The following is a 55,724-nucleotide window of genomic DNA, read 5'->3' on the forward strand; positions in this document are numbered from 1 at the left end:
CCAGGCGCGCGCCAAAGGGCTCAAGCCGGGCGACGCGGACTGGCCGGAGGCCGCCTACAACGGCGACTATATTGCCGACATCGCGCGCGACTACCTGAATCGCCAGACCGTTCAGGCGGCAGACAACGCTCCCGTGACCGGCGCCGGGGAGCTCGACGATCTCGAGGCGATCCGCAAATTCGCCGTGGCCTATCTGCGTCACGAGCAGGACATCGACCTGCAAACCTTCGGGGTTCGTTTCGATCGCTACTACCTCGAATCGTCACTTTATACCGAGGGCCGCGTCGAGCAAACGGTGCAGGCATTGATTGCCGCGGGCAAGACCTACGAGCAGGACGGTGCGCTGTGGCTCAGAACCACCGACTATGGCGACGACAAGGATCGCGTCATGCGTAAATCCGACGGCACGTACACCTACTTCGTGCCCGACGTGGCCTACCACGTCAGCAAATGGCAGCGCGGCTTTACCAAGGTCATCAATATCCAGGGCTCCGACCATCACGGCACCATCGCCCGTGTGAGGGCCGGCCTGCAAGGCCTGGGCATCGGCATTCCGGCCGACTATCCCGATTACGTCCTGCACAAGATGGTCACGGTGATGAAGGGCGGACAGGAGGTCAAGATCTCCAAGCGCGCCGGCAGCTACGTGACGGTGCGCGACCTGATCGAATGGTCGGGCGGCCTCACCGAAGGCAGTGCGCGCGAGAACCTGAGCGACGCGGCGCGCGAGGACGCCCTGCGGCGCGGACGCGATGCCGTGCGCTTTTTCCTGATCTCCCGCAAGGCCGATACCGAGTTCGTCTTCGACGTCGATCTGGCGCTCAAGCAAAACGACGAGAATCCGGTGTACTACGTGCAATACGCGCATGCGCGCATCTGCTCGGTGCTGACGCAGTGGGGGGGCGACCCCGCCACGCTCGATACGACCGATCTCGGCCCGCTGCGCGGCGACCACGCATTGGCGCTGCTCCAGCAGCTTGCCGAATACCCGGACGCGCTCACCCGTGCGGCCGAGGAGCTCGCGCCGCATGCGGTTGCGTTCTACCTGCGCGACCTGGCCGGCTCGTTCCACTCGTTCTACAATGCCGAGCGCGTGCTGGTCGACGACGAACCCCTGAAGCTGGCCCGACTGGCCTTGCTCAAAGCCACGCGCCAGGTGTTGCGCAACGGCCTGGCGGTGCTCGGCGTATCGGCACCCGAGCAAATGTGAAGACGCGCGCGACGACGGCCCGATCGCCTCGCGCGCGCTTTGCAGCGGCGACGTTCGCCGGCTGGTTATAATCGAACGTCCTGTCCGATTGAACCCCTGTAAGTACGGAAACGATTCCATGTCCAACAAACGTCGACCGGCCCGCCAGTGGGGCGGCACCTTCCTCGGTATCGTCCTCGGCCTGATCGTCGGGCTTGCGATAGCGGTCGTGGTTGCGCTCTACATCACCAAGGCGCCAACGCCCTTCGTCGAAAAGACGCCGCCGCAGCCCAGCAATTTGCCGGCGACGCAATCGCCCAATCCGAACCAGGCGCTGCAGAATCAGGCGGGGCTGCCGAACGGCTCGCAGAACATCCAGGTGCCGCTCATGCCATCCGCACCGCAGGCCGTGGCGATCCCGAACCAGGCATCGGCTGCCGCGCCGAGCCAACCCTCCCCGGCCGACATCCTGAATGGCACGACCGGCACGCAGAGCGCAGCGCAGCCGCAAGCCGGCATGCAGGCCGCCGCCTCGCAACCGGCCGCGACACCGGCGCCGGCGACCGCGGCCGGCAACAGCAAGGTCGGCTACTACCTGCAGGTCGGCGCATACAAATCGAGCTCCGACGCCGAACAGCAACGCGCACAATTGGCGCTGCAGGGCCTGGAAGCCAAAGTGACCTCGCGCAACGCCAATGGCCTGACGCTCTATCGGGTACGCCTGGGACCCTACAGCAAGCTCGATGAAATGAACCAGGTCCGGCAGCGGCTTGCCAGCGCGGGGGTCGAGACCGCCGTGATCCGCTTCACCAAACAGTAAGTCGCATTGAACCCGCCCGGGCGGCGTCTGTCTGATGGAAAGCTTTCCGCTGCAGCCGCCCACGGGCACCATGCGACGATCGCCGGGCGTGGGACGTGCGCGGCGATCCCGGGTTTTTATCGCTTAACCAAACACGCATATGAAAAAAATCCTAGGCTCCCTATTCGCAGCGCTTGGCCTGGCACTCGCGCTTCAGGCCCACGCATCGCCGACCGACCCCAAAGCGGGTGTCGATTACCAGGTGCTTCAACCGGCCCAGCCGGTGAATGTGCCCGCGGGCAAGATCGAAGTCACCGAGTTCTTCTGGTATGGCTGCCCGCACTGCGCCGCCTTCGACCCCAAACTGGAAGCCTGGATCAAGAAGCAAAACAAGGACGTCGTCTTCGACCGCGTGCCGGTCGCCTTTCGCAAGGAATTCGAACCGCACCAACGGCTCTACTACGCGCTGGTCACGCTCGGGCGCGAACGCGAGATGACGCCCAAAATCTTCCACGAAATTCAGGTCAACAAAGATTACCTGCTCACCTCGACAACGCAGGCCGACTTTCTCGCCAAGCAGGGGATCGACCGCAAAGCCTTCCTGAATGCCTATAACGCATTCTCGATGGGCAGCCAGGTCGCGCGCGCCGACCAGATGATCCAGGCGTACAAGATCGACGGCGTGCCGACCATCGCGATCCAGGGCAAATACATCGTGTCGCCGTCGATCACCGATGCCGCCATGCAGAAGGCGGGCAATCCGCCCAAGACCGAGCAGGACATCTTCACCGCGACACTGCAAACGGTCGATGCCATCGTTGCACAGATCCGCGACAAGAAACTCTAAATCTTCAAGCCGCCCGCCAATCCCGGCGCGGCGGCAATGCTCCATTCGAGGCCGTTCGCCATGCCGCCTGCCTCTGCCGCGCTCAGGATTTTCATCACCGGCGCCTCAAGCGGCATCGGGCTTGCGCTGGCCCGCCACTACGCGGCCGAGGGCGCCATTCTTGGATTGGTGGGCCGCAACTCGGAGCGCCTGCAGGCGCTCGCCCAGAGCCTGCCACACCCGCACGCCGTTCAATGTTACGCGCTTGACGTGCGCGATGCCGCCGCGCTGCAAGCGGCCGCGCAGGACTTCATTACCCGCTTCGGGTGTCCCGACATCGTGATCGCCAGCGCCGGCATCAGCGCCGGCGTTCATACCGCCGACGCTGCCGACCTGCCCGGCTTCCAGGCAATCATGCAGACCAATTGGCTGGCCATGGTCGCCACGTTCCAGCCGTTCGTCGACCTGATGAGCGAGCGGCGCAGCGGCACGCTGGTCGGCGTCGCCAGCGTAGCCGGCGTGCGGGGCCTGCCGGGCCACGGCGCCTATAGCGCGTCCAAGGCCGCCGTGATCGCCTATCTCGAGAGCCTGCGCGTCGAGCTTCGCGCGCACCGGGTGGGTGTCGTGACACTCGTGCCGGGCTATATCCGCACCCCGATGACCGACGGCAACCCCTTCCCGATGCCATTCCTGATGGACGTGGACCGATTCGCCCGCAAGGCAGCCGGCGCGATCGCGCGGCGCAAGCGCTTTGCCGTCTATCCGTGGCAAATGCGCGTGGTCGCCGCGCTGCTCGCCGGCGTGCCGCGCTGGCTCTACGACCGGCTGGCCAGCCGCGCTCCGCGCAAGCCGCGCGCGGCGAATCAAGCAGAGCATCGCCCTTCGAATCATGGCCAGTGACGTCGAACCCGCGATGTTGATCGACGCGGCCGGGCACGCGCATGCGCCGGCCGGTCCGGACGCGCGCATCGTCAGCCTGGTGCCAAGCATCACCGAACTGCTGTGCGATCTCGATCTCGCGCCGCAACTGGTAGGCCGCACGGGCTTTTGCATTCACCCGCATCACATTGTGCACAGCGTCACCAAGGTCGGCGGCACCAAGGCCGTCAAGCTCGACACGCTGCGCGCGCTGGCGCCCTCGCACGTCATTGTCAACGTCGACGAAAACGAAAAGCCAACGGTCGAGCAGATCGCCGGGTTCGTGCCGCATATCGTCGTCACGCATCCGTGCGAGCCGGCCGATAATCTTGCGCTATATCGCTTGCTGGGCGGGATCTTCGACCGGCAGCGCCAGGCCGAGGCGCTGTGCGGCGCGCTGACGGCGCGGCTGGCGAGTCTGCAGGCGCAGCGCTTCCCGCCGCGCCGCGTGCTTTATCTGATCTGGAAAGATCCGTGGATGACCGTGGCGCCCGACACCTACATCGCCGGCATGCTGCGCCAAATCGGCTGGCAAACACTGCCGGTCATGCCGGCCACGCGGTATCCGGCCTTCTCCCTCGACGCATCATGGCTGCGCGACGTCGATCTGGTGCTGCTCTCGAGCGAGCCTTACCGCTTCCAGGCGGATCACGCCGTAGCGTTGCGCAACGAGCCGGCCCTGGCCGGCAAGCCGGTACACCTGATCGACGGAGAAATGGTGTCGTGGTACGGCAGCCGAGCGATTGCCGGACTCGACTACCTGCAAGCGTTCGCCCGGCGCGTCGCGGCGGACGGCCCCGACAGCGGCAGCGCGTAACTTCGGCTCACGCCTGGCGCGGCGCGAAGCGCCACACCCCGTCGTCGCCCCGCTCGCGCGCCAGTTCGCCGTCGAGCCACAGTGCATGCAGATGCGCCAGCGCCTCGCCCAGGGCGAAAGTCATTTGATGCATATCGAGCGGGCGGCGAAACATCACCGGTACGATATCGGCGGCGCTGCACGGCTTGGCCGCGCAGGCTTCGCGCACCTCCGCCAGACGGGCCGCATGATGATCGCGCAATTGTCCCAGGCGGGTATGCAAGCCCTGAAACGGCTTGCCATGCGAGGGCAGTACCAGGCAGTCGGCCGGCAGCGGCTCGAAGGTTTGCAGCGAATCGAGAAACAGCCGCAGCGCGTTGCCCTCGGGCTCGATATCGAACACGCTGACATTGGTCGAGATGCGCGGCAGCACCATATCGCCGGAAATCAGCACGTTGAGATCTTCGCAGTACAGCGATGCATGCTCCGGCGAGTGGCCGAAGCCGGTGATCACCCGCCAGCCGTGCCCGCCGATCGTCAGCACGTCGGCTTCGCGAATGCGGCGATACTGCCCAGGCACCGAAGGCACCAGATTCGAGTAATAATTCTTGCGCTCGCGAATCTTCTGCAGCGTCGCTTCGTCGGTCAGCCCGTTCGCCTTGAAGTGGCGCGCCGCGAATTCACCCCCGGCATTCGAGCCGTGCGAATCGCCCGACGACATCACGCGGCCCCACGCGTATTCACCCAGGGTCATCCACAGGCGAGCCTGCCAGCGACGCTGCTCGCCACCCTCGCACAGCCAGTGCGCCAGACCCAGATGGTCCGGATGGCAATGCGTGACAATCACGCGCAGCACCGGCAGTCCGCCGAGCGCGTCGGCGAAAATCTCCTCCCAGCAGGCCTTGATTTGCTCGTGCGTGATGCCGCAGTCAACCACCGTCCAGCCCTCGCGCCCGTCGATTCGATCGCGCAGCAGCCACAGGTTGATATGATCCAGCGCGAACGGCAACGGCATGCGCGCCCACATCACCCCGGGGGCCACCTGCTGGACCTTGCCGCCCGGCGGCAGGGTGTCTCCCATCGGGTAGTTCAACTGCTGCTCCAGAGCATTCACGGGGCGAGATCTCCTTATAAATAAAAATGCGGTCGTCGCGATTGCGATTGCGCGGGGCTGCGCTTGACGATAACGTAAACGGCAATTCTATCTGCAAAAGTAAGTGACTGCTTAACAGGAACCCCATGTCCACCTACACCATCACCGACCTCGCGCGTGAGTTCGACATCACGCCCCGGGCGATCCGCTTCTACGAGGACCAGGGCCTGCTGACACCGGCGCGCGAGGGCCCGGGCGGGCGTCACCGCGTCTATACCACGGGCGACCGCACGCGTCTGAAGCTGACGCTGCGCGGCAAACGCCTCGGCCTGACGCTCTCGGAAATCCGCGACATTCTCAGCCTGTATGAGTCGCCCAAGGATACCGTGCCACAGATCAGGCTGTTTCTCACTACCTTGGCGAAGCATCGGCGCGTGCTCGAACAGCAACTCGAAGACCTGCGCGTCACGCTCGACGAAATCGCCCAGCACGAGGCGCAATGCCAGGCCCTGCTCCAGGCCGCCGGCGCCGAGGCGGCACCGGCGCGTACTGGCCGCGCGAAATCGCCGGCCAAGGAGCGCGCCTGAGGTCCGCCTTCAGGGTGACGCCGGGGCAATCCCTACTTTACGTTTACGTAAACGTAAAGTAGGATAGGCGACATTCGTGACCATGCCCACCGAGGGGCGCCCATGTCAGCCAACGAACTCAGCCCGGCCCAGTACGACAAAATTCACGCCAGTTTCGCCTCCCAAGGCGTCATGACCGCTTGGGACGCCCGCATGACGGCCCTGCGTGCGGGCTTCTGCGAACTCACCCTGCCCTTTTCCGAGCGCGTCGCGCAACAGCACGGCTTCTTTCACGGCGGCGTGATCGGCGCGCTGGCCGATTCGGCCGCCGGCTATGCCGGCTATACTGCGCTTGACCCCGAGGGCGAGCTGGTGACCGCCGAATACAAGCTCAACATCCTCGCGCCCGGTCTTGGCGATACACTGATCGGACGCGGCAAGATCGTAAAAAGCGGGCGCACATTGATCGTCACCACGGCGGAAGTCTTCGTCCGCCGGGACGGCCAGGAAACCCTGTGCGCCCTGATGCAGCAGACCTTGTTCGCGCTGCCGTCCACGCCCAAGCGGGCGTAACGCGCGGCTGCCACGCCATTCCGTATCCAGGAGACAATCCATGACCACCTTGCCCGGCCTCAAATTCGATCTCGGCGAAGACATCGACATGCTGCGCGACACGATCGCCAGCTTCGCGCAGAATGAAATCGCCCCGCGTGCGGCCGAAATCGACCGCACCGACCAATTCCCGATGGACCTGTGGCGCAAGATGGGCGAGCTGGGCCTGCTCGGCATGACCGTCAAGGAAGAGTTTGGCGGCTCGGCCATGGGCTACCTGGCACACATGGTAGCGATGGAGGAAATCTCGCGCGCCTCGGCCTCGGTCGGCCTGTCGTACGGCGCGCACTCCAACCTGTGCGTCAACCAGATCCACCGCAACGGCAACGCCGCGCAAAAGCAGAAATACCTGCCCAAACTGGTGTCCGGCGAGCACGTCGGCGCGCTGGCCATGAGCGAGCCCAACGCCGGCTCCGACGTGGTCAGCATGAAGCTGCGCGCCGACCGGCGCGGCGATCGCTACGTGCTCAACGGCACCAAGATGTGGATTACCAACGGCCCCGATTGCGACACGCTGGTGGTGTATGCGAAGACCGACCTGCAGGCGGGCCCGCGCGGCATCACCGCTTTTCTGGTCGAAAAGGGCATGAAGGGTTTCTCGGTTGCGCAAAAGCTCGACAAACTCGGCATGCGCGGTTCGCACACCGGCGAGCTGGTATTCGAGGACGTCGAAGTGCCGGAAGAAAACATCCTCGGCACGCTCGGCGGCGGCGTCAAAGTGCTGATGAGCGGACTCGACTACGAGCGCGCGGTGCTCGCCGGCGGCCCGCTGGGCATCATGCAGGCCTGCATGGACGTAGTCGTTCCGTACATTCACGAGCGCAAGCAGTTCGGCCAGGCAATCGGCGAATTCCAGCTGATCCAGGGCAAAGTCGCCGACATGTACACCACCTTGCAGGCGTGCCGTGCCTACCTCTACGCGGTCGGCAAGCAACTCGACACGCTCGGCACCGAGCACGTGCGCCAGGTGCGCAAGGATTGCGCGGGAGTGATCCTGTACACGGCGGAAAAGGCCACCTGGATGGCCGGCGAGGCGATCCAGATTCTCGGCGGCAACGGCTACATCAACGAATATCCGGTCGGCCGGCTGTGGCGCGATGCCAAGCTGTATGAAATCGGCGCCGGCACTTCGGAGATCCGCCGCATGCTGATCGGCCGCGAACTGTTCGCCGAGACGCTGTGAGGAGCCGCGATGCGGCGCTACAATCGACCTAGCGCCGCGTCCAACCTCAAGGCCCTCGATCGGTATGGCTCATTTTCCCAAACTGCTGTCGTCGCAGATCGCCTACGATGTGGCACGCACCATGCTGGATGGCTTCGACAAGCACTACCGGCTGTTTCGCGACGTCTCGGTCGACGCCAAGGCGCGCTTCGAGGCAGGCGACTGGCTGGGGCTGCAGACGCTGCAGCGCGAGCGCATCGCATTTTATGATCGGCGCGTGCAGGAGACGGTCGAAGCGCTCGAGGACGAATACGACGCCGAAGATCTCGAACAGGAAGTCTGGCAGCAGATCAAACTGCACTACATCGGCTTGCTGACCGATCATCGCCAACCGGAATGCGCTGAAACGTTCTTCAATTCGGTGAGCTGCAAGATCTTGCAGCGCGCCTATTTCAACAACAATTTCATCTTCGTGCGGCCGGCCATCGCCACCGAATACATCGAAAACGACGAGCCCGCCAGCAAGCCGACCTATCGCGTCTACTACCCTGGCCACACCGGCCTGGCGAGCACGCTCGAGCGCATCGTCACCAACTTCCAGCTCGAACTCCCGTTCGACGACCTGCCACGCGATGTCGGATACGTGATGCGCGCCATCGACGAGGAATTCGGCCGCTTCGACATCGCGCCGAACTTCCAGATCCACGTGCTCTCGTCGCTGTTCTTTCGCAACAAGGCCGCCTATATCATCGGACGCATCATCAACGGCGATCACCTGCTGCCGTTCGCCGTGCCGATCATGCACGACGCCGAAGGCAAATTGCGGCTCGACGCGGTTCTGCTGCGCCGCGAGCAGCTGCAGATCATTTTCAGCTTCACGCATGCCTACTTCATGGTCGATATGGAAGTACCGTCGGCCTATGTGCAGTTTCTGCGCACCATCATGCCCGGCAAGCCGAAGTGGGAAATCTACACTTCCGTCGGGTTGCAGAAGCACGGGAAAAATCTCTTCTACCGCGATTTCCTGCATCACCTGAAACACTCCAGCGACCAGTTCATCGCCGCGCCGGGTATCAAGGGCCTGGTGATGCTGGTCTTCACGCTGCCCTCGTACCCCTACGTTTTCAAGATCATCAGGGATCGTTTCGGCCCGCCCAAGGAGACCACGCGTGCGCAGATCAAGGCCAAGTATCTGATGGTCAAGCAGCACGATCGGGTGGGGCGGATGGCCGACACGCTCGAATACTCGAGCGTCGCTTTTCCGCTGTCGCGCTTCGACGAAACCCTGCTCGAGGAACTCAAGCGCGAAATTCCGTCGCTGCTCGAATTCGACGCAGACAAACTCGTCATCCGCCACCTGTACATCGAGCGCCGCATGACGCCGCTCAACCTGTGGCTGCAGCACGCCACCGACGACGCCATCGATCAGGCCATGCGCGAATACGGCAACGCCATCAAGGAACTGATGGCCGCCAATATTTTCCCTGGCGACATGCTGTACAAGAATTTTGGCGTCACCCGCCAGGGCCGCATCGTATTCTATGACTACGATGAACTCGAATACCTGACCGACTGCCAGATCCGCGCCGTGCCGGCGCCGCGCAACGAGGAAGAGGAAATGTCGGGCGAAGTCTGGTACAAGGTCGGGCCGCACGACGTATTTCCGGAAACCTTCGAGACCTTCCTGATGGGCGACCCGCGCGTGCGCAAGGCCTTCATGCGGTATCACCCCGATTTCTTCGACCCGGCCCTGTGGCAGGCGCACAAGGACAAAATCCTGGCTGGCCAAATGCATGACTTTTATCCGTACGATACGGCCCTGCGTTTCGTCAACCGCTACGAGACGGCCGCCGCGGCCGCCGCGGCCTAGACGACACGCCCATCTCCTCAATTGCCCAGGCCAACGCCATGACCCAACCGGAAAAATCACCCCTGATTCATTTGCTCGATGCCAATCGCGACTGGGTGGGCAGCGTCAACGCCGACGATCCGACCTTCTTCGAAAAGCTCGCGCGTCAGCAAGCGCCGGAATATTTGTGGATCGGCTGCTCCGACTCGCGCGTGCCGGCCAATCAGATCACGGGTCTCGCACCGGGTGAAGTGTTCGTGCATCGAAACATCGCCAACGTGGTCGTGCCAAGCGACCTGAACGCCCTGTCGGTGCTGCAATTCGCGGTCGAACTGCTCAAGGTGCGGCACGTCATCGTGGTCGGCCATTACGGCTGCTCGGGAGTCGGCGCGGCGCTCGACGGGCTGCGCATCGGCCTGGCCGACAACTGGCTCGGGCACGTGCGCGACGTGCATGCCAAGCATCAGGACCAACTCAGCACGCTGCCCAATCGCGACGCCCGTTACGACCGCCTGTGCGAGCTCAACGTGATCGAACAGGTCACCCACGTGTGCGCGACCACCGTTGTGCAGGACGCCTGGCTGCGCCGCCAGCCGCTCAGCGTGCACGGCTGGGTGTACGGCATTCGCGATGGCCTGGTGCGCGATCTGGGCATCAGCGTCGCGTCGAACGAGATGCTGCCGGCAGCCTATGAACGATGCGTCAACCATTTTTGCGCGGCGTAGGCCCCGGATGCGACCCGTGTCACCGACTGCAGCGCCCCGCGCCAACCCGCCAACCGAACTCAGGAGCCCCTCATGACCGACCCGATCGTCATCGTATCCGCCGCCCGCACCCCGATGGGGGCATTCCAGGGCGTCTTCAATTCAGTCACCGCGCCGCAATTGGGCAGCGCCGCGATCCGCGCCGCCGTCGAGCGCGCCGGCATCACGCCCGCGCAGGTCGACGAAGTGCTGATGGGCTGCGTGCTGCCCGCCGGCCAGGGCCAGGCGCCCGCGCGCCAGGCCGCGCTGGGTGCCGGGCTGCCGCTGGCCGCCGGCTGCACCACCGTCAACAAAATGTGCGGCTCCGGCATGCGCGCGGCGATGTTCGCTCACGACATGCTGCTGGCAGGCTCGTGCGACGTGATGGTCGCCGGCGGCATGGAGAGCATGACCAACGCCCCGTACCTGCTGCCCAAGGCGCGCGCGGGCATGCGCATGGGGCACGGGCAGGTCATCGATCATATGTTTTATGACGGCCTGGAAGACGCCTACGACAAAGGCCGCCTGATGGGCACCTTCGCCGAGGATTGCGCGCAGCAATACCATTTCAGCCGCCAGGCCCAGGACGAATTCGCGATCGCCTCGCTGCAGCGCGCCCAGCAGGCCAACCAGGACGGCAGCTTCTCCTGGGAAATCGCTCCGGTGACGGTATCCGGCAAAAAGGGCGACGTCGACATCGCGCAGGACGAGCCGCCATTCAAGGCCAACCTCGAAAAGATCCCCGGCCTGAAGCCAGCGTTTCGCAAGGACGGCACCGTCACCGCAGCCAATTCGTCGTCGATCTCCGACGGCGCGGCCGCACTGGTGATGATGCGCGAGTCCACCGCCGCGCGGCTCGGCCTCGCGCCGCTTGCGCGCATCGCCGGGCACAGCACCTTCGCGCAGGCGCCGGGGCTGTTCACCACCGCGCCGGTCGGCGCGATGCGCAAGCTGTTCGAGAAAACCGGCTGGCGCGCGGCCGACGTCGACCTGTATGAAATCAACGAAGCCTTTGCGGTGGTCACCATGGCCGCCATGCAGGAGCACCAGTTGCCGCACGACAAGGTCAACGTGCACGGCGGCGCCTGCGCGCTCGGGCACCCGATCGGCGCGTCCGGCGCGCGTATCCTCGTCACGCTGCTCGGCGCGCTGCGCAAGCAGGGCGCCCGGCGTGGCGTGGCCAGCCTGTGCATCGGCGGCGGCGAAGCCACGGCCATGGCCGTCGAACTGATGTAACGCCGTCTGCCGCCATAACCAATGCCCCGCCCGAGGAGACTGTCGTGCTGTTGAGCCAGGAACACCAAATGATCCGCGACGCCTTGCGCACCTTCGTGCGCGAGACCATCGCGCCGCAGGCCGCCGCCTGGGACCGCGAGGGCACCTTCCCGAAAGACGTGCATCGCCAGCTGGCCGAACTGGGCGCCTACGGCGTGGCCGTGCCGGAAGCCTACGGCGGCGCCGGCCTCGATTATTTGGCGCTGGCGCTGATTCTCGAGGAAATCGCCGCCGGCGACGGCGGCACCTCCACCGTCATCAGCGTCAACAACTGCCCGGTGTGCAGCATGCTGATGTCGTTTGCCAGCGAGGCGCAAAAGCAGCAATGGCTGGTACCGCTGGCCCGCGGCGAGAAACTCGGCGCGTTCTGCCTGACCGAGCCGCACGTCGGCTCCGACGCCGCGGCGCTGCGCACCACCGCCACGCGCGATGGCGAGCACTACGTGCTCAACGGCGTCAAACAGTTCATCACCAGCGGCAAGCACGGCGACGTGGCGATCGTCATGGCCGTCACCGACAAAAGTGCCGGCAAGCGCGGCATCAGCGCGTTCCTGGTGCCGACCGACACGCCCGGCTACATCGTCGCGCGCCTGGAGGAAAAACTCGGCCAGCATTCGTCGGACACCGCGCAGATTCTGCTTGAAAACTGCCGGATCCCGGTGGCCAACCGGCTCGGCGAAGAAGGCGAGGGCTATCGCATGGCGCTGTCCGGTCTCGAAGGCGGGCGTATCGGCATCGCCTCGCAGGCCATCGGCATGGCGCGCGCGGCGCTCGAGGCCGCGCTGGCCTATGCCAAAGAGCGGGAGAGCTTCGGCCAGCCGCTGTTTCAGCACCAGGCCGTGCAGTTCCGCCTGGCCGACATGGCCACCCAGATCGAGGTCGCGCGCCAGATGGTCTGGCATGCCGCCGCGCTCAAGGATGCCGGCTTGCCGTGCCTGAAGGAAGCGGCGATGGCCAAGCTGTTCGCCTCCGAGATGGCCGAGCGGGTCTGCTCCGACGCGATCCAGGTGCACGGCGGCTACGGCTATGTCAGCGACTTCCCGGTCGAGCGCATCTACCGCGACGTCCGCGTGTGCCAGATCTACGAGGGCACCAGCGATATTCAAAAAATCCTGATCGCGCGCGCACTGGCGCAGTGATCGTTCCATGACCCGAACCCCACCGACCAGGACGCCGTCATGACTGCCACCTCCGCCATCGATTTTTATTTCGACTTTTCATCGCCCTACGGCTATTTCGCCAGCACCGTGATCGACCAGCTTGCCGCGCGTCACGGGCGCAGCGTGCAATGGCATCCGATCCTGCTTGGCGCGATCTTCAAGACCACCGGCATGCAGCCGCCGGTGCAATATCCGCTCAAGGGCGATTACATCTGGCACGACTTCGCCCGCAGCGCGCGCTTTCACGATATTCCCTATCGCCGCCCCAGCCGCTTCCCGCTGCCGACCCAGGCCGCCGCCCGGGCCACGCTGTGGGCGCGCGAAGCGCTCGGCAGCGAGCGCGCCGTGACGCTGGCCAGGGCCATCTACCGGGCGCTGTTCGTCGACGACGTCGATATCAGCGAGCCGGCCGAGATCGTCAAGATCGGCGCGGCGCTGGGCATCGACAGCGGCGCGCTCGAACAGGGCATGCAGCAGCCCTCGATCAAGGAGCAACTCAAGACCGGGGTCGAGCAGGCCATGGCGCGCGGTGTGTTCGGCTCGCCCTACGTGATCGTCGACGGCGAATCCTTCTGGGGCTTCGATCGCTTCGCGCAGATCGAAGCGCTCCTGCAAAACGGCAAGATCTGACGCCCGCCCATGGTCCGCCCGAACCCGAGCCCGCCAGCCACGCCCCTGGAGTGCCCCTGTGGCGGGGGCCGTTATGCCCAATGCTGCGCCCGCTTCATAGACGGCGGCGAGTTGCCGGCAAGCGCCGAACAGCTGATGCGATCACGCTACACCGCCTATGTGCTGGCGCGCGGCGACTACCTGCGCGCCACCTGGCACGCCAGCACCGCGCCGGCCGAACTCGGCTTCGACGACGCCACGCGCTGGCTCGGCCTGCAAATCAGGCAACACGTGCAGCACGATGCGACACATGCCGAAGTCGAGTTCGTCGCGCGCTACAAAGTCGGCGGCCGCGCCTACCGGCTGCACGAACGCAGCCGCTTCGAACGCGTGCCGCCCGGAGAGGGCGGGCGCTGGCTCTATCTCGACGGCACCCTATTCGACTAACCTCCACCTCATTTCAGACTCAGGTTTTTGCCATGCCGATCATCGAAAGCAAGCTCAATCCGCGCGCCGAGGAATTCCAGCGCAATGCCGCCGCCATGCAGGCCGTGGTCGACGATCTGCGCGCCAAGGTCGCCGCGTTGGCCGGCGGCGGCGGTGAAGCCGCCCGCAAGAAGCACCTCGCACGCGGCAAGCTGCTGCCGCGCGATCGCGTCCAGCAACTGCTCGATCCGGGCACGCCGTTTCTCGAATTCTCGCAACTGGCGGCCTACGACATGTACCGCAACGAAGCGCCTGGCGCGGGCGTGATCACCGGCATCGGCCGCGTGGCCGGCCACGAATGCGTGATCGTATGCAACGACGCAACGGTCAAGGGCGGCACCTATTACCCGATCACGGTGAAAAAGCACGTGCGGGCACAAGAGATCGCCGAGCAAAACAACCTGCCGTGCATTTATCTGGTCGACTCGGGCGGCGCCAATTTGCCGAACCAGGACGAGGTGTTTCCCGACCGCGATCATTTCGGCCGCATCTTCTATAATCAGGCCAACCTGTCGGCGCGAGGCATTCCGCAGATCGCCGTGGTGATGGGTTCGTGCACCGCGGGCGGCGCCTACGTGCCGGCCATGAGCGACGAGTCGATCATCGTCAAGAACCAGGGCACCATCTTTCTGGGCGGCCCGCCGCTGGTCAAGGCCGCCACGGGCGAGGAAGTCAGCGCCGAGGATCTCGGCGGCGGCGACGTGCATACGCGGCTCTCGGGCGTGGTCGACCATTTCGCGCAGAACGATGCACATGCGCTGGCGATCGCGCGCGGCATCGCGGCCAACTTCAATCGCGTCAAGCCGGCCCAGATGGCCGTGCGCGCGCCGGTCGAGCCGCATTACGATCCGCGCACCCTGTACGGCGTGATCCCGGCCGACACGCGCAAGCCGTTCGACATCCGCGAGATCATCGCGCGCATCGTCGACGGTTCGGAGTTCGATGAATTCAAGGCACGCTACGGCACCACGCTGGTGTGCGGCTTCGCCCATCTGTGGGGCTATCCGGTGGGCATCGTCGCCAACAATGGCATCCTGTTCTCGGAGTCGGCCCAAAAGGGCGCGCACTTCATCGAACTGTGCTGCCAGCGCAAGATCCCGCTGATCTTCCTGCAGAACATCACCGGCTTCATGGTCGGACGCAAATACGAGAACGAAGGCATCGCCAAGCATGGCGCCAAAATGGTCACCGCGGTGGCCACCGCGCAGGTGCCCAAGCTCACCGTCATCATCGGCGGCTCGTTCGGCGCCGGCAACTACGGCATGTGCGGGCGCGCCTATTCGCCGCGCTTTTTGTGGATGTGGCCCAACGCGCGCATCTCGGTGATGGGCGGCGAGCAGGCCGCTTCGGTACTGGCGACCGTCAAGCGCGACGGCATCGAGACCAAGGGCGGGCACTGGAGCGCCGACGAAGAAGAGGCGTTCAAGGCGCCGATTCGCGAGCAATACGAAAAACAAGGCCACCCCTACTACGCCAGCGCGCGGCTGTGGGACGACGGTGTGATCGATCCGGCCGACACCCGCACGGTGCTCGGCCTCGGGCTGTCGGCCGCGCTCAACGCGCCGATTCCCGACACCCGTTTCGGCGTGTTCCGCATGTAAGCCGGCCTCGCCCCACGTTCTCTTATCGACAGGACATCCCCCATGCAACTCGAGACCCTGCAGATCGCCATCGACAACCACGTCGCCACCGTCACGCTCAACCGCCCGGCGGTGCGCAACGCCTTCAATGAAACCGTCATCGAGGAACTGACCGGCGCGTTTCGCGCGCTGGGCGCGCGCGAGGACGTGCGCGCCATCGTGCTGGCGGCCGACGGCCCGGCCTTTTGCGCGGGCGCCGACCTCAACTGGATGAAAAAGATGGCGGGCTACTCCGACGAGGAAAACCGCGCCGACGCGATGACGCTCGCGACCATGCTCAACACCATCTACACTTGCCCCAAGGCGGTGGTCGCGCGCGTGCAGGGCGATGCCTACGCCGGCGGCTGCGGCCTGGTGGCCGTGTGCGACATCGTGGTGTGCGCCGACAGCGCGCATTTCTGCATTTCCGAAGCGAAGCTCGGGCTGAGCCCGGCGACCATCAGCCCGTACGTGATCCGGGCCATCGGCGAGCAGGCCGCGCGGCGCTACTTCATCACAGCCGAGCGCTTCGACGCGGCCACCGCCCAGCGCCTGGGCCTGGCGCACGAAGTCGTGCCGGCCGACGGGCTCGATGCGGCCGTGCATGCCATCACCCGCACGCTGGCCGAGAACAGCCCGAATGCCGTGCGCGAGTGCAAGCGGCTGGTGCACGACGTCGCCGGGCGTGCGCTCGACACCGCGCTGATCGCCGAGACCGCCGAGCGTATCGCACATATGCGCGCCTCGGACGAAGGCAAGGAGGGCGTGCGCGCGTTCCTGGAAAAGCGCACGCCGTCGTGGCGCGCATAGAGCGATGTCTTAAAAAAATTTCACGGCGCGGCGCGCGGGAGATGCCGAGCAATTGGTACCGGATTTTGCAAATATCGAACCATCTTCCGTCAATTCTTTTTATTTTTTGCTAATTTGCCGTCAAACTGGCCTATTGATCGTTTTCGGATGCATCCATAACATGCCCCCATTCACTCTGCTTCGCCTCCCGGTTCGCCCGCTGCGCCTGTACGCGCACAGCGGGACGTGCCGGCGCCGTCCTGGCCGGCGGAGCGGGCTTTCGGGAGTCAACCATGGACGCTAATTCCAATACCGGCTGGCGCGAGCGCAGCCTGCGGCACGTCTGGCACCCCTGCACGCAGATGAAGCAGCAGGCCGAACTACCGCTGGTGCCGCTGAGCCGCGGCCAGGGCCCCTGGCTTTATGACATGGCCGGCCAGCGCTATCTCGACGCCATCAGTTCCTGGTGGGTCAATCTGTTCGGGCATGCCAATGCGCGCATCAACGCGGCACTCGTCGAGCAGCTCGCCACGCTCGAGCACGCCATGCTGGCCGGTTTCACGCACGCGCCGGTCGTCGAGCTCTCCGAGCGCCTGGCGGCGCTCACCGGCGAGGCGCTCGGCCATTGCTTCTACGCCTCGGACGGCGCCTCGGCGGTCGAGATCGCGCTGAAGATGAGCTTTCATTACTGGCGCAACCACGGCCAGACCGACAAGCGCGAATTCGTCTGCCTGCGCAACGGCTATCACGGCGAAACGCTCGGCGCGCTCGGCGTCACCGACGTGGCGATCTTTCGCGACGCCTATGACCCGCTGCTGCGCCACGCACACGTAGTCCCCTCGCCCGATGCGCGCGACGCGCGTGAGGGCGAAAGCGCGCGCGAGGTCGCGCAGCGCGCGGCCGACGAACTCGAGGCGCTGCTGCAGGCACGCCACGGGCAAATCGCCGCGCTGATCGTCGAGCCGCTGGTGCAATGCGCCGCCGGCATGGCGATGTACGACACACATTACCTGACGCTGGTGCGCGCGCTGTGCGACCGCTACCAGGTGCACCTGATCGCCGACGAGATCGCCGTCGGCTGCGGACGCACCGGCACCTTTTTCGCCTGCGAGCAGGCGCAGCTGTGGCCTGACTTCCTGACTCTGTCCAAGGGCATCAGCGGGGGCTACCTGCCGCTGTCGCTGGTGATGACCACCGACCGCATATACGACGCCTTCTATCACGACGAGACGGTGCGCGGCTTCCTGCACTCGCATTCGTACACCGGCAACGCGCTGGCGTGCCGGGCCGCACTGGCCACCCTCGACATCTTCCGCGACGACGACGTACTCAACGCCAACCGCGTCCGCGCGGCCCGGCTCACCGCCCTGCTCGCGCCGCTCGCGACCCATCCGCGCGTACGGCACTTCCGCCAGCGCGGCATGATCTGGGCCTTCGACGTCGCGCTCGACACGCCGGCCGAGGCCTCCGCCTTCGCGCGGCGCTGCCACGCAGCGGCGCTCGCGCGCGGCCTGCTGCTGCGCCCGATCGGCAACACCGTCTATCTGATGCCGCCGTATGTGCTCGACGACGACGCCCAGACCTGGCTGGCCACCCAAACACTGGCGGCATTGACCGACACACTCGAGGCGCACTGACATGCAATTACTGGACTCCCTCGAACAGGGCCTGCAGGCGCTCGACGCGCAACACCTGAGGCGCCGCCGGCGCACCGCCGACACCCCGTGCGCGCCGCACGTGCAGGTCGACGGGCGCGCCATGCTGGCTTTCTGCAGCAACGACTACCTGGGTCTGGCCGCCCATCCGGCAGTGACCGCCGCCTTCGCCGAGGGCGTGGCGCGCTACGGCGCCGGCAGCGGCGCATCGCACCTGATCAGCGGCCATGCGCGCGCCCACGCGCAACTCGAGGAACGGCTCGCGGCCATCATGGCACCCCACCTGGAGCAGGCCCGGGCACTGTATTTCTGCACCGGCTACATGGCCAACCTGGCGGTCTTGAGCGCCCTGGCCGGCAAGGACGCGGCGATCTTCTCCGAAGCGCTCAACCATGCGTCGCTGATCGACGGCGCGCGACTGGCGCGCGCCGAGGTGCACGTGTACCCGCACGGCGACACCGGTGTGCTGGCCGAACAACTGGCCGCGTGCCGGGCCAGCACCAAGCTGATCGTCACCGACGGCGTATTCTCGATGGACGGCGACATCGCGCCGCTGCGCGAGCTGCTGGCGCTGGCCGAACGGCACGGCGCCTGGCTGGTGGTCGACGATGCGCACGGCTTCGGCGTACTGGGCGACCAGGGTCACGGCGTGCTGGAGCACTTCGGCCTGCGCTCGCCGCATCTGGTGCTGATGGGCACGCTCGGCAAGGCGGCCGGCGTGGGCGGCGCGTTCGTCGCCGCGCATGCGACGGTCATCGAATGGCTGGTCAACCGCGCGCGGCCCTACATCTTCACCACGGCCGCAGCGCCCGCCCAGGCCCACGCCCTGCTCACCAGCCTGGACATCATCGAAGGCGACGAAGGCCGCAGCCGACGCACGCACCTGCAGGCGCTGATCGCGCAACTGAAGGACGACCTGCGCCTGCGTGGCTGGCAGCACATGGCCTCGCCCACCGCGATCCAGCCGATCGTGCTGGGCGCCAACGAGCACGCGCTGCGCGCGGCCGCCGCGCTCGACGCCGCCGGCCTGTGGGTGCCGGCGATCCGCCCGCCCACCGTGCCGGCCGGCACGGCCCGCCTGCGCGTGACGCTGTCGGCCGCGCATACTGCCGACGACGTCGGGCGGCTCGTCCAGACGCTCAACCAGCTCAACGCGGAGATCTGAAATGGGCGCCAAACACGCCTTTTTTGTCACCGGCACCGACACCGAGATCGGCAAGACACTGACCTCGGCGGCCCTGCTGCACGCCTTCGCCCGGCGCGGCCTGTCGACTGTCGGCTATAAATCGCTGGCCGCCGGCGCGACACAGCGCGAGGGCCGCTGGGTCAACGAAGACGTCGAACTGCTCAGCCAGGCCAGCAGCGTCGCGCTGCCGCCCGAGCGGTACTGCCCCTACGTACTGCACGACGCCACCGCTCCGCACATCGCCGCGGCCGGCGAGGGCATCGCGCTCGACCCGGCAGTGATCCGCGCCGGCTACGCACAGCTCACGACCCTGGCCGATGCGGTCATCGTCGAAGGCGTGGGCGGCTTTCGCGTGCCGCTCACCGACACGCTCGACACCGCCGACCTGGCGATGCAACTCGGCCTGCCGGTGGTGCTGACGGTGGGCATCCGGCTGGGCTGCATCAGCCATGCGCTGCTCACCGCCGAGGCCATTGCCGCGCGCGGCCTGCGCCTGGCCGGCTGGGTCGCCAATCAGGTCGACCCGGCCATGCGCCACGCGCAGGCCAACGTCGAGACGCTGGCCGCGCGGCTCGGCGCGCCGCTGCTTGGTAACATCCCCTATCTGCCCCACCCGGATCCCGCCACCGCGTCCGGCTACCTCGACATCGCCCCGCTGCTGGCCGAACAACTTTGAACCAAGGAACTCCCATGCAAACTCACGCCCACACCGCCACCGCCCACCAGGACGAACTGCGCAAGAACGCCACCGCGTGGCGCACCGCCGACGTGCTGGCGCTGTTCGAACTGCCGTTCGCCGATCTGATTTATCGCGCCCAGCAGGTGCATCGCGAGCATTTCGACGCCAATGCCGTGCAGCTCTCGACGCTGCTGTCGATCAAGACTGGCGGCTGCCCGGAAGACTGCGCCTACTGCCCGCAATCGGCACGCTACGACACCGGCGTCGAAGCCGACAAACTGATGCCGCTCGACGAAGTGCTGGCCGCGGCGCAACGCGCCAAGGACAACGGCGCGACACGCTTTTGCATGGGCGCGGCCTGGCGCTCGCCCAAGCCGCATCACCTCGAGGCAGTGCAGGACATGGTGCGCGGAGTCAAGGCGATGGGGCTGGAGACCTGCGTCACGCTCGGCATGCTCAAGGAAGGCCAGGCCGAAGAACTCAAGAACGCCGGCCTCGACTACTACAACCACAACCTCGATACCGCGCCGGAGTTCTACGGCCAGATCATCACCACCCGCACCTACCAGGACCGGCTCGACACGCTCGATCGCGTGCGCGAGGCCGGCCTCAAGGTGTGCTGCGGCGGCATCGTCGGGCTGGGCGAATCGCGCCGCGAGCGGGCCGGGCTGATCGTACAGCTGGCCAACATGGACCCGTACCCGGAATCCGTGCCCATCAACAACCTGGTGCAGGTCGAAGGCACGCCGCTGGCCGGCAGCGAAGCGGTCGACCCGTTCGAGTTCGTGCGCTCCATCGCGGTGGCGCGCATCACCATGCCGCGCGCCATGGTGCGCCTGTCGGCCGGGCGCGAGACCATGGACGACGCGCTGCAGGCGCTGTGCTTCCTGGCCGGCGCCAACTCGATGTTCTACGGCGACCAGTTGCTGACCACCGGCAATCCGCAGGCCGAGGCCGACCGCCAGCTGCTGGCGCGCCTGGGCATGCACGCCAGCACCGAGGCGCAATTGAGCGAGCGGCTCGGCGAAGCGGGTTCGTCCGACGGGTGCGGCGCGGCCTGCGCATCCCACTGAGCCCGAGATACCCCCTGCGTTGAAAACGACTGGAGACGACATGTTCGACAAGATCCTGATTGCCAACCGCGGCGAAATCGCCTGCCGCGTCGCGGCAACCTGCCGCCGCCTCGGCATCAAGACCGTAGCGGTCTATTCCGACGCCGACGCGCAGGCCAAGCACGTCGCGGTTTGCGACGAGGCCGTGCATATCGGCGGGGCGGCCGCGCGCGACAGCTACTTGCGCGTCGACGCGGTGATCGACGCGGCGCGGCGTACCGGCGCGCAAGCGATTCATCCGGGCTACGGATTTCTGTCGGAAAACGAAGCGTTCGCCGCCGCATGCGCGAGCGCCGGACTGGTCTTCATCGGCCCGCCGGTCGAGGCGATCCGGGCAATGGGCAGCAAAAGCGCCGCCAAGAGCCTGATGGAGCACGCCAACGTGCCGCTGGTGCCGGGCTACCACGGCGCCGAGCAGGCGCCCGAATTCCTGCAGGCGCAGGCCGACGAGATCGGCTATCCGGTCCTGCTCAAGGCCAGCGCCGGCGGCGGCGGCAAGGGCATGCGGGTGGTCGAGAGCGCCGCCGACTTCAAGGCCGCGCTCGCCTCGTGCCAGCGCGAGGCGCAAAGCAGCTTCGGCGACGACCGCGTGCTGCTGGAAAAATACCTGACCCGGCCGCGCCACATCGAAATCCAGGTGTTTGCCGACATGCACGGCAACTGCCTGTACCTGTTCGAGCGCGATTGCTCGGTGCAGCGCCGGCACCAGAAGGTGCTCGAGGAAGCGCCGGCCCCGGGCATGACCGAACAGCGCCGCCGCGCCATGGGCGAAGCGGCGGTGGCTGCCGCGCAGGCGGTCGGCTACGTCGGCGCCGGCACGGTCGAATTCATCGCCAACCAGGACGGCTCGTTCTATTTCATGGAAATGAACACGCGCCTGCAGGTCGAGCATCCGGTGACCGAAATGATCACTGGCCTGGATCTGGTCGAATGGCAATTGCGCGTGGCCGCCGGCGCACCGCTGCCGCTGCGCCAGGAAGAGCTGCGCCTGCACGGGCACGCACTGGAGGCGCGCGTCTACGCGGAAAACCCCGACAACAACTTCCTGCCCTCGACCGGCACGCTCAAATACCTGCGCACGCCCGCGGCAGTCGCTTTCGAGCGCGGCGCGCATGGCAGCGACCCGGCGCCGGTGCGGATCGACGCCGGCGTGCGCGAGGGCGACACGATCTCGCCGTTCTACGACCCGATGATCGCCAAGCTGATCGTCTGGGGGCGCGACCGCGCCGAAGCACTGGCGCGCATGCGCCAGGCGCTCGCCAAGTATCGCGTGGCCGGGGTGGCCACCAACATCGCATTTCTCGACCGGCTGGTGGCCAGCGAGCCGTTCGCCACCGCCGATCTCGACACCGGGCTGATCGAGCGGCACCACGATGCGCTGTTTCCAGCCGCCCAGCCAGTGCCGGCCGCCGCGCTCGCGCTGGCTGCCGCGGCCCTGCTCGAGCGTGAGCAGATCCGCCAGCGCAAACAGTATCTGGACAGCACCGATCCCCACTCGCCGTGGCATCAGCACAACGGCTGGCGCCTGAACGGCCATTACGAGCGGACCCTGCAGTTCGACCAGGACGACACACGGCACGACGTGGTGCTCGCCTATCTGGGCGACCACAGCACCCTGGCGGTGGCCGGCCGCACGCTGCCCTTCGCGTACCGCCATGAGCAGGGTGCCCTGCAGCTGACACTGGGCGACACGCGCACGCAGGGCCACGTGCATGTCGACGGCGCGACCTACCACGTGTTTTACGAGGGACGTCACTGGACGCTGCAATGGCATGACCCGCTGGCCCAGCAGGCGGGCCACGAGGGCGGCGAGGGCAAGCTCACCGCGCCGATGCCTGGCAAGGTCATCGCGGTGCTCGCCGAGAAAGGCGGCAAGGTCACCAAGGGCATGCCGCTGATCGTGATGGAAGCCATGAAAATGGAGCACACCATCAGCGCGCCGGCCGACGGCGAAATCGACGAAGTGCTGTACGGTGTCGGCGAGCAGGTGCAGGAAGGCGCCCAGTTGCTCTCGCTCAAGGCGGCCGAGTAATTCTCCAGCGTTAATTCGCCCGCCCCGACAGCTCCGAAATACGCAGAGCAGTCTGGGGCGGCACATAAGACACTTTAGAAAATTTTTCAGACATCTCTCTGATTGCGCCGGCCCGCCACCCGAGCGCAATCTGCCGTTTCAGCGTCAGCGCTTCGATCTGAAGCGGGTCGCCAGCACTTTCACCAGGCTGGCGACCAGCGCCTGATCTTCCGAGTTCATTTTGCCCACCGCGCGCGCGATCGCCACCATCGGCTCGTTGGGGTTGCCATACGGGGTGAGCACCTGCTCGACCCGCAGGCTGCTGTTGTGCTCGAAGTTGAGCAATTCGGCGGGCGCGACGTTCAGCGTATCGGCCAGCACGCAGATATTGACCAGCGCAACGTTGCGCAGGCCGCGCTCGATGCCGCCCACGTAGGAGCGCGCCAGTCCGCTTTCAAGGGCCAGTTTTTCCTGCGACCAGCCACGTGCCTTGCGGAACATCGCCAAGCGTTGACCAAACAATTTGAGAGGATCTTGATCCATAAGCCGTTGTGCGACGAGAGGCTCCACAGGCTAAGAACTTGCTCAACACAATACGACGCCTTTTGTTAAGACACACTATAAGTAACAATTTTTACGGCATCAATTTACCCACACAAAGTCCCCGAACCCCTTGAAAGGCCGGTAAACTGATGGCGGCATCGTCAACGGCTACATCTTTGCCATCCATAATAGGCCGCTCCATCGGCAACAATTTGATTGCCGCATGGTCAATGCCAAACCGCCGCCAGGCCGGACTCCACGTCGAGTGCCGGCACGCGGCCGTCGTTGTGCACCGCTCCCCCCGCGGCCCGCATGGCTGTCTCAATGACCATCGCGCAGGGAATCTCATCATGTTCACGCCGCTGTCCTCGCTTTGCCATAACCCGCTGTTCACCCTGAACTGCCACGCCGATCTCGCGCAACATTTGGGCACACCCAGCCCCGCCGCACAGGCCGAGGAGATCGACGCCATCGACGCGCCCTGCCGGCAATGGATCGAGGCTGCGCCATTCGCGCTGCTGGCCACGGCCGGCCCGGCCGGACTCGATTGCTCGCCGCGCGGCGGGTCGCCCGGCTTCGTGCAGGTGCTCGATACGCAAACCCTGATCGTGCCGGAGCATCCCCGCAACCATCGCATGGACAGCCTGCGCAACCTGCTCGCCGATCCCCGCATGGCGCTGCTGTTCATGATTCCCGGCATTGTGCAGACCCTGCGCGTGAGCGGCCGCGCGACCCTCTCGATCGATCCGGTCCTGCTCGGCACCTGCATCGCCGAAGACCAGCCGCCCAAGGTGGTGCTGGTGATAAACGTCGAGCGAGTCCTCTTTCAATGTGCCGGGGCCGTGCGGCGGGCCGGTTTGTGGGGTTTGGATCGGCTCGCTGCGTCGGGCACGCTGCCGAGCGACTAGCAGCCGCTTGCGGCCGCATCGGCTATGCTTCGGGTCTGACCGACACCTTGCAGGATGCGCCGCCCCCTCATGGCACTCAAAGCCACCATCTATAAAGCCGACGTGCAAATCGCCGACCTCGATCGGCAGTATTACCAGGATCACGCGCTGACCATCGCCCGCCATCCGTCCGAGACCGACGAGCGGATGATGGTGCGCCTGCTGGCCTTTTTGCTGCACGCGCACGAGCACCTGAGCTTCGGCAAGGGCTTGAGCACCGCCGACGAGCCCGACCTCTGGCAACACGACCTGACCGGCGCGATCGCCTGCTGGATCGACGTCGGCCTGCCCGACGAGCGGCGCCTGAGCAAGGCGTGCGGGCGTGCCGAGCGCGTTTACGTCTATGCCTACGGCGGGCGCGCCGCCTCGGTCTGGTGGGAGCAGAACGCCGGCAAGCTGGCGCGCACCGAACGGCTGACCGTCAGGCTGCTGAGCGACGACGACCTGGCCACGCTGGGCGGGCTCGCGCAGCGCAACATGCGCCTGCAATGCACCATCCAGGACGGCAGCGTGTGGCTCTCCGACGGCCAGCAGAGCGTGCCGGTCACGCCCGAGACGCTGCTCGCGCCACGCGCCGATCATTAGCGTCCCGCGTCCGGCCGGCCTTTGTTACACTTGACGTATACGTCATATATGCCGCCCGCTTGGGCCATCCCCGCTTCGTTATGGATATCCTGATTTACAGCCCCGAAGAGCAGTGCCAGCGCTGGGTCGCCGGCTTTGCCGCCGCGCTGCCCGAGGCGCGCGTGCGGGCCTGGACGCCGGGCGAGCGCGGGCATGCCGACTACCTGATACTGTGGCGGCCGACCGCCGACGTGCTGCGCCATCGCCAGGGACTCAAGGCAGTCTTCAATCTGGGCGCCGGGGTCGACGCCGTGCTGGCGCTGCTGGCGCAGGAGCCCGGCCTGCTGCCGCCGGAGGTGCCGCTGGTGCGGCTCGACGACGCCGGCATGGGCGCGCAAATGGTCGAGTACGTCACGCATGCGACGCTGCGCTATTTCCGCCGCTTCGACGCCTACGACAGACAACAGGCCCAGGGCGTCTGGCAGCCGCTCGTGCCTTACCCGCGTGAACAGTTCGCCATCGGCCTGCTCGGGCTGGGCACGCTGGGCGCACAGGTGGCCACGGCACTCGCCCGATTCGGTTTTCCGGTGCGCGGCTGGAGCCGCACGGCCAAGACCCTGCCCGGCGTGACCTGCTTTGCCGGCGCCGCCGGACTTGGCGATTTTCTTGCCGGCACGCGCGTGCTGGTCAATCTGCTGCCGCTCACCGCCGATACCGCCGGGCTGCTCGATCGCCGCGTGTTCGACCGGCTGGCCCGGGGCGCGTACCTGATCAACGTGGCGCGCGGCGAGCACCTGGCCGAAGACGACCTGCTGGCGGCGCTGCGCAGCGGGCAACTGGCCGGCGCGACGCTCGACGTGTGCCGCACCGAACCGCTGCCCGCCGGGCATCCGTTCTGGCATACGCCGGGGTTGACGCTGACGCCGCACATCTCGGCACTGACGTTGCATGAAGAGACGATCGAACAGATTTCGCGCAACATCCGCGCCATGGAGCGCGGCGAGCCGCTCGCCGGCGTGGTCGACCGGCAACGCGGCTATTAGAGGCCATGCATGACAGACATTGCGCCCGGCGTCCGCCGGCGCGCCGAACAGGAGGCAAATATGAGTGCGACGCAGTTACCCCGGCAGGTCAAGGTCATTGAAGTCGGACCGCGCGACGGCCTGCAGAATGAGAAGCAGCTGGTGCCGCTGGCCACCAAGATCGAACTGGTCGACCGGCTCTCGGCCGCCGGGTTCGCCAACGTCGAGGCCGCCTCGTTCGTCTCGCCCAAGTGGGTGCCGCAAATGGCCGACGGTGCCGAGGTCATGGCCGGCATCGCGCGCCGCCCCGGCACCATCTACTCGGTCCTCACACCCAACATGAAGGGCTTCGAGGGCGCGCTGGCCGCGCGCGCCGACGAGGTGGTGATCTTCGGCGCCGCCAGCGAAGCGTTCTCGCAGCGCAATATCAACTGCTCGATCGCCGAGAGCGTGGCCCGCTTCGCACCGGTCGCGCGTGCGGCCAAGGACGCCGGCCTGCGCCTGCGCGGCGCGATCTCCTGCTGCCTGGGCTGCCCCTACCAGGGCGAGGTGCCGGTCGCCGCGGTGGTCGACGTGGTGCAACGTCTGCAGGCGCTGGGCTGCGACGAAATCGACATTGCCGACACCATCGGCGTGGGCACCGCCGGGCAGACGCGCACGGTCATCGAGGCGGCCGCCAAGGTATTCCCGATCGAGCGCCTCTCGGGCCATTTCCACGACACCTACGGGCAGGCACTGGCCAATATCTACGCGGCGCTGCTCAGCGGCATCACGATTTTCCATTCGTCGGTGGCCGGCCTGGGCGGCTGCCCCTATGCCAAGGGCGCGACCGGCAACGTCGCCACCGAAGACGTCCTGTACCTGCTGCAGGGCCTGGGCATCGAGACCGGCATCGACCTCGAGCAGGTCGTCGAGACGGGCGACTTCATCTCGCAGGCGATCGGGCGCGCCAACGCCTCGCGCGCCGGCCGCGCGCTGCTCACCAAGATGCGCGATCGGGCCGCAGCCGCCAGCGCATGAATCCAGCCAGCACGCTTGCCATGAATATCGATACCTCCCTGCCCGAGAGCGCGCAACGGGTCGCGCGCCTGCTCGCCGAAGCCGGTCACGACAAACCGGTGGTGATGCTGCCGCAAACCGGCAAAACCTCGGCCGAAGCAGCCGCCGGCCTGGGCTGCGACGTGGCCCAGATCGCCAAGTCGATCATCTTCCGGCGCGCCGCCGACGACGCCCCGGTGCTGGTCATCGCCAGCGGGGCCAACCGGGTCGACGAACGCAAGGTCGCCGCGCAGGTCGGCCCGCTGGCCAAGGCCGATGCCAAGTTCGTGCGTGACAAGACCGGCTATGCGATCGGCGGCGTGTGCCCGATCGGTCATTTGACGCCACCGGTGATGCTGATCGACGCCGATCTGTTCGCGCTCGACAGCCTGTGGGCCGCCGCCGGCCATCCCCATGCGGTGTTCAACCTGAGTCCGCAGCAGCTCGAGGCGATGACCGGCGCGCCGGTGGCCGACGTCGCGCTGCGCGACTGACCGATCCTTTCCTTAACCTTTTTACTGGAGATTCGCCGATGCAAGCTGCCCTGCAACCCGGCTTCGCGTTCGAGTGGACTTACCAGGTGCCGCGCAAGGCCCTGGTGCCCGAGCTGTACGACGACATTGCGCCATGCCGCGAGATGCCGGCGGTGCTCGCCACCGGCTACATGGCCGGCATCATGGAATGCGCCTGCCTGCAGGCGATCCAGCCGTACCTCGACTGGCCGCAGGAGCAGTCGCTCGGCACGCTGATCTCGTTCTCGCATCTGGCCGCCACGCCGGCCGGCGACACCCTGCGCATCCAGGGGCGGCTGGTCGAGATCGACGGACGCCGGCTCAAATTCGAAGTCGAAGCCTGGGACGGCCTGGACAAAATCACCGAAGGCGTGCACGAACGCATGCTGGTCGATAACACGCGCTTTCACACCAAACTGCGCGAGAAGGCCGACAAGCTCGGCCTGGCCATTTAATACGCCGCGCCGCATGTCGTCCCGCCCCGCCGCGCCACCGCAAGTGCCGCAGACGCCGCCCGCTTCGCCGGTGCCGTCGCCCTGCACCAATATCTGCCGGATGAACCCGGCCACCGGCTGGTGCGAAGGCTGCTGGCGCACGCTCGACGAGATCGCCGCGTGGTCGGCGCTCTCCGAGGCAGCCAAGCGCGACGTGTGGCAAGCACTCGACGCCCGGCGTGCGCAGCATGCGCGCGAATCCTCCTGACACCGACTCGATAACCCATGGGACGCATCGTTCAAATCGGCGAAACCTTCTGCGACACGTTCTCGTTTACCGCCGAGAACATCAAAACCTTTGCCCGACTCGCCAACGACAACAACCCCCTGCATCTGGACGACGGCTACGCTGCCGCGAGCCGTTTCGGCGGATTGATCGCCTCGGGCACCCAGCCGATGTCGTATTTCTGCGCGATGCTGGCCACCCACTACTCGATCGATCGCCAGCCGCTGGGCCTGGAGTTCGACGTGCGGCTGAAGAAGGCAGTCGGCGTCGGCGACACCGTCACCATGCAATGGACGGTGGACGACGCGGTATGGAAGGACAAGCTCGGCGGCGACATCGTCACGCTGCACGGCAGCGCCATCAACCAGCGCGGCGAAACGGCCCTGCTGGGCACCGCCACGATTCTCGTCTGCCCGCGCTCACAGCCCGGCACCGAGCCCGCATGAGCACACCGCCGCTGCCAGCCTCGATGCGCGTGTTGCAGCGCGGCTGGCTGTCGTCCAACAACATCCTGTTCCTGGACGAAGAACCGACGCTGGTCGACAGCGGTTATGTTTCGCATGCCGAACAAACGCTCGCGCTGGTGGAAAACGCGCTCGCCACGCACCCGCAAGGCCTCAGGCGCATCATCAATACGCATCTGCATTCGGATCACTGCGGCGGCAACGCGCTGCTGCAGCAGCGCTACGGGTGCCGCACCCTGATTCCGGCCGCCGAGGCCGATGTCGTGCGCGACTGGGACGAAGCGCGCCTGAGCTACCGTGCCACCGGGCAGCAATGCGCGCGCTTTGCCTTCGACGGTACGCTGCGGCCAGGCGACTCGATCACGCTCGGCGCTCTGGCATGGCAGGTGCTGGGCGCGCCGGGCCACGACCCTCACTCGCTGATGCTGTACTGCCCAGCCGAGGCCATTCTGATTTCTGCCGACGCGCTGTGGGAAAACGGCTTCGGCGTGATTTTCCCGGAGCTCGACGGCGCGTCGGGTTTTGCCGAGCAGGCCGCAGTGCTCGATCTGATCGGCGAGCTCGAGGTTCGCTGCGTGATTCCCGGGCACGGCGCGCCGTTTGGCGAGCCCGCCCGCGCGCTCGACGTTGCCCGCAGCCGGCTGGCCTACCTGCGTGCCGATCCGCGCCGCAACGCCCGCAACGCGCTGAAGGTGCTGATCGTATTCCGGCTGTTGTCGGTGCGCCAGCTCGCGCGCGCAGAGCTGCAGGCAATGCTCGCCCAGGCAGAGGTGATGCGCGCGGCCGCCGCGATGCTGGCACCGCCCTCCGACTGGCCGGCGCTGCTCGACGAACTCTGCGGCGAACTGGCACGCGCAGGCGCGGTTCGAACCGACGGCGACACCTTGAATGCCGTCGACCAACCTTGACTTTTGTCACAGCTTTTGCGCCTGAGCGTGATAAGCGACCGGAAAATCCATCAAATTGAGAGATAATCGCCGTAAAGGGGCCTAGTTACCGCGATCCGTCACGCGCCGGTACTGAACGAGCGTCCCAATCGAAATGGGCCGCCGCCATGAAAACCAGTAAAGGGAAAGCGAAGCTTCGCCTGGCCGAAGACGCATCCCTGCACCGCCAACCCGCCGAGCCGTCGTCCGCGGCGCCGAATCCGCCGCCGGCGGCCAAAGCGCTGACCGGCAGAGGCAAACGCTTTGCCCTCCGGATCTATCGACTGCGCACGATGGGATGCGCAATCGGCTTTTTCTGCGTCGCCGGCGTCTTTCACCAGTTGCACGCCGCCCCCTGGCTGTGGGCACTCCTGGTGTTCCACGGCTACCTCTGGCCGCACCTCGCTTATCGCCTTGCGTTGCGCGCCCGTGTGCCCTATCGGGGCGAGCGCCGCAATCTGATGATCGACGCGGCATTCGGCGGTTTCTGGGTCGTCGCGATGCGTTTCAACCTGCTGCCAAGCCTGGTGCTCATCACCATGCTGTCGATGGACGATATCGGCGCAGGCGGCTTGGCGCTGTTCTGGCGAGGCCTGATCGCGCACGCGGTGGGCGCCGTCGTCGGCGCCGGCGTGCTCGGCCTGCACGTTGCCCCGACCTCCGACATGTTCAATATCGTGACCTGCCTGCCAATGCTGGTGCTTTATCCGATCGCGCTGGGGCAGGCGACCTACGAAATGTCGCAAAAGCTCGCCCAGCGCACCCGCGAACTCGAATACCTGAACCAGCACGACGGGCTCACTGGCCTGTTCAGCCGCTTTTACTGGGAAGTCTGCCTGGCCAGAACCTTCGGTGAGTGTCTCGCCAGCGGCCGGCCCGCCTGCCTGATCATGCTCGATCTCGACCACTTCAAGCAGATCAACGATACGCATGGCCATCTTGCCGGCGACCTGGTGCTGCAGAAATTCGCGGGCACGCTGCGCGAGAGCCTGCGCAGCGAAGACATCATCGGCCGCTATGGCGGCGAGGAATTCGGCGTGATCCTGCCCGGCGTGAACGCCGATCAGGCAGAGCCGATCATCGACCGGCTGCTCGCCAGGCTGCGCGCGCAAACCAGCCTTGATCGGGAAATGCCGCCCGGCTGCACCGCGAGCGCGGGGATAGTCGCCTTTTCCGCGGAATTCCCCAGCCCGGACGCATGGTTGCAGCAGGCCGACCACGCGCTGTATCAGGCCAAGCGCCTGGGCCGGGATCGCCTGGTGGTCTGTTGAGCAGGCCACCACGCCCGGTTCGGCGCCGCGCCGGCGACCTCGGTCCGGCGCGCCGGGTTCAACCCTGCTCGCGTACCTTCGCGCGCTGGCGGTGCGCCGCCACCTTGGCGCGATTGCCGCAGATCGCCATGCTGCACCATCGACGCGCGTGAGCGCGCGTGTGATCGGCAAACAGCAGCGTGCAGCGCGGCCCCTCGCACGCCTTCACGTAGGTGAAATCCTGCTCGCAGACCAGTCGCGCCAGCGCCTCGGCGATCGGCATCAGCAACGACGCCGGCGATTTCCAGCGGCGGCGCGAACGTAGCCTCAAGGCCGCGCCTCCGTCTACCGCGCCGGCCACGACCTCGCCATATTGATCGTCCTGCGCGAGCAACCGGTTCAGCGGTTCGATCTCGCTCAATTCAACGGTATCCAGCGGCCGCCCCTTGCGTTTGCCAACAAAGCCGCGAAACCACTCGCGCAGTGTGCGCGCCTGCGCCGCCACTTCGTCGAGTTCGGCTGGCGCGGCCCGCGAGCGCATCTCGGCAAGCACTGAAGCCGGCACCAGGTTCGCCTGGGCCAGCCATGCCAGCAAGCCTTCGCCGTCGGCGAGCCAGTCGACCGGTTCGTCCGTCGGCGTGGCGATCGAATTCAGAAAGTCGAGGCCCGGTGCATCGGCCACGAATATCGCGGGAATCTGACGGTAGTCCATTGGGGCAATGAGGAAGGAAAAACGATAAGAAAAGTGTAACCCCTAAAAACTATCTTGACAAGTTACCAATTGATTTAGTAACCTTTAAAAAACACAAATAGAGGTTACAAATTTGCGGTACGTCACGGTCTCCCGGTAACGGCCGCCTTTCTCCAAAGGAGCAAGACATGTGGGTGAATAACGTAAGCGTTGTACTGGCGCACGGCGCATGGGCGGATGGATCGAGTTGGCGCAAGGTGATCGACATGCTGCGGGCGCAGCATATCGATGCCGTCGCAGCGCCCTTGCCGCTGACCTCGTTGAGCGAGGACGTCGCCGCGCTCGAGCGCACACTCGAGCGAATCGATGGCCCGGTGGTGCTGGCCGGTCATGCCTACGCGGGCGCCGTCATTGCAGGCGCCCGCAATGAGCGCGTCGCGGCGCTGGTGTATGTCGCGGCGCTCGCGCCCGACGAGGGCGAAACTGTGGCCGATGTGTTCTATCGCGCCGAGCCCCACCCGCAAGCCCCCCACCTGGCGCCCGATCGCCATGGCCTGATCTGGCTGCCGCACGAAGCGTTCGCGACGGCGTTTGCTCAATATGCTTCGCCGCCTGAGCTATCGGTGCTCGCAGCGGTACAGCGCCCCATCGCGGCGGCATGCATCGGGCAGGCGCTCGAGCGCCCGCTCTGGCGCGACCGCCCCAGCTGGTTTCTGGTCGCCGGGCAGGACCGGATGATCCACCCCGAGACGCAGTCCTTCATGGCGCGCCGCATGGGTGCGCGCATCCATGCGCACCCGGTCGATCACACACCGATGGTCAGCGCGCCGGGCGTCGTCACAGACCTCATTGTCGAAGCGGCCCGGACCATCTCGGCCAGCTAGCGACCTCACGACCTGCATTCCCCGCAATTGGGCGCCGCGTTTGGGTGCCCGTGTCCCCCCTCCTTTACTTTTCTTTGGGATGAAAATCATGACTGCCATTACCTATCGCCATGCCGACGTCGACGGTTTCAAGGTGTTCTACCGCGAAGCGGGCCAGCCGGGCGCGCCGAAGCTATTACTGCTGCACGGCTTCCCGAGTGCGAGCCATATGTTTCGCGACCTGATCCCCGAACTCGCGGACCGCTTCCACATCGTCGCACCGGACCTGCCCGGCTTCGGACAATCGGATATGCCCGGGCGCGATCGGTTTGCCTATACGTTCGACAATATCGCCAAGGTCATCGGGCGCTTCACCGAAGTGATCGGCTTCGAGCGTTTCGCGGTTTATGTGTTCGACTATGGCGCACCGACGGGCTTCAGGCTCGCGCTCGAGCACCCCGAACGAATCACCGCGCTGATTTCGCAGAACGGCAACGCCTACGAAGAGGGGTTGAGCGAGGGCTGGAATCCGATCCGCGCCTATTGGCAAGATCCGTCGCAAGCCAATCGCGAGGCGCTGCGCGCACTGCTCACGGACGAGACAACGGTCTGGCAGTACACGCACGGCGTGCCGAACCCGACCAGCGTGTCGCCGGATGGCTACTCGCTGGACGCGTTTTACCTGAGCCGGCCGGGTGCGCACGAGATTCAACTCGATCTGTTCGGCGACTACAAAAGCAACGTCGCGCTGTACCCGGCGTTCCAGCAATATTTCCGGATCCATCAACCGCCATTGCTGGCCGTGTGGGGCAGGCACGATCCGTTCTTCTTGCCGGCCGGCGCCGAAGCATTCAAGCGCGACTTGCCCAATGCGGTGGTGCGCATGTTCGACACCGGGCATTTTGCGTTGGAGACGCATGCGGCACAGATCGGCGCGGCGATCGTGGATTTCCTGACACGTTGAGCCGCGACCCGGGCAATGCGCAGCGCGGTTGCCCGGCCATTCACGGCGCTCCGGCGCCGCACTGGCACGCCAGCGCCCCAGTGCGGCCAGCAGCAAGAACCCCCCCCGAAATCAATCGACGCTGGCACACACGGAGGCCACGCAAATGAGCGGCCATCATCATGCATCCCATGCCGGCAAGGCTGGATTTTTCGTCATTCTGGTCACCTCGACTTTCCTGATGGGGTCGAGCTTCGTGTCAGGCAAGATCCTGCTGGCGCAGGGGTTTGCTCCCATGTCGCTGGTGGGCTGGCGGTTTCTGGTCGCCGCGCTTGCCACCTTGCCGCTGGCGCGGCTCGACAACCGCTCGCTGCGTGCGGCCCTGGCGCCCCGCGGCATGCGAGCGCGCGATGTGGCCCTGGTTGCCCTGATCGGGCTGACACAAACCGCGGCGGTGATGGGCCTGCTGTTTCTCTCCATGCGTTCGATCTCGGCAGCCACGGCGGCGATCCTGCTTTTCACCAATCCGATCTGGGTAGCGGTGTTGGGTCGGCTGTTTCTCGGCGAGGCATTGCATCGGCATCGGGCCGCCGGCCTGTTGCTGGGAATCGTCGGCGTCGTGCTCGCGATCGGGCTGGGCGCCGGCACGCTCTCGTCCCCGGGCGCCTTGGCCGGCGAGCTGATTGGGCTGGCCTCCGCGGTGTGCTGGGCGGCCGCCACCATCGTCAACAAGCGTGCCAACCTGCCAATGGGGGCCTGGGCCCTGAGCTTCTGGCAAATGCTGATCGGCTCGGTCGCCCTGTTGGTCATCGCGTACGCTAGCGGCGAGCACTGGCCCGCAGCGGTCAATCCGACCCAATGGGGATGGTTTCTCTGGCTGTCGATCCCGGCCTCGACCGGCTCGTTCGGCCTGTGGTTCGTCGCGCTCGGGCAAGGCGGGGCCACCAGAACCAGCGGATATCTGTTTCTCGCGCCGCTGTTTACCGTCGTGCTATCGTTTTTCTTGCTCGACACGACGTTGTCGTGGCTGCAGGCAGCGGGCGGCTTGTTGATCTGCGTCGCGCTGTGGTTGGTCAACCGCGAAATTCCCGCGCGCAGCGACCAGGAACGCATGAATGCGGCGCTCGCCGAGGGCGAAGCCTGAAGATGGCTATCAGCGAGCGGCATGGTCCGGACACGACATGAGCACCGGCAACGTCCGAGCGTGTAAACTGCTGCCTTTTTCGACACAAGCAATATGGTGCAAGTCCCGCAACGTACAACGCCGGGCGCTCCGGCGCTGGTTCGCTTGCTGGCGCGGCTCGCGCAGCTCGACGTTGCCGAACCCGGGCAGTCTCTGGCGGACCGGCTCGGCCAATGGCTGAGCTGGACCGATGCCATCACGCTGTCCTCGGCGCTGAGCACCCGGGCGCCGGCCCACGCCGATGCACGCTCGGCGGGTGATGATGCCGAACGCATTTGCGCACGGGTGCGTACCGCGCTGACCAACGCCATCGCCGGCGCCAGCGGCGTGGTAAGCAGCGCCGGTCGCCGCACGGCGTCGCGCGCGCCGGTGCGGCGCAACACGGCCGACCCGGCCCCCGAGTTCGCGGTGTTTCGCCAGGATTACCTCACCATGCAGCAGACGATGCAAACCGACATCGGCCTGTTGCGCGAGCGGCTGCGCCGGCAACTCATGGCCCGGACCCCGGAGCTGGCACGGCTCGCGGCGCTGGACGCCAGCCTGGAGCAGGCGCTCGACGCCCGCGAGCGGGCACTGCTGGCCACCGTGCCCACCCTGCTCGGCGTGCACTTCGAGCGGCTGCGCGAGGCCGGGCAGCAGATGCAGGCCGATGTGTCGGAGGCGGCCATGCCGGCTGCCGCGCGCGCCTGGCTGGGCCAGTTCCGCCTGGATATGCAGCGGATCCTGCTGGCCGAGCTGGAGATTCGTTTTCAACCGATCGCGGGGCTGCTTGCCGCCCTGCGCACCTGTTAATTGGGACGCCATGTCCAGATATCGCTTTCATCTTGTGGTTTTTTTGGTCGGCTTGGCCGCCGTGTGCTGGATCGGCGCCGGCTATGCCGGCTCGAACCCGCTGGCGCTGACGGCCACCGCCGTGGTGGGCGCCTGCTATCTGGCGGGGGCCTTTGAACTGAAACGCTACGCCCAGGCCACCGCCGCGCTCGAACATGCGGTGGCTGGCCTGGCCGAGCCGCCGCCGGCGCTGGACACCTGGCTAGGGCAAGTGCCGCCGGACTTGCGTGGCGCGGTACGCCTGCGCATCGAGGGCGAGCGCGTGGCCCTGCCGGGGCCCGCGCTGACGCCGTATCTGGTCGGCATGCTGGTGTTGCTGGGCATGCTAGGCACACTGCTCGGCATGGTCGCCACGCTCAAGGGTACCGGAGCCGCCCTGGACGGCGCGGCCAACCTGCAGGCAATCCGCACCTCGCTGGATGCGCCGCTCAAGGGGCTCGCGTTCGCGTTCGGCACATCGATCGCCGGCGTCTGCACCTCCGCGATGCTGGGATTGCTCTCGGCCATGTGCCGCCGTGAGCGGCTGCAGGCGGCGCAAGCACTCGATGTGAAGATCGTCACCACGCTGCGCGGCTATTCGCACGCCCATCAACGCGAGGAGGCATTTAAGCTGCTGCAGCGCCAAACCGAGACCATGCCCGCGCTGGTCGACCGCCTCGAAGCGGTGATGACCGCCCTGGCGCAGCACAGCCGCACGGCGAGCGAGCAACAGTTGGCCACTCAGCAGGCATTCCTGGACAAAACGGAGGCGGCCTATGCGCGCCTGGCCGATTCGGTCGGGCAATCGCTGCGGCAAAGCGCCGCCGAGGGCGCCCAGGCCGCAGGGGCCGCGCTGCAGCCGGTAATGGCCGCCACCATGGCGGAACTCACGCGCGAGGCAGCCACGCAGCGCGAGACCGTTACGCAAGCCGTGCAGCAGCAGCTCGACGCGTTGGCAAGCGGGTTGGCCGCGACCAATACCTCCATCGCCGAGACCTGGAGCCGTGCGCTGGCCGAGCAGCGCCAGGCCGGCGAGCGCGCCGCCCGGGATCTGAGCGCCTCGTTCGATCGCGTCGTCGAAACCTTCGAGCAACGTTCGACGAGCCTGGTCGAGGGCGTCTCGGCGCGGCTCGAGCACGCCACGGCCAGCGCCAGCCAAACCTGGGCCCAAACGCTGGCGCAGCATGCCGAGGCCAACGAGCGGCTGGCCGGGCGCCACCAGCAGTCACTGGAGGCGGCCGCCGCGGCCGTCGAGCAGCACGCGGCGTCGCTGCTGCGCAGCGTGAGCGAATCGCATACGCGCTGGCAGGAAGACTGGCAAAGCGCATCGGCCCGGCGCGAAGAACAACGGCTGGCAGCCTGGCACGAGAGCCTCGGCGAGATGGCTGCGGGGCTCACCGAACAGCTGGCGCAAGCCGCCACCCGCGGCGAGCAGCAACAGCACGCGATCTGCGAGACTCTGGCGCGTACCGCGAGCGAAATCTCGGCCCAGGCGCAAACGCAGGCCAGCCAGACGATCGCCGAAATTTCCCAGCTCGTGCAGGCCGCATCCGCGGCGCCCAAGGCCGCCGCCGACATGGTCGCCCAACTGCGCGAGCAACTCTCCGAGAGCCTGGCGCGCGATACCGCGACGCTCGAGGAGCGCAGCCGCTTGCTGGCTACCGTGGAGACCTTGCTCGTTGCCGTGAATCACGCATCGAACGAGCAGCGCGCGGCGATCGACGCGCTGGTGGCGAGCTCGGCCGGCCTGCTGCAGCGCGTTGGCGGAGAATTCACCGAACGGGTCGAGGCCGAGACCGGCAAGCTCGCGGACGTGGCCGCCCAGGTGAGCGGCGGCGCGCTCGAGGTGGCCAGCCTTGGCGAAGCCTTCGGCGCCGCGGTGCAATCGTTCGGCCAGGCCAACGAGAAGCTGACAGCGCACCTGCAACGCATTGAGGCCGCGCTGGAAAAATCGCTCGTGCGCAGCGATGAACAACTCGCCTATTACGTTGCGCAGGCCAGGGAGGTGATCGATCTGAGCATGATGTCGCACAAGCAGATCATCGAAGACCTGCAGCGCCTGGGCGGGCCGCTCGTCAATGGGGTCGAGGCCGCATGAACGAGGAGATCGACGGCGGCGCCGAACCGAGCGCGCCGGTATGGGCGGCTTTCGGCGATTTGATGTCGGTGCTGCTGGGCGCCTTCGTGCTGATCCTGGTCGCGGTGCTCGGCGTGCAGCTGGGCCTGTCGGTCAAGCTCGAGCACGAGATCAGGCAGCGGCAACTCGAGGCACAGCGGCGTCACGCGCTGGAGCAGGCGCTGGCGGGGCCGCTCGCGGCCGGCCGGGTGACGCTCATCAACGGGCGCATCGGCATCAGCGGCAGCGTGCTGTTCGCGCTCAATTCCGATCAGCTGCAACCGCAAGGCCGGGTGCTGCTCAAGAGCCTGGTCGGACCGCTCTCGGCCTACCTCAAGACGCATGACCAGATCCTGATGGTCAGTGGATTCGCCGACGACCTGCCAGTCCGCTCGACCAATCGGCGCTTTGCCGATAACTGGGAACTGTCGGCACAGCGCGCGCTGACTGTCACGCGTGCGTTCATCGACGAGGGCATTCCCGCTTCGTCGGTATTTGCGGCGGCATTCGGCTCGCAGCAACCGGTGAGCAGCAACACCGACGCGGCGGGGCGGGCCAGGAACCGGCGCGTCGAAATCGCTGCCGTGCCGCGCCCGGGAGCCACCGATGGCGGCCTGCATGACTAGCGCCGCCGACCAGGCCCGCGCAACGCTCGAGGCCTGGCGTGCGAGCGGCGCCGACCGGCTTGATCCGGTGCGCTTTGCTTTCATCGACGCACTGCAGCGGCGCGCCGCCGGTCATACCGGGCAGGCGCGCCGCCTGCTCGATGAGCGGCTGTCGGCGCTGCTGACAGCGTATGCCGACGATCTACGGCACGCCGGCGCCCCAGCGAGTCGCTCAAGCCACTCGAGCGGAGCAAGCGATACGCGGGGACCGCTGGCCGACCTGCTCGAGGCGATCGCCGACGGCGGCGCGGCGCAGCGCGCGCCCGGCTATCCGGAACTGGCGCTGCTCGACTATTTCCGGGAAACCTGGGCGGCACTCAGCGCCGAGCAGCAGTTGCGACGATCGCTCGACCACGTGCCGGCCAATGCCGGTCCGCTCAATTCCAGCAGCCTCGTGCACCGCTCGCTTGAACTCATGCGAGAGGTCTCGCCCGGTTACCTGCGGCACTTTCTGTCATACGTCGACGCCCTCTCGTGGCTCGCGCAATTGAGCGGCGACGGCGCCATGCCGGGCAACGACACACCGTCGGCCAAGCCGGTCGACAACCCCGCCGGCCGCAAAACAAAACGCGCCGCGAAGTCCCGCTGAGCACGCACGACCCGGTTATAGCCGGTTGACCGTCCTGATCATTTCGGCCATCCGGCCGCTCTCGGCGGCGAAGCGCAACGGCTTGCAGCGCTCGACGATGACCTCGGACTCGCCGCGTTCGAGCAACTCCATGACTTCATCGATGAATTCCGCAAGCGGCATCGCATTCGGGTCGGTAGCCTGGAACTCGCCGAGCAATTCGGTCTGCACATACGGCGGCGCGATCTCGACGACTTCGACGGACGTGCCCTGCAACTGATGCCGCAGCGACATCGAATACGAATGGATCGCCGCCTTGGTGGCGCTGTAGGTCGGCGACGAAAACATCGGCACGAAGGCCAGGCCCGACGAGACCGTCACCAGCGTGCTGCGGGGCTGTTCGAGCAAATGCGGCAGCAATGCCGCGCTCATGCGCAGCGTACCCGACAGGTTCGTCGCGATGGTTTGCTCGGCATCGTGGAGTTCCGCGGGGGACTGCTTGATATCTTCCTCGCGCATGATGCCGGCGTTGTTGATCAGCACGTTCAACGCGGGGAACCGGGCGATCGCCTGCTCGGCCAATGCCGCTATGCTGGCCTTGTCGGTGATGTCGAGTTGCAACGACACCATGCCGGGATTGGCTGCGGTGACTTCATCCAGGGCGGCTTGGCGGCGCCCGCAGATGATGACTTGGTTGCCCAGCTTGTGAAACGCTTCAGCCAGCGCCCGGCCAATGCCCGACGCGCCGCCGGTAATCAGAATGGTATTTCCCGTGATGTTCATGAACGACTCCTTTAAGTTGACGGTTTGTACGATAATGCAATCACTTTCCATTCGGAAGTAGGCACCCAAAAGATTTGTACTTACTAAAAGGAGAGCGACATGAACAAAACTCCGAAGGAACCGACGGCGTCGCCACCCACGAAGACCTATCCACCGCTCGCCCCGGAGGTCGAGGCACTGGTGCATGAAATCATCGGCCAGGTCGCCGGCAAGTGGACCATGATCATCCTCGACCTGCTGCAGGAAAAGGGCACCTTGCGCTTCACGCAGATCGGCAAGACGGTGAGCGGCATCAGCCAGAAAATGCTGACCCAGACCCTGCGGGAAATGGAGCGCGACGGACTGGTCGTGCGCACGGTGCACCCGGTTATCCCGCCCCATGTCGACTATGCGCTGACACCGCTGGGCGAGAGCCTGAGCGAGGCGTTTTGCAGCGTCTGGCTATGGACCGAAAAGCACTACGCCGAGATTCAGAAAGCGCGTGAGGCGTTTGCGGCGGTCTCGAAGCAACCCTCCAATTCGATTGCGCGCGAGCGCCGGTGAAGCCCCTATAATCGAACGGTCGTTCATTACCCGCCAAATCGAGGAGATGTTGCATGGCTCTTCCGCCGCTGCTGCAAAATCTGGCGCTGCCTGTCGTGGCCTCGCCGATGTTCATCGTCAGTTACCCCGAGCTGGTGCTGGCCCAATGCAAGGCCGGCATCGTCGGCTCGTTCCCGGCGCTCAACGCGCGCCAGCCCGAGCTGCTCGACGAGTGGCTCACACGCATCAACGAAGAACTCACCGCGTTCAAGGCGGCCCATCCGGAGCGCCCGGTCGGCCCGCTGGCCGTCAACCAGATCGTGCATCAATCGAACGCGCGGCTCGAGCACGACGTGCGCGTGTGCATCGATCACAAGGTGCCGATTTTCATCACCAGCCTGCGCGCGCCGATCAAGGAGATTCTCGACGCGGTGCATAGCTACGGCGGTATCGTGCTGCATGACGTGATCAACATCCGGCACGCGCAGAAGGCGCTCGAAGCCGGCGTGGACGGGCTGATTCTGGTGGCCGCGGGTGCCGGCGGCCATGCGGGCATGCTTTCGCCGTTTGCCCTGGTGGGCGAGGTGCGTAAATTCTTCGACGGCCCGCTGGTGCTCTCCGGGGCCATCGCGACCGGTGGCGCGATTCTCGCCGCGCAGGCGATGGGGGCCGATCTGGCCTACATCGGCACGCGCTTCATCGCCTCCGAGGAAGCGCACGCGACCGACGAATACAAGCGGGCGATCGTCGACGCCAGCGCGGCCGACATCATCTACACCAACCTGTTCACCGGCGTCCACGGCAACTACATCCGCCAGAGCATTCTCAATGCCGGCCTCGATCCGGACAATCTGCCGGCCTCGGATAAAAGCAAGATGGACTTTTCCGGCGGCACTTCAAAAGCGAAGGCGTGGAAGGATATCTGGGGCGCCGGGCAAGGCGTTGGGCTGATGGAAAGCGTGCAGCCGGCCGGCCAGATCGTCGCGCAATTGAAGGAAGAATACGAAGCCGCGCGTCGGCGGCTGCTCGCCTGAGCAAAACGCCGGCATGTGCGGGCGCACGTGCCAGCGTCAAGCAATCAAATCAATACGTGTACACGCCGCGCCCGCTCTTGCGGCCCAGGTAGCCCGCGGCCACCATTTCCTTGAGCAGCGGGCAGGGACGGTATTTGGAATCGGCGAACTCCTCGTAGTACACCTCCATCACCGACAGGCATACGTCGAGGCCGATCATGTCGGCCAGCGCCAGCGGCCCGATCGGATGATTGCAGCCGAGCTTCATGCCGTTGTCGATTTCCTCGGGCGTGGCCAGGCCTTCGCCCAGCACGAAGAAGGCCTCGTTGATCATCGGCACCAGAATGCGGTTGACCACGAAGCCGGGAGCGTTTTTCACGGTGATCGGGGTCTTGCCGAGTTCCTTGGCGAACGCTTCGACCGCCGCATGCGCGGCGTCGCCCGTTTGCAGGCCGCGGATGATTTCGACCAGCGCCATGAGCGGCACCGGGTTGAAGAAATGCATGCCGATGAAGCGCTGCGGATGGGACACCACGGCCGCCAGCTTGGTGATCGAAATCGACGAGGTGTTCGAGGCGATGATGGTCTCGGCGCCCACCAGCGCATCGATCTGCTTGAGGATCTTCACCTTCAGATCGAAATTCTCGGTGGCTGCCTCGATCACGATATCGGCGCTCTTGAGCGCCGCGTAATCGGTCGACCCCGCGATGCGCGCGAGCGCGGCGTCCTTGTCGGCCGGCTTGATCTTGTCTTTCTTGATCAGGCGATCCAGGCTGCCCGCGACATTGGCGATGCCCTTTTGCACGGCGGCCTCGCTGATATCGACCATCACCACCTGCAGCCCCACCACGGCGCAGGCCTGCGCAATACCGTTGCCCATCGTGCCCGCGCCAATAATGCCTACCTTCTGAATACCCATCTTCCTGCCTCTTCGCGATTGATGAAAATTGGCGCCCCGTCGGCGTTGCCGCGGGGCCGTTACATGTTGCGCCGGTACTGCCCGCCCACCTCGAACAGCGCGCTGGTGATCTGGCCCAGCGAGCATACCCGCACCGCGTCCATGAGCACGGCGAACACGTTGCCGTTTTCGATCACGGTCTGCCGCAGGCGCTCGAGCATGGCCGGCCCCGCGTCGGCGTGTGCGCCCTGGAATTCGCGCAGGCGCTTGAGCTGCGACTGCTTTTCTTCCTCGGTGGAGCGCGCCAGCGCGATGGCAGTCGGCGCATCGGCCTGATGCGGATTGAGGAACGTATTGACGCCGATCACCGGATACGAGCCATCGTGCTTCTTGTGCTCATAATACAGCGACTCCTCCTGGATCTTGCCGCGCTGATAACCGGTTTCCATCGCGCCGAGCACGCCGCCGCGCTCTGCAATACGCTCGAACTCCTGCAGCACCGCTTCTTCGACCAGATCGGTGAGCGCCTCGATGATGAAGCTGCCCTGGTTGGGGTTTTCGTTTTTCGCCAGACCCCATTCGCGGTTGATGATGAGCTGGATTGCCAACGCGCGCCGCACCGAGGCCTCGGTGGGCGTGGTAATGGCCTCGTCGTAGGCATTCGTGTGCAGCGAGTTGCAGTTGTCGTAAATGGCGATCAACGCCTGCAGCGTGGTGCGGATGTCGTTGAAGTCGATTTCCTGCGCATGCAGGCTGCGCCCGCTGGTCTGGATGTGATACTTGAGTTTCTGGCTGCGCTCGTTCGCGCCGTATTTCTCGCGCATCGCCACGGCCCAAATGCGGCGCGCGACACGCCCGAGCACCGTATATTCCGGATCCATGCCGTTGGAGAAGAAGAACGACAGGTTCGGCGCGAAATCGTCGATATGCATGCCGCGCGCCAGATAGGCTTCGACGTAGGTGAAGCCGTTGGCCAGCGTGAAGGCGAGCTGCGAGATGGGATTGGCGCCCGCCTCGGCAATGTGATAGCCGGAGATCGACACCGAATAGAAATTGCGCACCTGGTGATGGACGAAATACTCCTGAATGTCGCCCATCACTTTCAGGCTGAATTCGGTCGAGAAGATACAGGTGTTCTGCCCCTGGTCTTCCTTGAGGATGTCGGCCTGCACGGTGCCGCGCACGTTCTGCAGCGCCCATGCGCGGATCTTGGCGATCTCGTCGTCGGTCGGCTCGCGTCCGTTGTCGGCGGCGAACTTGGCCAGTTGCTGATCGATCGCCGTGTTGAAGAACATCGCCAGGATAGTCGGCGCCGGTCCGTTGATCGTCATCGACACCGAGGTATTCGGCGAACAAAGGTCGAAGCCGTCGTACAGCACTTTCATATCGTCGAGCGTGGCGATCGACACGCCCGAGTTGCCGACCTTGCCGTAAATATCGGGGCGCTCGCCCGGGTCGAAGCCGTATAGCGTGACCGAGTCGAACGCGGTCGACAGACGCTTGGCCGGCATGCCTTCCGAGACCAGCTTGAAGCGGCGATTGGTACGGAACGCGTCGCCCTCGCCGGCGAACATGCGGGTCGGATCCTCGTTCTCGCGCTTGAAGGCAAACACGCCGGCCGTGTATGGAAACGAGCCCGGCACGTTTTCCAGCATTTGCCAGCGCAGAATCTCGCCTTCGTCGACGAACCTGGGCAGCACCACCTTGGGAATCCGGCTGCCGGAGAGCGTCGTGTAGGTCAGCGCGGTGCGAATCTCCTTGTCGCGGATCTTCACCACATATTCGTCGCCGCTATAGGCCTTGAGCGTTTGCGGCCATTGCGCAAGCAGCTTCTTTTCGTTCGCGCCGAGTTGAGCATCGCGCTCGGCCAGCAGTTGGCCAAGTTGCTCGGCGCCGGCCTGGTCGCCGCCGGCCTCGGCAAGCATGCGGCGCGACTCGCGCAGTTGCTGGCGCTCACGCGCCACGCGGCTCTGAGCTTGCACGCGCTGGTGATAATGGCGCACCGTATCGGCGATTTCCGCCAGATAGCGGCTGCGCGCCGGCGGCAAAATCGCGCCACGGTAACTCGGCATATGACCGTCGACCACCGGCAGGCGCCCCGCCTCGGCCTTCAGTCCCTTTGTCTTGAGTGCCGACAGCAGGCCCTGATACAAGGCGGTCACGCCATCGTCGTTGAAGTGCGCGGCCATCGTGCCGTAGACCGGCATTTGCTCGGGCGGCGTGCTCCATGCCTCGCGATTGCGCTGCACCTGCTTGGCGACGTCGCGCAGCGCATCGCGCGCGCCCTTGCGGTCGAACTTGTTGATCGCCACGAAGTCGGCGAAATCAAGCATGTCGATCTTTTCCAACTGGCTGGCCGCGCCGAACTCGGGCGTCATCACATACAGGGACAGGTCCGAGTGCGGCACGATCGCCGCGTTGCCCTGGCCGATACCCGAGGTCTCCACCACGATCAAATCGAAGCCGGCCACCTTGCACGCATCCAGCACGTCGGGCAGCGCCGGCGAGATCTCGCTGTCGGCCTCGCGCGTGGCCAGCGAGCGCATGAACACGCGCGGCCCCTGGCCCCAGTCGCCGATCGCGTTCATGCGGATGCGGTCGCCCAGCAGCGCCCCGCCCGATTTGCGGCGCGACGGATCGACCGCGATCACGGCGATGCGCCAGCTGTCGCCCTGATCGAGCCGGAAGCGCCGAATCAGCTCATCGGTGAGCGACGACTTGCCGGCGCCCCCGGTGCCTGTAATGCCCAGTACCGGCACGCGCGATGTCTTGGCATGCGCGCGCAGGGTGTCACGCAGGCCGGCGTCGACCTTGCCGTTTTCCAGCACCGTCAACAACTGCGCGAGCGCGCGCCGGTCGCCTGCCAGCACCGCATCGAGCGAGTTCGGCGCGAATTGCGACAGATCGCCCAGCTCGGTCTCGCAGCGGTACAGCATGTCGTTGATCATGCCCTGCAGACCCAGCTGCTGACCGTCGTGCGGCGAATAGATGCGCGTCACGCCATAGGCTTCGAGCTCGGCGATTTCCTCCGGCACGATCACCCCGCCGCCGCCGCCGAACACCTTGATATGCTCGCCACCCTGGCGGCGCAGCAGATCGATCATGTACTTGAAGTATTCGACGTGGCCGCCCTGATAGCTCGACACGGCGATGCCGTGCGCATCTTCCTGCAGCGCCGCATCGACCACCTCGGCCACCGAGCGGTTGTGCCCCAGATGCACCACCTCCGCGCCGCTGGCCTGCAGGATACGGCGCATGATATTGATTGCCGCGTCGTGGCCATCGAACAGCGAGGCCGCGGTGACGAAGCGCAACCGCACGCCGGGCTTGTAGTCGGTGAGTTTTTGCGCGATGGATAAATCGGTCATGTCTCCCCCTTGGCAAAGCGCACGCTTCGCATCGCCCGCGCGGCACAGGAACGCCTCGCCGATCGGGCATCGGTTTCAAACAGTATAGCGGAACGGATTTGCGTGTTGACGTTTACGTTAACGTAACACGATTCCGGCAACGCTCCTGATTTACCAACGGGGCCGGCCAGGCGCGGTCTCGACACCATCTCGAGCGGGCCTTGGGGGTCAGCGGCGCATGCGCTGACCCCGAGCGGCGCGCCAATGCCGGCTAGGGGTGAGCGTTCTCGTCAATGGCGCGGCGTTCGCTCGGCACAAAGCTATCTGTCGAGATACGCGCCGCATCGAGTCCCAGAGAGATGCAGGTTTGCGCACAAGCCTCGACGAATCCGGGTGACCCGCCAATTACCGCGCGATGCGTCGCCAATGACGAAAATGTTTGCCGAATCCACGCCGGCGCGAACATTGGATGTGACGTGTATGGACTTTGCTCGTCGGTCACGAGAATTTGATACTTGAAATTGTCGTGCCGTCGCGAAAGGCCGACGAGGCGGTCCAGCGCAAAGACTTCGCGCGTCTGGCTCACGGAGTGCAGCAGCAGCATGGGCTCGTCCGCACCACGCTCCAGGGCGTCTTCGAGGATGGCGAGTACGGGTGCAAGACCCGTGCCGCCGGCCAGCCCGATCACGGGGCCCGCCCCATCCGGGAGGCGGCAGGCGCCGAACGGGCCGCGCACCCGAATCAGGTCGCCCACCCGCAATGTGTCGTGGATGAACCCACTCGCCTCGCCAAACGCGTGGCGAGACACAAACAACTCCAATAACCCGTCGTTTCGGCAGGCCGAGGCGAGGCTATACATTCGATTGGGGTCGACACCGGGGACCAGCACTTCCAGATAGGAACCGGCGGGATACACGAACGTCCGGTCGGCCGGCGTAGCGAGCACGACCCGTTTGACTCTGGGCGTCAGGCTGACGACGCTGAGCACTTCCGTGCACATCTCGGTCGCCTGCTCATTGCCCCCGCCGACGCCGCTCGGTATCTCGATTCGCAACTCCGGGGTAATCGCCCGCGCCTGACACAGCAGGCAATAGCCTTGCCCCTTCTCTTCGTCGGTAATCGCCAGGCCGAGAGACCAACCGTGATCGACTGCTCCCGTCAACACCCTGACTTTGCATGTGCCGCACGACGCGCCTCGGCACTGATGAGGAATCCGGATGCCCTGTGCCAGCGCGCTATCGAGAATAATCTCGGCTTGATCCACGGAAAACTGCTCTCCGGTATTGATCACGGTCACTTCACATGTCGTCATGACCTGAGTCTCCTGTTGTGGATCCACCCGGGCAAGCGATACCCCCGCTCGTGCCTGGCCGTAGCGTTCACCGGTGCCCGCCGGCGAATTCAGCTGCCGCGAAATCGCGCGCCAGGCATGAGCGATGGGGGCGGTCGATTGCTTATCCTGGGGCGGATTCCAGTCTTTATTTTTTGAAGTGATGTTTATAAGCAGTCCATATTTCTCAGAATATTGGAATGACTTTTTCCGGATCGTAGACGACCTCCTTGCCGCTGATGCCGACCTCCGGCAGCGCCGGAAATTCAATCCCGTAGGGATCCAGGTTGGCTTTCATTCGCAACACTGCGGTTCGCCAGTTCTCCACGCGCTCCTCCAGCGTAAGAACGCCAAGTCCCGCGGAGCGCGCGACCTCCTCGATTTGCCGTTGTGCGGGTATGAAGGTCGCCGGCAAATCCCAGAACTGTCCCGGCGGTTCATGGAGGATGCCCGACAGGAAGACGAATCCGGCCCGGAGCTGGATCGAAATCATCTCTTTGTCTTCATCTGTCAGTTGCGGCAGCAGTTTCTGAAGCACGGTCAAACAGATGCCCAGATGACGGCCTTCATCCTGTCCGATCCGGCGGAATGCCTCCTTGAATACGGGGATCGTTGTTTTTTGGTACATGCCATGAAACAACGTGGACGAAGCCACTTCGCCGAACAGGAACGAGGTGAACAGGATCGGCAACGGATATTTGTCGACCGCCTTGTTAAAGCCGTTCCAGTAACGCGAGCCGTTGTAGTAAAGCCATTGAACGTTGTTGCGCGCGAGCTTTCCGAGCACCGTTTTCGGTTCGTAGTTGAGCGGGCCGTCGGGCGTAAGGAGGCGAATGGCACGACCGCACACTTCCTCGTGGTTCATCTCGTCTCTGACAACCGAGAAGAAGCATTTTCGAATGGGGTCTTCCTGCTTGCTCTCGTATGTGTGAATCATCGCGCGCGCAAACACCGTGGGCCCGGAGCCGTCAAAGACCGACAGCAGCGTGAACCAGTAGGCCACCGCGTACCTTTGGTCGACGGTGAGCGAGTCGACGTCCAGCGTATGCCACGGCAGGGTATGCGGCGACCAGCCCGGGTCTCGGGCGGAATCGTACATTTCATACAGCTTTGGCGTCTCGACCTTCCATTCCAGCGGAAAGATGTTTTTCGCTTCAATAACAGGGGCGGCATTCGCCGAAAACAAAAGCTTTTCGGGATCCGGCATCTCGTCGAGGAGCACCGGTGGCACCGAAATCTGATTGGCAAGCTGCTCTGTCGTTAGTTTGGTCATCGATAGTCTCCGCAATGGTTGATCATTCATCTGTCAGGCGATGACAGCATTATAATTAATAACCCGTCTGGACGGTATATTAATTATTTGTTTTTTTCACCTCGGTCAAACAGCAAGGGGACGCAAGAGATGCGGCCTCCCACAATGCGGCGCTTCTGCCGCGCATCACCGATTCGATAGTCTGATGACATCCGACAGCGCTCTCACGCGCGGCAAATTGATGCGCAATCAGTTCGGGATGTCCAATCAGAACGCAGAATCGCTCCCAGAACTTGGGCTCCAATGCCCCCAGGGCAACGGTGCCGCCCGCGGCCGACTCATACAATCGATAGCAGGGAAAGCGCCCCGAGAGAAATGCACTGAAGGGATCCTCCGGCACTCGGGCTCCGATCTTCGCCATCACATTCAAGTCGTCGAGAACATCGACGATACTGATGTCGATCCGGCGCCCGAGACCATCGCGCGATCGCGCCACCAACGCGGCAAAAATCTCCGCCTCGGCCGCGAGCACGCCGCCGACGATATCCCCGATCGGGAATCGTGGCAGCGGACCTGTCGGCGACAACCCAAGAGCATCGGCCACGCCGCTGGCCGCCAGGAAATTGATGTCATGCCCCGGCAAGGCGAAGGAATCTGCACGACGGGCAAAGCCATTGATCGAGCAGTAAATGAGTCCCTTGTTTTTGCCGCGCAGGCCCCCCTCGTCGATCCCCAGTTTGCCCAACGCTCCGGGCAAAAAAGTGTCGATCACGATATCGGCGCTCTCGCATTGGGCAAGCGCCACACCACGCTGTGCGCTGTCCCGCAAATCCAGCATGACGGTATCACCGCCGTCATGGAGCAACGAGTAAAGCAATGGCACGCCGTCGGCGGCGCGAAACATCGTCCTGGTCGGATCTCCAGCAGGGGGTTCGATATGCTGCACGTCGGCACCCTTGCGCATCAACCTGGCAGCCAGCATTGGCCCAGGCAGATTCAGACCGAAGTTCACCACCTTGATGCCGGACAAGCTGAGCGGTTTCATCAGGCAGCCCCCTTCAAGGCGACCGGCACCACGCCGGTGGAAAACATGTCGGCAATTGTCTGGTCATCGTATCCGAGCGACTCGAGAATCTGCTGCGCATGCTGAGCGAAAAAGGGCGGCGCCAGCCGATACTGCGGCCCCGTGCTGGAAAGCTTCACCGGCGACCCCGTGCCGACATAATCGGCAATTTTCACGATCATTTCGCGATGCAAGGTATGTGGATGCTCGGCCACCGCCGCGGCATTCGCCACAGCCCCGCACGGAACCCCCGCCCTCATGAGGTTCTCTGCGAGCATCGAGCCATCGAGATGCGCGAGCAATCGCTCGATTTCCTCTCGAAGCGCCCCGCTGTGCGCAAGCCGCTGCGCGTTGGTTTGAAATCGCTTGTCGACGGCCAATAAAGGCGCGCCCACGATTTCCGAGAATTTGGCGAATTGGCCGTCATTGCCAACCGCCAGGAAGACCGGCGAGGTTGCCGTGGGAAACAGGTCGTAAGGGCAAATGTTCGGATGTGCATTGCCTGACCGGCCGGCGGAGCGACCGGACAGATAATAGTTCGGCAGATGGGGATGCATCAGCGAGATGCCGGAGTCGTAGAGCGTCGCTTCGACGAACTGCGCGCGTCCGGATTTCTCGCGCACGTGCAAAGCCAGCAGAATGCCGATCACGGCGTTCATGCCCGTGACAATGTCGATGACCGGCGCGCCCATCCTGAGGGGCGGTGCATCGCGTTCGCCATTGACCGACATCAGGCCCGACATCGCCTGCACCACCGCATCGTAGCCGGGCATCGCTCCCAAGGGTCCCGTGGCGCCGAAGCCGGACACTCGGCAATGAATCAGCCGGGGAAATTTCTCCGACAGACACTGTTCGAAACCCAATCCCCACTTCTCCATCGTTCCCGGCTTGAAATTTTCGACCAGCACGTCCGCATCGGCCAACAGGTCCAACAGCACATCGCGCCCGCGTGGCTGTGTCAAATCCAGCGCCATGCCGAGCTTGTTGCGGTTGACGCCCATGAAATAGGATGACATGTCGCCCTCGAAAGGGGGCCCCCATGCTCGGGTCTCGTCGCCCTGCGGGGGTTCGATCTTGATCACCGTCGCACCGTGATCGGCCAGTAATTGCGTGCAGAAGGGTCCGCCCAACACACGCGATAGATCGACGACCTTGAGTCCGTGCAGCGACGTCATGACGTCTGTCCTCCCTCGACTCCATCGCCGCGGGCGACAACCCGCACGGCCTTGGATTCATATCTGGGCAAAACGCCTTCGCCGTGACAGACAACCTTGCATGACAGCCCGAGCCGCGCCTTGAGTTTGGTCTGCGCTTCCCGGGCGATCTCGGCGTCCGATTTACCGCAGCTCGATGCACGCTCGATGGCCACCTCGACCGAGTCAAGGTGACTGTCGCCTTTCGCGACGTAAATCTGCCAGGCTTCCTTGACCGTCCCTTCGATGCCTGTGATGACGTCTTCAATCTGCGATGGGTAGACCATGACGCCGCGCACTTTCAACATATCGTCGGAGCGCCCTACGATGCGGCCAATCAGCGGGAATCCACTGCGCCCACAGGGACAATCATATGGATGGTCGGACAGCCTGACCAAGTCGCGCGTGCGCCAGCGCACCACCGGCGAGGCTTCCTTTTCGAGCGTCGTGATCACGATCTCTCCAACCTCTCCGGGCTGAACGGGGCGAAGCGTGACGGGGTCAAGCACCTCCGTCATCACCGAGTCGTCGTTGATGAGATGCATTTCGTCCGCTTCGTGGGAATGCTCGCAGGACACCGCGAGAATCGGCCCCCCGGCCTCGGTCGTGCCGTAGATGTTGTGTGCCATGAAGCCCGCGGGCATCAGCGACTCCATCTCCCTGCGGTATGACGCTGACACAGACTGCCCGCCAAACAGTCCGCGCCGCAGATGCCAATCTCTCTTTGGGTCAATCCCAGCCTTCTCCGCAAGGGAAATAAGCGTCATGAGCCACAGTGGCGACATGGTCGTTGCCGTATAACGGTGGTCGCGCAGCCATTGAATTACCAACTCCCCGCGCCCGGGACCGATCGGGAAGTTGACGGCGCCATAGGCATGCAAAGCCTGATCCATCGATGTTCCGCCGATCCACATACCGTAACCGTAGCCCTGGTAGACGAGGTCGCCAGGAGCGATTCCCACGGTCCGGAAAATTCGGCTCAACTGTTTGACAACGGTCCGCTCCCAATCGCGGCGGGTAAAACCGAACAGCACGGGCAGGCCGGTCGTGCCCGAGGTCGCGCAAAAGCGCACCACGTCCTCAACCGGCACGGTCAGAAAGGGGAACGGGTAATGCGCCCTCACATCGGCCTTTTCGAGGGGCGGCAACGCACTGAGCGCCTGCCTGTCAGCGAGGTCTTGCGGGTGAAGTCCGGCCTTCCTGAAATGATCTCGCCAAACCGCGGAACCCGCCAGTCTGGCACCCAATCCAGCCAACTTGGCGGCCTGTATGCCCAACACGTCTTCCCGGGTCATGAAATCGCCGGTTTCATATTCTGCTTCAGCAGTCTCCATCGTTGTCTCCTTGTCCCAATAAATTTGGACATCTTTTTTTTAAAAAAACCTTCCTGGCAACACTCCTTGCCCGTCGCGGTTGCCCGACGCCGCCCACCGACACGCCCACGCTTGCGAAGCCGCATGGGAATCCGCCGGCTGGATCGTTCTACAGCGTTGCTTCGGTGCCGAAAATGGCGGTCGAATTGCTCGACATGTACCCGCCCGGAGCATGCGCGAGCGCGACCTCGGCCCCCTTGACCTGACGCGCGCCGCAATCGCCGCGCAGTTGCTGCACCGACTCGATGATCGTGTAGATTCCGAACATTCCCGGGTGTCCGAACGACAACCCGCCTCCATTGGTATTCATCGGGAACGTGCCGCCTGGATCGATGCGGCCGTCCGCCAGGAATCGTCCGCCATCCCCCTTCGCGCAAAAGCCCAGGTCTTCGGCAAACAGCACCGGCATGATGGTGAACGCGTCATAGAGTTGCGCGACATCCACGTCTTTGGGCGTGATCCCCGCCTGGTGGAATGCGCGCGCCCCGGATTGCACGGCACCCGTGCAGGTAAGGTCCGCCATTTGGGCAACGCTTCTGTGAGTCACCGATTCGCCCACGCCGAGCACATAGACCGGTGGTTGCCGGCAGTGTGCCGCACGCGCCGCGGACATTAGAATGACAGCGCCGCCGCCATCGGTGACCAGGCAACAATCGCGCACCGTGAATGGCGTGGCCACGTATCGCGCGCCGAGTACGTCGGCCACGCTGAGCTGCCGCTTGTCCAAGGCCAGGGGATTGAGCTGCGCCCAACGGCGCGCGGATACGGCGACTGCCGCAAGGTGCTCGCGAGTGGTCCCGTACTGGTGCATGTGCCGCTGCGCCATGAGCGCGTAAGCGGCCACCGGACCCGGGTAATCGTATGGCGTCTCATAGGGGTTGGGCTCGGAATGGGTCTTGAATTGGCCGCCCGACGACCGCTGAGTGCTCCCGTAAGCGATCAGCGCGACCTCGCAAAGACCGGCCGATATGGCCGCTTGCGCATGATTGAGATGAGCCACGAAGGACCCGCCGCCGACCTGCGTGGAGTCGGAATATCGCGGTTCAATGCCCAGGTACTCGCAAATGCTCAGCGTGGGCATGAACAACTGCAGCCCGGCCGCGAACACGCCGTCTATTTCATGCAGACGGATGCCGGCGTCATGCAACGCGTCGGCAATGGCCAGCGCCATCGCATCGAGCGGCGAGCTGCCCGGCGGCAACGCAGGGAATCCGCTCATGCCGATGCCAACAATTGCTGTCGAGCCACGCAGCGGCATATTCATCGCACCACCTCAAAAACGACGCGGTACTCGTCGGCCGTCGCCTCGAAGCCCGCGCGCACGCGCGAGCCGATCGAGAGCCCGGCGCAATCGCCGATGACCGTCGACATTAGCCGAAAACCCTCGTCCAACTCCACAATAACGATGGGATACGGCGCGCGGCCCTTCGGATGAAAGACGGTGATGGCATAGATGGCACCAAACCCGGCGCTGCATCGCCACTCCAGCGCATCGGGCCGCCCGCTCGGACCCACCTCGCGGGGGAAGAAGACCGGTACGCCGGCAACGCGATCAAACTGATACAGCAGCTTCCCGCTCGCCAGCCCTTGCAGGTACTTGCTTCTCGCTGATTCGATCGGCACGGGCATCATGCTCAGCGTCCGATGAAGACCGGGGACCGGCGCGCCTTGAATGCCTCGATGCCCTCCTTGCCGTCCGCCCCTTTCATCGCCTCGTCCTGCTTGCGCGCCTCGAGTTCCGCCATATCTTCATACGAGCCGGGACAGTCGAGAATTTCCTTGCTGGCGCCAAAGGCCGCCGTGGGTCCGGTCGAAATCGCCGTGGCGAGCGTCAGTGCTGCTCTTTCGAGATCCGCCGCGCCAACGCTACGATTAACGAGACCCATGGAGGCCGCTTCGCGGCCGCTCAGCATGCGTCCGGTAAATATAAGCTCCGCGGCACGATGTCTTCCGAGGCGCTCCCGCAAATAATGGTGACCGCCAGAGTCCGTCACCAGGCCAATCCTTCTGAATGGGCTGCCGAGCATCGCGTTGTCCGCGACGAGAGTGATATCGCATGACAGCGCCAGACCAAATCCAAACCCCAACGCCGGCCCCGCTACCGCTGACACCGTCGGAACCCGGCACGCTCTGACCGCGCCGAGCGCCGGATTGATATATTTCGATAGAATTTCGTAGGTGTCGTCTTTCACCGGATCGGCGTCCCTGAGGTCACGCCCGGCGCAGAATGCATCTCCAGCACCCATGATCAGGATGCAGCGCGCGCCGGCGTCCACGGCGCGCTGCATCGCGCGCCCGACCTCGACCATCTCGTCGACGCCAAGGCTATTCTTCACCTCCGGCTTGTTCAGGGTGATTCGCGCAACGTCGGATGCGATCGTCATGAGAATCGTGTCGGAACTTTTCAATTGGACCTCCCCCGGCAGCTCATCAGGATCTGCAGGTCACTGGTCAGCACCAACGTGTCGTTCTGGTTGTAGACGTTCCAGTTGAGCTTCAGAACGCCGTCCTTGCCCTGGCGCTTGTCCGTTTTTCCGATAACTTCGCCCTTGAGCCTTATGGTGTCTCCGATGAACGTCGGCGCAACGAACCGCAGCGCGTCGGTGCCGTAGTTGGCGACGATCGCCGGGGCATCGGGCGGCACGCCGAGGCCAGCCGCGATGGCATGTATCAGCAGCCCCGGCGCGATGCGCTGTCCGAAGCGGGTTTGCTCTGCATAGTGTGCGTTGGTATGAAGAACATACCAATCTCCGGTAAGCGCGCACCACTGAACAATATCGGTCTCGGTGACGGTTCTGCCCCGCGTTACGAAACGCTCACCGAGTTCGATCTCGTCGAAATACTTCGCCAGAAAGTTCATACCCGAATCTCCTTGTGGGAGCCCAGTATATATATAACCCGTCTGGACGGTCAATTAATTTAAAAATTTTAGAGAACCCCGTGAAGGCACATGTCGGCCGCCTTTTGCGCCAGATCCTTCAGGTTGAGTTTGCCCGTGGGTTCGTACCAGGTGTAAGTCCAGTTAAGCATGCCGTAGATCAGCATGGCATGCGTCGACGTGTCTATCCTGGACGCAAATTTTTTGGGGTTCAGCTCCTTCAGAAGCGCTTCCAGTTGCTTGACCAAACCCTGCTCTGCATGACGCACTTCGTTGAGCGTGGCTTCCGGCAAATACTCTGCATCGGCAAGCAGTACTTTGTGACGATCACGCGCCCCGAAATAGTAGTGCAAATGCGCAAGCACAAACTGCCTCATCTTCTCTTCCGGCGAAAGTTTCGACGCCGTGATGTCGCGAGCGATGATCAGCAAACCATTCACATGGTCGAGCAACATCGCCTCGAGCATCGCTTCTTTCGACGGAAAGTAGTGATACATGCGCGACTTCGATGCGTTGCACGCGGCCCCGATTTCTATGATGTTTGTATTTCTGAAACCCTTCTGCGCAAACAGGTGTGCCGCCGCCGTAAGGATTTCCAACTTGATGTCGTCGAAGTTTTCTGCCCGCGTCCGTGCCATGGCCCTTATCTTATCCGCGTTATGCCAATCCGCCATTCTAGCCGAATGCTCATTTCTCCCAGCTTCCGGCGAGGGTGCCTGAGGCGCGGGCGTGGTGCATGCCGCGCCCTGCGGATGGGAAGCGGCAACAGCGCTGCGGCCGAGCTCATATGAAATGCCTTATACCGCGTACAACACACCGGCATAAAAGCAAAAACCGCCCGGCCAAAATGGCGCGGGCGGTGCAGTCGGGGCAGCCGCTGGGGCCGGCCGATCAGAAGTGGGTGCGAATACCCACGCCATAGGTGCGGCCGCTCGACAAGCCGCTGATGTGGTCGCCGAAGTACGCCGCATACACGTCGGTGCGCTTGGAGAACGGGTAGTCATAGCCGAGCGCCCAGCTGTTGCGCCGGGTATCGCTCGCGCCGGTGCTCTTGGCATAGGCATACGAGGCCAGCACGCTGCCGGTGCCCAGCGGCACCGAGACGCCCAACTG

57 protein-coding genes (2 of these 57 running past the window's edge) are annotated in these 55,724 nt (G+C 64.9%); 40 read left to right on the forward strand and 17 right to left on the reverse strand.

Annotated features, from left to right (window positions below; translation table 11 throughout):
* The 5 genes from argS to PATSB16_RS16780 form a co-directional block, all read left to right on the forward strand.
* On the forward strand, positions 1-1,210 hold the 3' portion of the coding sequence (gene argS / locus PATSB16_RS16760) for an arginine--tRNA ligase (protein WP_047215197.1). The gene continues 548 nt to the left of window position 1, outside the view; the window shows 1,210 of its 1,758 coding nt (coding positions 549-1,758); the start codon falls outside the window, past its left edge; its stop codon occupies positions 1,208-1,210.
* Between the two features lie 118 nt (positions 1,211-1,328).
* Positions 1,329-2,009 carry an SPOR domain-containing protein gene (locus PATSB16_RS16765; protein WP_047215198.1) on the forward strand — a complete coding sequence of 227 codons (681 nt, stop codon included), beginning with the start codon at positions 1,329-1,331 and terminating at the stop codon, positions 2,007-2,009.
* A gap of 139 nt (positions 2,010-2,148) precedes the next feature.
* Positions 2,149-2,835 (forward strand): thiol:disulfide interchange protein DsbA/DsbL, encoded by a 687-nt coding sequence (locus tag PATSB16_RS16770; RefSeq protein ID WP_047215199.1) that lies wholly within the window; start codon positions 2,149-2,151, stop codon positions 2,833-2,835.
* Positions 2,836-2,895: 60 nt separating this feature from the next.
* Complete coding sequence (locus PATSB16_RS16775; protein WP_047216681.1) at positions 2,896-3,714, forward strand: SDR family oxidoreductase; 819 nt, start codon at positions 2,896-2,898, stop codon at positions 3,712-3,714.
* On the forward strand, positions 3,704-4,549 hold the full coding sequence (locus PATSB16_RS16780; protein WP_047215200.1) for a helical backbone metal receptor: 846 nt from the start codon (positions 3,704-3,706) through the stop codon (positions 4,547-4,549). The genes PATSB16_RS16775 and PATSB16_RS16780 overlap by 11 nt, the downstream gene beginning before the upstream one ends.
* Before the next feature lie 7 nt (positions 4,550-4,556).
* Here the strand turns inward: PATSB16_RS16780 and PATSB16_RS16785 are convergent, their stop codons facing one another.
* Positions 4,557-5,642: an MBL fold metallo-hydrolase gene (locus PATSB16_RS16785; RefSeq protein ID WP_047215201.1), complete on the reverse strand. Its 1,086-nt coding sequence runs from the start codon at positions 5,640-5,642 to the stop codon at positions 4,557-4,559.
* Positions 5,643-5,767: 125 nt separating this feature from the next.
* On the opposite strand from PATSB16_RS16785, the gene PATSB16_RS16790 reads away from it, so the two are divergent.
* The 16 genes from PATSB16_RS16790 to PATSB16_RS16865 all read left to right on the forward strand — a co-directional run bounded on the left by PATSB16_RS16790 (position 5,768) and on the right by PATSB16_RS16865 (position 23,155).
* Positions 5,768-6,208 carry a MerR family transcriptional regulator gene (locus tag PATSB16_RS16790; protein WP_047215202.1) on the forward strand — a complete coding sequence of 147 codons (441 nt, stop codon included), beginning with the start codon at positions 5,768-5,770 and terminating at the stop codon, positions 6,206-6,208.
* 102 nt (positions 6,209-6,310) lie between these two features.
* Complete coding sequence (locus tag PATSB16_RS16795; protein WP_047215203.1) at positions 6,311-6,760, forward strand: PaaI family thioesterase; 450 nt, start codon at positions 6,311-6,313, stop codon at positions 6,758-6,760.
* A 40-nt stretch (positions 6,761-6,800) separates the two neighbouring features.
* Positions 6,801-7,982, forward strand: a complete 1,182-nt coding sequence (locus PATSB16_RS16800; protein ID WP_047215204.1) for an isovaleryl-CoA dehydrogenase — start codon at positions 6,801-6,803, stop codon at positions 7,980-7,982.
* A 64-nt stretch (positions 7,983-8,046) separates the two neighbouring features.
* Positions 8,047-9,831, forward strand: a complete 1,785-nt coding sequence (gene aceK / locus PATSB16_RS16805; RefSeq protein ID WP_047215205.1) for a bifunctional isocitrate dehydrogenase kinase/phosphatase — start codon at positions 8,047-8,049, stop codon at positions 9,829-9,831.
* Between the two features lie 38 nt (positions 9,832-9,869).
* On the forward strand, positions 9,870-10,535 hold the full coding sequence (gene can / locus PATSB16_RS16810; RefSeq protein WP_047215206.1) for a carbonate dehydratase: 666 nt from the start codon (positions 9,870-9,872) through the stop codon (positions 10,533-10,535).
* A gap of 72 nt (positions 10,536-10,607) precedes the next feature.
* Entirely contained in the window at positions 10,608-11,789 is a 1,182-nt protein-coding gene (locus PATSB16_RS16815; protein ID WP_047215207.1) for an acetyl-CoA C-acetyltransferase, read from the forward strand.
* Positions 11,790-11,833: 44 nt separating this feature from the next.
* On the forward strand, positions 11,834-12,967 hold the full coding sequence (locus tag PATSB16_RS16820) for an acyl-CoA dehydrogenase family protein (protein WP_047215208.1): 1,134 nt from the start codon (positions 11,834-11,836) through the stop codon (positions 12,965-12,967).
* 39 nt (positions 12,968-13,006) lie between these two features.
* The gene (locus PATSB16_RS16825) at positions 13,007-13,618 is read left to right on the forward strand and encodes a 2-hydroxychromene-2-carboxylate isomerase (RefSeq protein ID WP_047215209.1); all 612 of its coding nucleotides are present in this window, start codon (positions 13,007-13,009) and stop codon (positions 13,616-13,618) included.
* 9 nt (positions 13,619-13,627) lie between these two features.
* Positions 13,628-14,044: a YchJ family metal-binding protein gene (locus PATSB16_RS16830; RefSeq protein WP_047215210.1), complete on the forward strand. Its 417-nt coding sequence runs from the start codon at positions 13,628-13,630 to the stop codon at positions 14,042-14,044.
* Positions 14,045-14,076: 32 nt separating this feature from the next.
* On the forward strand, positions 14,077-15,684 hold the full coding sequence (locus tag PATSB16_RS16835) for a carboxyl transferase domain-containing protein (RefSeq protein WP_047215211.1): 1,608 nt from the start codon (positions 14,077-14,079) through the stop codon (positions 15,682-15,684).
* A gap of 42 nt (positions 15,685-15,726) precedes the next feature.
* Positions 15,727-16,512 (forward strand): enoyl-CoA hydratase/isomerase family protein, encoded by a 786-nt coding sequence (locus tag PATSB16_RS16840; protein WP_047215212.1) that lies wholly within the window; start codon positions 15,727-15,729, stop codon positions 16,510-16,512.
* A gap of 272 nt (positions 16,513-16,784) precedes the next feature.
* A complete protein-coding gene (gene bioA / locus PATSB16_RS16845) occupies positions 16,785-18,128 on the forward strand; it encodes an adenosylmethionine--8-amino-7-oxononanoate transaminase (RefSeq protein ID WP_047215213.1) in 1,344 nt (447 codons plus the stop codon).
* Between the two features lies 1 nt (position 18,129).
* Positions 18,130-19,311 (forward strand): 8-amino-7-oxononanoate synthase, encoded by a 1,182-nt coding sequence (gene bioF / locus PATSB16_RS16850; RefSeq protein ID WP_047215214.1) that lies wholly within the window; start codon positions 18,130-18,132, stop codon positions 19,309-19,311.
* A 1-nt stretch (position 19,312) separates the two neighbouring features.
* Positions 19,313-20,008 carry a dethiobiotin synthase gene (gene bioD, locus PATSB16_RS16855; RefSeq protein ID WP_047215215.1) on the forward strand — a complete coding sequence of 232 codons (696 nt, stop codon included), beginning with the start codon at positions 19,313-19,315 and terminating at the stop codon, positions 20,006-20,008.
* 14 nt (positions 20,009-20,022) lie between these two features.
* On the forward strand, positions 20,023-21,084 hold the full coding sequence (gene bioB / locus PATSB16_RS16860; RefSeq protein ID WP_072628676.1) for a biotin synthase BioB: 1,062 nt from the start codon (positions 20,023-20,025) through the stop codon (positions 21,082-21,084).
* Positions 21,085-21,124: 40 nt separating this feature from the next.
* Positions 21,125-23,155 (forward strand): acetyl/propionyl/methylcrotonyl-CoA carboxylase subunit alpha, encoded by a 2,031-nt coding sequence (locus tag PATSB16_RS16865; protein ID WP_047215216.1) that lies wholly within the window; start codon positions 21,125-21,127, stop codon positions 23,153-23,155.
* A 144-nt stretch (positions 23,156-23,299) separates the two neighbouring features.
* Here PATSB16_RS16865 and PATSB16_RS16870 read toward each other — a convergent pair whose 3' ends face one another.
* The gene (locus PATSB16_RS16870) at positions 23,300-23,677 is read right to left on the reverse strand and encodes a helix-turn-helix domain-containing protein (RefSeq protein WP_047215217.1); all 378 of its coding nucleotides are present in this window, start codon (positions 23,675-23,677) and stop codon (positions 23,300-23,302) included.
* Positions 23,678-24,027: 350 nt separating this feature from the next.
* Between PATSB16_RS16870 and PATSB16_RS16875 the strand changes: the two genes are divergently transcribed.
* From PATSB16_RS16875 to PATSB16_RS16920, 10 genes are all read left to right on the forward strand, one after another.
* Positions 24,028-24,585, forward strand: coding sequence for an MSMEG_1061 family FMN-dependent PPOX-type flavoprotein (locus tag PATSB16_RS16875; RefSeq protein ID WP_047216683.1), 558 nt, complete (start codon positions 24,028-24,030; stop codon positions 24,583-24,585).
* A 69-nt stretch (positions 24,586-24,654) separates the two neighbouring features.
* The gene (locus tag PATSB16_RS16880; RefSeq protein ID WP_047215218.1) at positions 24,655-25,209 is read left to right on the forward strand and encodes a YaeQ family protein; all 555 of its coding nucleotides are present in this window, start codon (positions 24,655-24,657) and stop codon (positions 25,207-25,209) included.
* 80 nt (positions 25,210-25,289) lie between these two features.
* Complete coding sequence (locus PATSB16_RS16885; protein ID WP_047215219.1) at positions 25,290-26,231, forward strand: 2-hydroxyacid dehydrogenase; 942 nt, start codon at positions 25,290-25,292, stop codon at positions 26,229-26,231.
* Positions 26,232-26,291: 60 nt separating this feature from the next.
* The gene (locus PATSB16_RS16890) at positions 26,292-27,230 is read left to right on the forward strand and encodes a hydroxymethylglutaryl-CoA lyase (RefSeq protein ID WP_047216684.1); all 939 of its coding nucleotides are present in this window, start codon (positions 26,292-26,294) and stop codon (positions 27,228-27,230) included.
* On the forward strand, positions 27,227-27,742 hold the full coding sequence (locus PATSB16_RS16895; RefSeq protein ID WP_047215220.1) for a YbaK/EbsC family protein: 516 nt from the start codon (positions 27,227-27,229) through the stop codon (positions 27,740-27,742). Before PATSB16_RS16890 ends, PATSB16_RS16895 begins: the two co-directional genes overlap by 4 nt.
* A 38-nt stretch (positions 27,743-27,780) precedes the next feature.
* Entirely contained in the window at positions 27,781-28,215 is a 435-nt protein-coding gene (locus PATSB16_RS16900) for a thioesterase family protein (protein ID WP_047215221.1), read from the forward strand.
* A gap of 13 nt (positions 28,216-28,228) precedes the next feature.
* Positions 28,229-28,462 (forward strand): DUF1289 domain-containing protein, encoded by a 234-nt coding sequence (locus PATSB16_RS16905; RefSeq protein ID WP_047215222.1) that lies wholly within the window; start codon positions 28,229-28,231, stop codon positions 28,460-28,462.
* Positions 28,463-28,479: 17 nt separating this feature from the next.
* Complete coding sequence (locus PATSB16_RS16910) at positions 28,480-28,926, forward strand: MaoC family dehydratase (protein ID WP_047215223.1); 447 nt, start codon at positions 28,480-28,482, stop codon at positions 28,924-28,926.
* Positions 28,923-29,852, forward strand: a complete 930-nt coding sequence (locus tag PATSB16_RS16915) for an MBL fold metallo-hydrolase (RefSeq protein ID WP_047215224.1) — start codon at positions 28,923-28,925, stop codon at positions 29,850-29,852. The genes PATSB16_RS16910 and PATSB16_RS16915 overlap by 4 nt, the downstream gene beginning before the upstream one ends.
* A gap of 146 nt (positions 29,853-29,998) precedes the next feature.
* A complete protein-coding gene (locus PATSB16_RS16920; protein WP_083566824.1) occupies positions 29,999-31,141 on the forward strand; it encodes a diguanylate cyclase in 1,143 nt (380 codons plus the stop codon).
* Positions 31,142-31,199: 58 nt separating this feature from the next.
* Here PATSB16_RS16920 and PATSB16_RS16925 read toward each other — a convergent pair whose 3' ends face one another.
* Complete coding sequence (locus PATSB16_RS16925; protein WP_047215225.1) at positions 31,200-31,832, reverse strand: CGNR zinc finger domain-containing protein; 633 nt, start codon at positions 31,830-31,832, stop codon at positions 31,200-31,202.
* A gap of 167 nt (positions 31,833-31,999) precedes the next feature.
* Here PATSB16_RS16925 and PATSB16_RS16930 point away from each other — a divergent pair, with 167 nt between their 5' ends.
* The 7 genes from PATSB16_RS16930 to PATSB16_RS16960 all read left to right on the forward strand — a co-directional run bounded on the left by PATSB16_RS16930 (position 32,000) and on the right by PATSB16_RS16960 (position 38,980).
* Positions 32,000-32,695, forward strand: a complete 696-nt coding sequence (locus tag PATSB16_RS16930; RefSeq protein ID WP_047215226.1) for an alpha/beta fold hydrolase — start codon at positions 32,000-32,002, stop codon at positions 32,693-32,695.
* 88 nt (positions 32,696-32,783) lie between these two features.
* On the forward strand, positions 32,784-33,638 hold the full coding sequence (locus PATSB16_RS16935; RefSeq protein WP_047215227.1) for an alpha/beta fold hydrolase: 855 nt from the start codon (positions 32,784-32,786) through the stop codon (positions 33,636-33,638).
* Positions 33,639-33,783: 145 nt separating this feature from the next.
* The gene (locus PATSB16_RS16940; protein ID WP_047215228.1) at positions 33,784-34,761 is read left to right on the forward strand and encodes a DMT family transporter; all 978 of its coding nucleotides are present in this window, start codon (positions 33,784-33,786) and stop codon (positions 34,759-34,761) included.
* 93 nt (positions 34,762-34,854) lie between these two features.
* The gene (locus PATSB16_RS16945; RefSeq protein ID WP_047215230.1) at positions 34,855-35,592 is read left to right on the forward strand and encodes a DUF3348 domain-containing protein; all 738 of its coding nucleotides are present in this window, start codon (positions 34,855-34,857) and stop codon (positions 35,590-35,592) included.
* A 10-nt stretch (positions 35,593-35,602) separates the two neighbouring features.
* The gene (locus PATSB16_RS16950; RefSeq protein ID WP_047215231.1) at positions 35,603-37,708 is read left to right on the forward strand and encodes a DUF802 domain-containing protein; all 2,106 of its coding nucleotides are present in this window, start codon (positions 35,603-35,605) and stop codon (positions 37,706-37,708) included.
* Positions 37,705-38,352 carry an OmpA family protein gene (locus PATSB16_RS16955; RefSeq protein ID WP_047215232.1) on the forward strand — a complete coding sequence of 216 codons (648 nt, stop codon included), beginning with the start codon at positions 37,705-37,707 and terminating at the stop codon, positions 38,350-38,352. The genes PATSB16_RS16950 and PATSB16_RS16955 overlap by 4 nt, the downstream gene beginning before the upstream one ends.
* Positions 38,345-38,980, forward strand: a complete 636-nt coding sequence (locus PATSB16_RS16960; RefSeq protein ID WP_047216686.1) for a DUF2894 domain-containing protein — start codon at positions 38,345-38,347, stop codon at positions 38,978-38,980. Before PATSB16_RS16955 ends, PATSB16_RS16960 begins: the two co-directional genes overlap by 8 nt.
* Before the next feature lie 15 nt (positions 38,981-38,995).
* Here the strand turns inward: PATSB16_RS16960 and PATSB16_RS16965 are convergent, their stop codons facing one another.
* Positions 38,996-39,742: an SDR family oxidoreductase gene (locus tag PATSB16_RS16965; RefSeq protein ID WP_047215233.1), complete on the reverse strand. Its 747-nt coding sequence runs from the start codon at positions 39,740-39,742 to the stop codon at positions 38,996-38,998.
* Positions 39,743-39,841: 99 nt separating this feature from the next.
* Between PATSB16_RS16965 and PATSB16_RS16970 the strand changes: the two genes are divergently transcribed.
* Both PATSB16_RS16970 and PATSB16_RS16975 read left to right on the forward strand, forming a co-directional pair.
* Positions 39,842-40,285 (forward strand): winged helix-turn-helix transcriptional regulator, encoded by a 444-nt coding sequence (locus PATSB16_RS16970; RefSeq protein WP_047215234.1) that lies wholly within the window; start codon positions 39,842-39,844, stop codon positions 40,283-40,285.
* Positions 40,286-40,338: 53 nt separating this feature from the next.
* The gene (locus PATSB16_RS16975; protein WP_047215235.1) at positions 40,339-41,298 is read left to right on the forward strand and encodes an NAD(P)H-dependent flavin oxidoreductase; all 960 of its coding nucleotides are present in this window, start codon (positions 40,339-40,341) and stop codon (positions 41,296-41,298) included.
* 49 nt (positions 41,299-41,347) lie between these two features.
* On the opposite strand, the gene PATSB16_RS16980 is transcribed toward PATSB16_RS16975, so the two are convergent.
* The 13 genes from PATSB16_RS16980 to PATSB16_RS17040 all read right to left on the reverse strand — a co-directional run.
* On the reverse strand, positions 41,348-42,322 hold the full coding sequence (locus tag PATSB16_RS16980) for a 3-hydroxybutyryl-CoA dehydrogenase (RefSeq protein ID WP_156884788.1): 975 nt from the start codon (positions 42,320-42,322) through the stop codon (positions 41,348-41,350).
* The gene (gene icmF, locus PATSB16_RS16985) at positions 42,256-45,543 is read right to left on the reverse strand and encodes a fused isobutyryl-CoA mutase/GTPase IcmF (protein ID WP_047215237.1); all 3,288 of its coding nucleotides are present in this window, start codon (positions 45,541-45,543) and stop codon (positions 42,256-42,258) included. The genes PATSB16_RS16980 and icmF overlap by 67 nt, the downstream gene beginning before the upstream one ends.
* A gap of 250 nt (positions 45,544-45,793) precedes the next feature.
* Entirely contained in the window at positions 45,794-46,819 is a 1,026-nt protein-coding gene (locus PATSB16_RS16990) for a 2Fe-2S iron-sulfur cluster-binding protein (RefSeq protein ID WP_047216687.1), read from the reverse strand.
* 220 nt (positions 46,820-47,039) lie between these two features.
* Positions 47,040-48,125 (reverse strand): hypothetical protein, encoded by a 1,086-nt coding sequence (locus PATSB16_RS16995; protein ID WP_083566825.1) that lies wholly within the window; start codon positions 48,123-48,125, stop codon positions 47,040-47,042.
* Positions 48,126-48,204: 79 nt separating this feature from the next.
* On the reverse strand, positions 48,205-49,134 hold the full coding sequence (locus PATSB16_RS17000; protein WP_169834628.1) for a CoA transferase: 930 nt from the start codon (positions 49,132-49,134) through the stop codon (positions 48,205-48,207).
* A gap of 14 nt (positions 49,135-49,148) precedes the next feature.
* The gene (locus PATSB16_RS17005) at positions 49,149-50,342 is read right to left on the reverse strand and encodes a CaiB/BaiF CoA transferase family protein (protein WP_047215238.1); all 1,194 of its coding nucleotides are present in this window, start codon (positions 50,340-50,342) and stop codon (positions 49,149-49,151) included.
* A complete protein-coding gene (locus PATSB16_RS17010; protein WP_047215239.1) occupies positions 50,339-51,694 on the reverse strand; it encodes a phenylacetate--CoA ligase family protein in 1,356 nt (451 codons plus the stop codon). The genes PATSB16_RS17005 and PATSB16_RS17010 overlap by 4 nt, the downstream gene beginning before the upstream one ends.
* 148 nt (positions 51,695-51,842) lie before the next feature.
* Positions 51,843-52,997, reverse strand: a complete 1,155-nt coding sequence (locus PATSB16_RS17015; protein ID WP_047215240.1) for an acetyl-CoA acetyltransferase — start codon at positions 52,995-52,997, stop codon at positions 51,843-51,845.
* Positions 52,994-53,365, reverse strand: coding sequence for a Zn-ribbon domain-containing OB-fold protein (locus PATSB16_RS17020; RefSeq protein ID WP_047215241.1), 372 nt, complete (start codon positions 53,363-53,365; stop codon positions 52,994-52,996). Before PATSB16_RS17020 ends, PATSB16_RS17015 begins: the two co-directional genes overlap by 4 nt.
* Before the next feature lie 2 nt (positions 53,366-53,367).
* Positions 53,368-54,117, reverse strand: coding sequence for an enoyl-CoA hydratase/isomerase family protein (locus PATSB16_RS17025; RefSeq protein WP_047215242.1), 750 nt, complete (start codon positions 54,115-54,117; stop codon positions 53,368-53,370).
* A 20-nt stretch (positions 54,118-54,137) separates the two neighbouring features.
* Positions 54,138-54,593 carry a MaoC/PaaZ C-terminal domain-containing protein gene (locus PATSB16_RS17030; RefSeq protein ID WP_047215244.1) on the reverse strand — a complete coding sequence of 152 codons (456 nt, stop codon included), beginning with the start codon at positions 54,591-54,593 and terminating at the stop codon, positions 54,138-54,140.
* A 68-nt stretch (positions 54,594-54,661) separates the two neighbouring features.
* Positions 54,662-55,285 (reverse strand): TetR/AcrR family transcriptional regulator, encoded by a 624-nt coding sequence (locus PATSB16_RS17035; RefSeq protein ID WP_237170250.1) that lies wholly within the window; start codon positions 55,283-55,285, stop codon positions 54,662-54,664.
* Between the two features lie 217 nt (positions 55,286-55,502).
* Positions 55,503-55,724: the 3' end of a porin gene (locus PATSB16_RS17040; RefSeq protein ID WP_047215246.1), read on the reverse strand. 822 nt of this gene lie beyond the right edge of the window; 222 of the gene's 1,044 nt are visible here — the last part of the coding sequence; its start codon lies off the right edge, out of view; its stop codon occupies positions 55,503-55,505.

This window comes from Pandoraea thiooxydans (assembly GCF_001931675.1).
GTDB classification, from domain to species: domain Bacteria; phylum Pseudomonadota; class Gammaproteobacteria; order Burkholderiales; family Burkholderiaceae; genus Pandoraea; species Pandoraea thiooxydans.

Bases quoted from the DNA above. Each gene is read 5' to 3' on its own strand.
- PATSB16_RS17030 (WP_047215244.1), bottom strand. From the start codon at position 54,593: ATGAACTTTCTGGCGAAGTATTTCGACGAGATCGAACTCGGTGAGCGT.
- PATSB16_RS16835 (WP_047215211.1), top strand. From the start codon at position 14,077: ATGCCGATCATCGAAAGCAAGCTCAATCCGCGCGCCGAGGAATTCCAG.
- bioF (WP_047215214.1), top strand. From the start codon at position 18,130: ATGCAATTACTGGACTCCCTCGAACAGGGCCTGCAGGCGCTCGACGCG.
- PATSB16_RS16890 (WP_047216684.1), top strand. From the start codon at position 26,292: ATGAGTGCGACGCAGTTACCCCGGCAGGTCAAGGTCATTGAAGTCGGA.
- PATSB16_RS17020 (WP_047215241.1), bottom strand. From the start codon at position 53,365: ATGATGCCCGTGCCGATCGAATCAGCGAGAAGCAAGTACCTGCAAGGG.
- PATSB16_RS16900 (WP_047215221.1), top strand. From the start codon at position 27,781: ATGCAAGCTGCCCTGCAACCCGGCTTCGCGTTCGAGTGGACTTACCAG.
- PATSB16_RS16880 (WP_047215218.1), top strand. From the start codon at position 24,655: ATGGCACTCAAAGCCACCATCTATAAAGCCGACGTGCAAATCGCCGAC.
- PATSB16_RS17005 (WP_047215238.1), bottom strand. From the start codon at position 50,342: ATGACGTCGCTGCACGGACTCAAGGTCGTCGATCTATCGCGTGTGTTG.
- PATSB16_RS16950 (WP_047215231.1), top strand. From the start codon at position 35,603: ATGTCCAGATATCGCTTTCATCTTGTGGTTTTTTTGGTCGGCTTGGCC.
- PATSB16_RS16965 (WP_047215233.1), bottom strand. From the start codon at position 39,742: ATGAACATCACGGGAAATACCATTCTGATTACCGGCGGCGCGTCGGGC.
- PATSB16_RS16775 (WP_047216681.1), top strand. From the start codon at position 2,896: ATGCCGCCTGCCTCTGCCGCGCTCAGGATTTTCATCACCGGCGCCTCA.
- PATSB16_RS16765 (WP_047215198.1), top strand. From the start codon at position 1,329: ATGTCCAACAAACGTCGACCGGCCCGCCAGTGGGGCGGCACCTTCCTC.
- PATSB16_RS16980 (WP_156884788.1), bottom strand. From the start codon at position 42,322: ATGCTCGCTGGGCCAGATCACCAGCGCGCTGTTCGAGGTGGGCGGGCA.
- PATSB16_RS16995 (WP_083566825.1), bottom strand. From the start codon at position 48,125: ATGACCAAACTAACGACAGAGCAGCTTGCCAATCAGATTTCGGTGCCA.
- PATSB16_RS16945 (WP_047215230.1), top strand. From the start codon at position 34,855: ATGGTGCAAGTCCCGCAACGTACAACGCCGGGCGCTCCGGCGCTGGTT.
- PATSB16_RS16940 (WP_047215228.1), top strand. From the start codon at position 33,784: ATGAGCGGCCATCATCATGCATCCCATGCCGGCAAGGCTGGATTTTTC.
- PATSB16_RS16925 (WP_047215225.1), bottom strand. From the start codon at position 31,832: ATGGACTACCGTCAGATTCCCGCGATATTCGTGGCCGATGCACCGGGC.
- bioB (WP_072628676.1), top strand. From the start codon at position 20,023: ATGCAAACTCACGCCCACACCGCCACCGCCCACCAGGACGAACTGCGC.
- PATSB16_RS16795 (WP_047215203.1), top strand. From the start codon at position 6,311: ATGTCAGCCAACGAACTCAGCCCGGCCCAGTACGACAAAATTCACGCC.
- PATSB16_RS16975 (WP_047215235.1), top strand. From the start codon at position 40,339: ATGGCTCTTCCGCCGCTGCTGCAAAATCTGGCGCTGCCTGTCGTGGCC.
- PATSB16_RS17035 (WP_237170250.1), bottom strand. From the start codon at position 55,285: ATGGCGGATTGGCATAACGCGGATAAGATAAGGGCCATGGCACGGACG.
- PATSB16_RS16930 (WP_047215226.1), top strand. From the start codon at position 32,000: ATGTGGGTGAATAACGTAAGCGTTGTACTGGCGCACGGCGCATGGGCG.
- PATSB16_RS16915 (WP_047215224.1), top strand. From the start codon at position 28,923: ATGAGCACACCGCCGCTGCCAGCCTCGATGCGCGTGTTGCAGCGCGGC.
- PATSB16_RS16885 (WP_047215219.1), top strand. From the start codon at position 25,290: ATGGATATCCTGATTTACAGCCCCGAAGAGCAGTGCCAGCGCTGGGTC.
- PATSB16_RS16960 (WP_047216686.1), top strand. From the start codon at position 38,345: ATGACTAGCGCCGCCGACCAGGCCCGCGCAACGCTCGAGGCCTGGCGT.
- PATSB16_RS16780 (WP_047215200.1), top strand. From the start codon at position 3,704: ATGGCCAGTGACGTCGAACCCGCGATGTTGATCGACGCGGCCGGGCAC.
- can (WP_047215206.1), top strand. From the start codon at position 9,870: ATGACCCAACCGGAAAAATCACCCCTGATTCATTTGCTCGATGCCAAT.
- PATSB16_RS16955 (WP_047215232.1), top strand. From the start codon at position 37,705: ATGAACGAGGAGATCGACGGCGGCGCCGAACCGAGCGCGCCGGTATGG.
- PATSB16_RS16800 (WP_047215204.1), top strand. From the start codon at position 6,801: ATGACCACCTTGCCCGGCCTCAAATTCGATCTCGGCGAAGACATCGAC.
- PATSB16_RS16770 (WP_047215199.1), top strand. From the start codon at position 2,149: ATGAAAAAAATCCTAGGCTCCCTATTCGCAGCGCTTGGCCTGGCACTC.
- PATSB16_RS16830 (WP_047215210.1), top strand. From the start codon at position 13,628: ATGGTCCGCCCGAACCCGAGCCCGCCAGCCACGCCCCTGGAGTGCCCC.
- PATSB16_RS16815 (WP_047215207.1), top strand. From the start codon at position 10,608: ATGACCGACCCGATCGTCATCGTATCCGCCGCCCGCACCCCGATGGGG.
- PATSB16_RS16970 (WP_047215234.1), top strand. From the start codon at position 39,842: ATGAACAAAACTCCGAAGGAACCGACGGCGTCGCCACCCACGAAGACC.
- PATSB16_RS16875 (WP_047216683.1), top strand. From the start codon at position 24,028: ATGTTCACGCCGCTGTCCTCGCTTTGCCATAACCCGCTGTTCACCCTG.
- PATSB16_RS17010 (WP_047215239.1), bottom strand. From the start codon at position 51,694: ATGGAGACTGCTGAAGCAGAATATGAAACCGGCGATTTCATGACCCGG.
- PATSB16_RS16865 (WP_047215216.1), top strand. From the start codon at position 21,125: ATGTTCGACAAGATCCTGATTGCCAACCGCGGCGAAATCGCCTGCCGC.
- PATSB16_RS16910 (WP_047215223.1), top strand. From the start codon at position 28,480: ATGGGACGCATCGTTCAAATCGGCGAAACCTTCTGCGACACGTTCTCG.
- PATSB16_RS16825 (WP_047215209.1), top strand. From the start codon at position 13,007: ATGACTGCCACCTCCGCCATCGATTTTTATTTCGACTTTTCATCGCCC.
- bioD (WP_047215215.1), top strand. From the start codon at position 19,313: ATGGGCGCCAAACACGCCTTTTTTGTCACCGGCACCGACACCGAGATC.
- aceK (WP_047215205.1), top strand. From the start codon at position 8,047: ATGGCTCATTTTCCCAAACTGCTGTCGTCGCAGATCGCCTACGATGTG.
- icmF (WP_047215237.1), bottom strand. From the start codon at position 45,543: ATGACCGATTTATCCATCGCGCAAAAACTCACCGACTACAAGCCCGGC.
- PATSB16_RS16920 (WP_083566824.1), top strand. From the start codon at position 29,999: ATGAAAACCAGTAAAGGGAAAGCGAAGCTTCGCCTGGCCGAAGACGCA.
- PATSB16_RS16840 (WP_047215212.1), top strand. From the start codon at position 15,727: ATGCAACTCGAGACCCTGCAGATCGCCATCGACAACCACGTCGCCACC.
- PATSB16_RS16935 (WP_047215227.1), top strand. From the start codon at position 32,784: ATGACTGCCATTACCTATCGCCATGCCGACGTCGACGGTTTCAAGGTG.
- PATSB16_RS17015 (WP_047215240.1), bottom strand. From the start codon at position 52,997: ATGAATATGCCGCTGCGTGGCTCGACAGCAATTGTTGGCATCGGCATG.
- PATSB16_RS16905 (WP_047215222.1), top strand. From the start codon at position 28,229: ATGTCGTCCCGCCCCGCCGCGCCACCGCAAGTGCCGCAGACGCCGCCC.
- PATSB16_RS16870 (WP_047215217.1), bottom strand. From the start codon at position 23,677: ATGGATCAAGATCCTCTCAAATTGTTTGGTCAACGCTTGGCGATGTTC.
- PATSB16_RS16895 (WP_047215220.1), top strand. From the start codon at position 27,227: ATGAATCCAGCCAGCACGCTTGCCATGAATATCGATACCTCCCTGCCC.
- PATSB16_RS17025 (WP_047215242.1), bottom strand. From the start codon at position 54,117: ATGACGATCGCATCCGACGTTGCGCGAATCACCCTGAACAAGCCGGAG.
- bioA (WP_047215213.1), top strand. From the start codon at position 16,785: ATGGACGCTAATTCCAATACCGGCTGGCGCGAGCGCAGCCTGCGGCAC.
- PATSB16_RS16790 (WP_047215202.1), top strand. From the start codon at position 5,768: ATGTCCACCTACACCATCACCGACCTCGCGCGTGAGTTCGACATCACG.